Origin of the sequence: Bacillus sp. MYb209, from assembly GCF_002975175.1 — a bacterium.
GTDB lineage: Bacteria > Bacillota > Bacilli > Bacillales > Bacillaceae_G > Bacillus_A.
The window spans coordinates 57,672-108,981 of record NZ_PCNZ01000017.1; the positions used below are offsets into that span (position 1 = coordinate 57,672).

The following is a 51,310-nucleotide window of genomic DNA, read 5'->3' on the forward strand; positions in this document are numbered from 1 at the left end:
GCTTTATTGTACGGTCCTGAAAATGCATACGCATATTTTTCGACCCATGAAAATGGTGTCCATGATCCACGATCCTCTTCTTTCATTTGAACTTCATAATTTTGAGGAACATGTAATGCGTATGGCAATGCGTTTATATAGTCTCCATAATAAAATGAATGATACGGCATATAAGCATACGAAACATCTCGTTCTAATCCCCATTGAAATGGAACGAACATTTCTGGTGAATAAAAATAATACATGATAAAAACCTCCCTAAAATTTCATATGTGATTCATCTGCACTTTGTTAGAGAATTTCTTATCAATATACAAAAATAAGACTGTCCATAATTAGGACAGTCTTACTACTTTATACAATTAATAAAGTGAAACTTTAATCAGTGGGGGGGTTTTCATCCCCACTGATTATTAGTTGAACCAATCGGGCTTTTACGGGCAGCCCGACTCCCACCTAACTTCTTTGCTCCAGCCGAATTTTGAGGCGGGAGTTTTACTGCCCGTTAGTTAATGCGGGATAAATCGATGTACTATCTTTCGGCAAAGTTTGCACATGTTTTAAATAGCTCGTCACTTTATCATCGTCATCTTGTGGATATTGATATCCATAAGTGTTAGCAATTTCGTTCGCAACTTCTCTAAATAAATCACCCATTACAAAGAATGACTCCCAAATACTCTCATATTCTGCATTAGAAAATATCTTTTTAAATTGCTCCCACATACCTTTGTCAACATATCGCTCAAAATGCTTCCCAAACTTTCCTGTATTAACTGTAAAGTCTGTTTTCATACCAATATGCCATTCTAGCATTACGATCAACATATCTCGTACAGGACCTTCAATCATTCCTTTCGCATAAGAAAGTTCCTCTCTCCATAACCCTTTCCCTACATTTGTACTGCACCACCAAAATTCATTACAGCAATCCAAAAACTCTTTTTCTGTAGGCTTTTTTATTAAGTAATCTTTATCGCTTGCTGGTGGTAATTTTTCAATACAATTATCTTTATCAAGAAGTAGTTTACTTAAACTATCTTGTCCAACGAACTTAGTTATTAAATCAACTGGAACTAACGTTAAATCAATCCGATTCCCATCCATGAACTGCATTAAATACGGAAATTTCCCGTCTTCTTCTGCTGGAAGTAATGACATTTCTTCCGGCATTTGAACAATCATTATTTCTCCAAATCTATGAATCCAATTATGATTAGATGTAAAAGGTTGTACTTCTTTTACAACATAAATAATATCATAGTCTTGAAAACAATCTTTTTTCACATTCGGATTCACACGTGATCCATTCATGATGACAGCTCGAATTCTTTCATCCTCTTTTGCTGTATTTATAATTAAGTCTAGCATTTCTTTTTCAGTTCTCATCTACTCACAACCTCCAATTTTTTAATATAACATATAGTGTTATGTATATCGGAGGCCCACGAGCTAACTGCGTTGTACACGATACACGTTATAATTGTTCAAACATCTTTTTCATTCCACTTATCTCCTTACATCATTCTTTAACGACTGCCATTACAAATCCATCGTATCCCTTACTTCCGACAGTTTGAAGCGCTGTAGCACTTACACGTGGCTCAGCAGCTATTATCTCATAGAAACGACGTATCCCTTGTACACGAGGATCGCTACTAGTATTGTCAATAACTTCACCTTCACGTACTACGTTATCCCCAATAATTACAGTGCCAGGGCGTGATAGTTTCATTGCCCAATCAAAATAAGCCGGATTATTTTGTTTATCAGCATCTATGAAAATAAAATCAAATGGTTCACACTTCTCTTTTTCCATTTCCTGTAAAGAATCTAACGCTAATCCTACTCGTATTTCTATTCTATCATTCAAATTAGCACGCTCAATATTGCTCCGTGCAATTTCAGCATGCTTTTCACTTGCTTCTAATGTAACAATTCGCCCTCCAGATGGCAATGCTCTTGCAAGCCATATAGTGCTATATCCGCCTAGAGTGCCAATTTCTAAAATGTTACGAGCTCCTTGAATTTGTACTAATAGTTGTAAAAACTTCCCTTGAGTCGGCGATACATCATGTGCTGGCAAATTAGCTGCAGCGTTTGCTTGAAGAACTTCTTCTAATGTAGAATCTTTCGGTATTAATACATCACTCATATATTGATCAACAGCCGTCCATTTCTCAATTGTACTCATGTAAATACCATCCCCTTCAATTTCTCAATGCTTTTCTACCATTCATATTTGATTATACAGAAAATTCTGTTTCATAAACAAAAAATAAAGAAGAGACACCCACTCCATTACAGAATAGATGTCCCTTCTTTGTATTTTATATTTATCCCTTACGGATTAGTAGACCAAAGTCCTGCTGATTTAATAAATGTACGTTTATTTAATTTCAACTGTGCTACGATAAACTCTGCAATATCTTCTGCTTGCATAACTTTATCAGGATTTCCATCAGTTAATCCTAAATCTACTGCCATATCAGTTGCTACTGTACTTGGTGTTAAAGCAGTTACACGGATATTATGTTTACGAACTTCCATCGCTAACGATTCTGTTAATCCAAGAACTCCAAATTTAGAAGCACTATATGCACTTGTTACAGGTGCACCTTTTTGTCCTGCTGTAGATGAAATATTAATAATATCACCAGATTGTTGTTCAATCATGCTTGGTAAAGCTGCGCGGGTTGCATAGTATACACCCATTAGGTTTACTTGAATGATTTTTTCCCAATCAGCAACGTCTAGTTCTAAGAACTTACCAAACTTAGAAATACCAGCGTTATTAATTAAAATATCGATAGATCCTAAACCGTTTTTTAATGTTTCAATTGCAGTAGTTACCTCTTCATATGAAGATACGTCAGCAGTCGCAATAACAGCTTTTACGCCTTCTGCTTCTACTTCTTTCGCTACTGCTTTTAAGTTTTCTTCTGAACGAGCTAAAAGACCAACATTTACGCCTTCTTTCGCTAATGCGATCGCTACAGCGCGACCAATCCCTCTACCTGCTCCTGTAATTAAAGCATTTTTTCCTTGTAATAATTCTGCCAAGTGTAACACTCCTTAATCATCTCAGTTGTTTATTATATTAAAAGTGTATCTATGTTTATGTAAAAAGGCAATGATGCACTTTCATGTGCGTAGGTTACTTGTAGGTAACTATAGTAATGGTAAATGCATATTTAAAGAAAAACTAAAGTAATAAATCGATAACTAATCTTCTCTTCATAAAAAACAATAAGATAATTATGAATACCTCTCCTTTCAACATAAAAAAGTCCTCTCTAAGTCTCATTCTTTTCTCCACATTACCAGGAGTTTTTGAATTACTACTTAAAGGGGATAGTCTCAAACAACGTTGTTTTATAAACTACAAAATATTATAGGATTTAATCAACTTTTTTAAATTCTTTAGATTCACTTTTGGAATTTCCGGTAAACCGCGAAATAATATAAACAAATGGGGGGTATTCAACACCGCTAAATTTCGAGGGAGTAAGTATACTGCCTAGCTAGGATTCGGTAACAATATAAATTATGTAGATAAATGATTTTCTACTAAATTTATTCACTACATTATAGTTGGTTTCGAGTTTCTCTTGAATTGCTTTTGCCATCTTCACAGCATATTCTTATCATGAGCATATGAAGATGACGCACAAGCTCATAGTGCTGTTCCTATTCTTCGTCACTAAATTCAAAGCTCTTCTTGAATGGAAGTGAACTGTTACCATCAACAGAATCTATTTCCCTAATTTCACCAAACTGTAATTCTTTTTACCTTTACGAATAATGATAAACCTTCCATCGAATGAGTTTCCAACTGTAACATCTGTATTTACATCCGTTACCTTTTCACCATTCATAGAAATAGCTCCATTATTAATGTCTTCCCTTGCTTGACGTCTAGAAGGTTCAATCCCTAGGTCAACTAACCACTCAACAATATTTTTTGTTTCGTTTGAAGCGTGGAAAGTTGGCATATCTTTAAATCCTTGTTCAATTTCATCTGCAGTTAATGATCGAATATCCCCACTAAATAACGCTTCTGTAATTTTTAATGCTTGCGAAAGCGCATGCTCACCATGAACAAATTTCGTCATTTCTTCTGCTAATACTTTTTGTGCTTCACGTTTATGAGGTTCTGTTTGAACCTTAACCGCTAATTCATCAATTCTATCTTTCGTTAAGAAAGTGAAGAATTTTAAGTATTTAATTACATCGCGATCATCTGTATTCACCCAGAACTGATAGAATTCAAATGGTGTTGTTTTTTCTGAATCTAACCAAATCGCCCCACCTGCTGTTTTACCAAACTTTGTGCCGTCTGCTTTTAGCATTAAGGGGATTGTTAATCCAAATGCTTTTACCTCTGCCCCTTCTAATTTACGTATTAAATCTAACCCACTTGTTATATTGCCCCATTGGTCACTACCACCAATTTGTAGTTGTACTCCTTCGTATTTGTATAAATGATGGAAGTCCATAGCTTGTAGAATTTGATATGAAAATTCTGTAAAAGAAATTCCGCTCCCTAATCGACTTGCTACAATGTCTTTTGCTAACATCGTATTCACACTAAAATTCTTACCGTAATCACGTAAAAATTCAATAATATTTACCTGATGTGTCCAGTCATAGTTATTTACCATCTTCACTTTACTATTACCACCAAAATCAAATAACTTTTTCATTTGTGTCGTCAATGCCTCAACATTATGCTGTACTTGTTCTAACGTCTGTAATTGACGTTCTGTTTGACGTCCACTTGGATCACCAATTGTCCCAGTAGCTCCTCCAATTAAAATTACTGGATGATGCCCTTCTAATTGGAAACGTTTCATCATCATAAATGGGATTAAATGTCCAATATGCATACTATCACCCGTTGGATCTACCCCACAGTACAGGGAAATTTTTTCCTCTTCTACTAACTCACGTAACCCTTCTGCATCTGTTTGTTGATTGATAGCATTACGCCATTCTAATTCGTCAATGATGTTCATGCTTTTCTAACCCCTTTCATTTTTAAGAATTCGCTTTTTTAGTGTGTCTGAAAACAAAGGTCCCTATGTCTAAAAAATACATAAGGACCATTCTTAATCGTATTGCCGCCCAGATTGTACCATTAATATTACTCTCAGCAATTGTATCTATAACTACTGCGCTGTGCTTCTTCAACTTTTATCGTATACTACACCTTAAACAGATTCATCATTACTTTTATTTTTCGCATTGTAAATTATTTCAAGTTTTTCTTGAATTGCGCTTTCAATCTTATTAGCGTATTCATCGAATACATCTTTATCATGAGCGTACGGAGATAATGCACAAGCTCGTAGTACTGTTACTTTTCTTTCCTTATCCCATTCTTCTTTACTAAATCCAAGACTTTTCACAAATGGAAGTGGGCTATTTCCATAATCAGGGATAGCAAAGTCTGTATGAGAAGTAAGAAATTCATTGTAGTATATATTTCCTTTTACATAAGAAGATTGACCAAAAAAATCATGATTTAATTTGTTCATTTTTGCTAAACTTGTGTTTCCTTCTTCATTAAATACATAGTCAACCATATTAAAATCAGGCTTTGTTAATGGATAAACATGAATAGTTTTATCTCCAACTTTAAATTGTTTATCCTGTAAAAAATGATAAAAATGGTAAGCTCCTTCAATACTTGCACCTAGTAATTTACCATAACCAGTCACGTTTAATGGTAATACTTTATGGGCTGTCCAAACTGAGGCTGCAGTTGCCCCTGCTTTAGAACCTTCAAGCATATATGCACCAAGTAATGCAGGAATATCAGCTCCCTTTTCAAACACATATGTTGCGAAGTAAGAAATTACATCACGCATTCTAATATCTTTTACAACAATCCCACCCGCAGAGTATGGTATATACCCCATTTTATGTGGATCAATTGTAACGGTTTCAGCCTGGTCTATTGCCTTGAAAGAATTGTAAATATCTTCTGTCAACCATTCATTTTCCGAATTGAAAATGCCATATTTTACATATGTTTCATCGATTTTGTTATAGTCAATAAATTCATTGTTCTCATCTAAGAAAATCGCTCGAGCATACCCGCCATAAGCAGCATCTATATGAATGTAAAAATAAATACCCTCTTGTGCTAATTTTTCGCGCAACGCAACAATCTTATCAATACGATCTACTTGTCCTTCTTCTGTTGTACCAATAACAGCTACCACACCAAGAATAGGTATTTTTTCTGCAGCTAATTCTCGGATTTTTTCTTCAAGTTTATCAATGTCCATGCGATAGTTATGATCAACATCAATTGTTTCCACATTATCAAGGCCTATACCAATAATATCCGCTGATTTTAGCCAAGAATAGTGTTTAGTTTGTGGAATCAACCATTTGCCCAGCTCTTGTAGATGTTGACCATTACGCGCAGAATGTGCTTTAATTTCATCAATTTTTCCAGGTATTCTTTCTAAAATATTTAGAATTTCTTCTGTAGACATATTTAATAATTCCCATTCTGATTTATCTTCTACAAATTGAGGAGCTACTTCTTTAATCGCTAAAGGAAGGGATTTCATGTTTCTTGCATACCAAAGGCCTTCTAGATTAGCAATAGAACCATCCGCACAAATATGCCCCCAACTCTCACCTTTTTTATAACTCATAAGAGCAGCAAATTCATGCCCTACTTCTTCTTCCATTTGAGAAGTGCCTGGAGAAGATTCATACGCCACGTTATTCCCATTCCATAACATTGCAGCTGTATATGCAATAATAGCCGGCATTAATGTTTCTGAATTCATATGTCCCCAAAACCGCCCTGCCGAATGCCATGGTAATGAATTGGTACGAAGTTTTGAAGATAACACATCCATTACACTACGGATATGGTCAGCAGTTTCTACGAAATTTTTCGAGCTTTTATCTTGCGGAGTAATAACTGGTAGGTCTTGTGGTTGGTAATTTTGACGCCAACCTACATGTTCATCTACGATTTTAATTAACAGCTCTTTAAATAAATCGGCATTTTCACCTTTATCACCTAAGAATAATGCTTTTAAATTAATATCCGGTATTTTATAGTTCATTTTTCATTTCCTCCAAATTATCACAAATATTCCCTAAGTAACCTCGATACAAAATACGTTATTATTTTTTGATTTTTTCTGCACAAAAAATTCACACATAAATTAATATCTGCCATCAAAAACGGGATATAAAACACTGTTAATCAAATAAGCCAGCTCATTTGATAACAAAACTTAAGGAATACGTACCAAATATTTATTTGTTCTTTAGCTTGATTTCCTTATATCCTCAGGTGAGCTATTATCTTTCTTCCACTCTGGTTTTTTAAATTTGTTGATGATAAGTGCTATACCAATCATTGCTAATGTAACGACCACTTGATAAATAACATATCCAGTATATTGACTTGGCTTTAAAATAGATGGCGGAATAATACTTACAATAATCGTAAAAACAATACTTATCATTGAAAGAATAGAGACCGTCCATATTAATCCATTCCCTTTACTCCCTAATCTGAATGGTCTATTAACGTCTGGCATCTTATAACGCAAGCTAACAGCTGAAATAGCAATTAAAGAGTACACAACACAATACAAAATTGTTGTTGTAATTGTTATTATTAAGAATGCACTGTTTACATCTGGAACTACTATATATAAGATAGATACTAATGAAATTACAATTGCTTGAATCATCACAAAAGTGATTGGAATATCTTTCTCTGTTCTCTTTTGAAAAAACTTCGGCAAATTCCCTTCATCTGCCACTTTAATCATAGATTTACTTGGTCCAAGTACCCATGCACTTAGCTGAACTAAAACCCCAATTAAAATCATTAAAGAAATAATGTTAACAAAGATAGATGGAATCCCTAGATTTTTGGTGAAAATCATATATGGCTGTGTTATATTCGCAAGCTCTAATTTACCTTTTGGTACCGCATTTGAAACAGTTAACCCAGCAATGATATTAAAAATTGCTAATAAAATTACTGAAGTGATAACAGCAATTGGATAGTTACGTTTTGGATTATCAATATTATTTGCATGTACAGACGAAATTTCTACTCCTGCAAAAATAAAGATAATTCCTGATAAATAAGTTAAACTTCCTAAGTCCTTAAAATTAGGAATAAGATCCCTTGGCTTAAAGCCGCCTAAATAACTATTCGATTGAATCCCGTTTTTTATCATATAAATGACACCTAGAACAACAAGAATGACAAACGGAATGTACACACCAATAACAGCGCCCCAGTTACCCGCAACTTTTACCATATCAAACTTAAGGTTTAATAAAGTCACACTCCAGTATGAAATTAAGATTATGGCAAAAATAAAGTAGTTGTTTGAAGATAGTTCTGGCTTATTAATAACGTAACCCGATAGAATACCAACAGTTGACGCAACCATTACCATCCCAAAAAACATTTGAACCCATAATAACCATGAGGTGACAAATCCCCATTTCTCACCTAATGCATTTTCCACCCAAACTTGAGGTCCACCTTCTTCAGGGAAAGCCGTAGAAAGTTCAGCTGACATTAACGCAATAGGTAGAGCGAATGCAAACGCAGCTATCAACATATAGAAGATTTGGGTCCAACCAGTAATTGAAAGAGTCGGCACACTTCGTACCGTTCCAAAAAAAGCCATTGTAATACCAATTAACCCAAAAAGTGTCAATTTCTTTATATTAGACATAAAAATTCCTTTCTTTTCCATATTTAAACTAATTCATAAAAAATATTAGATGTACCCTTTTTAAAATAGGCATATCAATTAATAGTTATGTAAGAAAAGGATGTGGCAAATTTTAATAACTAGGTAAATTTCTTTAATAGGTGTCTTTTCATAAAGGCATATGCAGCCTGATGATCTCGTTTTTTACGAAGTTGAATATCCAATGTGTACCCTTCTTTGTTCCTCCACCATATTTCAAATGCGCCAATTACTCCTCATCAAGAAGAAACGAGAATTAAGCGAATATAAATAACTTAACAACCCACATTAGCAACAAAACATCAAGAAAAGGCATTCCAGATATGGAACGCCTTCTTTTATTTTATAAAATCATCAACTTAAACCTATTTTTCAAATATACTCTTTAACAATATGAAATATTCTAATTAACATAACCCATCATTATCAGTAGTCAGTAATGAATAGAAATTTAGTTATGGGGGATTTTGATTCTCTAGGTTGATGGGCATGCGGAAACTTCCCTAATCCTGTTTTTCTTTATAATAAGGAATACGTACAATAAATTCCGCACCATTTCCTTCCGTGCTCTTAACTTTAATTTCCCCTTGATGAAGATCTACTACTTTTTTTACAATCGCCAATCCCAATCCGCTACCTCCATGAGCGCGATTCCGTGAAGAATCTGCTTTGTAAAAACGTTCAAAAACATGCTGCTTCTGTTCCTCTGATATACCAATTCCATTATCATGAATACGTACTTCCACTAATTCCTCATGTTCTTTTAACTGAATTGTAATCGTACCACCGCTTGGAGTAAATTTAATACTATTATGAATTAAATTAATCCACACTTGACTCATACTTTCTTGGTCGGCAGTTACATGCACTTTCTCTAAATCAAGATCTAATTCAATTTCCTTTTCAGCCCAGAGCGGTTCAATATTTAATACAATTTGCTTTAATTGTTGATCTAATCGATAAGTCACTCTTTCTGGTGTATACTCTTCAGACTCTAAAAGGGTTAACTTCAGTAAATTTTGACTCAGTTTAGATAATCTCGTTGTTTCAGTTTCAATAATGGTAAGATAATGTTTTCTTTTTTCCTCAGAAAGATTATTATCTTGTAATGCTCTAGCAAACCCTTTTATAGAAGTTAAAGGTGACTGTATTTCATGAGAAACATTCGATACAAATTCTTGCCTCATTTTCTCCATTGCATTAAGCTCTTCTGTCATATCATTTATACTTTTTACGAGTACACCAATTTCTCCATCATACTTTTCTTCATTTCGTATTTTTACGGAGAAGTCTCCTTTTGCAATTTTTTGTATCGGTTCAATAATAGTCCAAATCATCGCCTCTCGTTTTGGTCTCATTAATATTCCGATCAATGTCCAAATAAGAACAATAAATACAAAGCCGACCATGTCACTAATTAGAAAAGTAACAAAAGGCGATACGTTTATTTCAAGAGCATTTATTATACTTGATGATACATAAAATGCTATAGACCAAATTATAGTGAGAAAAGAAAAGAGCGCTATTATCGCTCCGATTACTTTCAGCATCTTCAACTTACTCATTCGTTCTCTTTTTCTCATTTACTTACCTCTAAGCGATACCCTAAGCCTCTTATCGTTTTAATACTAAACTTTGACTTCTCTTCTTGAAATTTTTCACGTAACCGATTAATATGAACGTCTAGCGTGCGTTCATTCCCTTCAAAATCATATCCCCATACATCTTCAATTAATTGCTCTCTTGAACAAGTTCTTCCCGCTTTAGAACCTAATGTAAAGAGTAACTCGAATTCTTTTAGCGGTAACGTAACCGTTTGTTCTCCGGATGTAACTTCAAATGTTTTACGATTTAACAGTACATTTCCAACTTGAATAGATTGCGATACTGTAATTTGGTAACGTTTCAGTAATGCCTTTACTCTTACTACTAGTTCTATAGGGTCGAATGGTTTTACAAGATAATCATCTGTTCCAAGGTGAAATCCTTTTACTTTTTGAGACGTTTCCCCTTTGGCAGTTAGCATAAGAATCGGGATATCATAGTATTTTCTTAATTCATAACATAAATCAAATCCATCCATATTCGGCATCATAATATCAAGAATCGCCATATCGATTTTCACTTCTTCTATTTTTCGAAGAGCATCAAGTCCATCAACCGCCTCATATGTTTGAAAACCTTCTCGTTCCAAAAATAGAGTAACAAGCTCCCTAATGTGCGGATCATCATCTACAATTAATATTTTAGGTATCAAGGAATCATATCCTTTCTGCTTAACATACTTATTACAACTCTCAAAAATCAACAATCAGTGAAGTGCTCCCTCACTGATTGTTTTCATTCTATAAGGCACCTTCTTTAATTTTCAACTGCTGCATTGCGAATTCACGATACATGTCATGTGTACGTAATAATTCGTCATGAGATCCACTACCTGTCAGATTCCCTTTTTCAATAAAGATAATCTTATCTGCATCTACTACGGTAGAAAGCCTATGTGCAATAACTAAAGTTGTTCTACCTTTCATTAAGTTATTTAACGCCTTTTGAACGACAGACTCTGATTTACTATCGAGACTTGAAGTTGCTTCATCTAACATAAGGATTTGCGGATTTCGTAGTAACGCTCGAGCAATCGCAATTCGTTGTCTTTGCCCTCCAGAAAGCTTCACACCACGCTCTCCAACTTCTGTTGCATATCCGCTTGGTAAATCATGAATAAACGCATCAACATACGCCATCGCTGCTACTCTTTCAATTTCTTCGTCAGTCACTTCACCCTCAACACCGTAACAAATATTATCACGAATCGTTCCATCAATTAACGGACTATCTTGTGAAACGTAACCAATTTGACGTCGCCATGACTGTAATGAATATGCTGTAATTGGTTCTTTCCCTAATTTTATGAAACCACTAGTTGGCTCATAAAAACGTTCTAACAGCGAGAATAAAGTTGTTTTTCCGCTACCACTTGGTCCTACAATCGCTGTTACTTTTCCAGATTCAATCGTGAAGTCGATATTTTTCAACACTTTCTCTTCTTCGTTATACTCAAAATGTACATTTTCAATAACGATCGACTGCTTCGCATTTGTAACATTCATACCTGTCTCATGATCTTCTACTTCATATTCTAAAATCGTATTAATTCTTTCGGTTGCACCAATTGCTTTTTGGAACTGAGTAAAGAACATAGATAACTGGCTCATCGGCATAATAATTTGAACTAAATACAAAATAAATGCTACAAGTTCACCTGTTGTTAATGCACCGCTAGAAACTCGCATTCCACCATACCCTACGATAATAACAAGTAATGCCATTAAAACAAACGACATAACTGGTGAAATTAATGCTTGCACTTTTCCTTCTTTCAAACCAAATTGCAATAATTTTTGGATACCTGTATTCCCTGTTTCATATTCTCTTTTTTCCGTATTTGAAGATTTCACTAAACGAATTTCTGATAACACTTGTGTTAACACACTTGTAAACGAAGCTGTTTCATCTTGAAGCGCTTTTGAAATCTTATACATTTTCCGTCCAAGTGGAACTAAAATTAGTACCGATAATGGAATAACCGTTAAAAGTAAAATTGTCATTTTCCAGTCTAAAACAAATAATACAATTAATGACCCAATAATTGAGATACCGCCTGTTAATAAGTTTGACAAATGCTCAGAAATTAATGTTTTAACAACACCTGTATCATTTGTCATACGACTAATTGTATCTCCCGTTCTGTTTTGATCATAATAAGACACTGGTAAAATAAGTACCTTTTTCCACAATCGTTCCCTAAGTCCAGCCACAATTTTTTGTCCAATATAATTCAGTAAATAAATAGACAATCCCGCAGCAATTGTTTGAATAATAAAGAATGCAATTAATCCAACAATTTGTCCCGTACTAATTGAGGAAAGTGAAAAATTATCAACTAAACCTTTTGTCAGCATTGGAATAAACAAACTCGCTCCAGTAGAAAGTAAGCTCATTAGTAATGCAAAAATAAGAATGCCTTTCGGTGGATTTGTATCTCGAATAAGACGTAAAAACTGCCTCCAATTCCCTTTTTTCTTTTCTATATTCCTAACTTCCATTGTCGTTCATCTCCTCGTTATAAACAAAACTATTATCTCTAAAACTAGAATACGCTATAAATGTAAACTGAATGTAAACACACTTTTTCTATTTTTACAAAATATACATATAAACTCATCTTTACAACAAGTGTAAATATCTGATATTATTACCTGGTACTTATTATTCTATGTGAATTATAGACTACGCATAGAATAATAATAACTGATTTTTTCAATTAGCTAATTTAAAATACTATATAAATCTCCAGCATTGAAAGGAGTATCCTTTTTGCAAACAAATAAACATTCCGAAAAGGAAACAATCATTTTTATTCATGGATTAGTTGGAAATCGCCGCGCCTTCAAAAAAGAGCATAAACGATTTTCTGCATCCTACAACATTATAACTTATGACTTATTAGGTCACGGCGACGATAAAGGAGAAGCTATCGACTTTTCAATACAGCGCCTCGTAGATCAATTATTGAACTTGTATGAAAAAGAGGGAATTGAAAAGGCTCATATTTGTGCTCTAAGCTATGGCTGTTATATCTCTACGACATTTGCACAAATGCATCCAGAAAAAGTATTAAGCATTTGTCATATTGGTGGACATTATAATAACCCTTCCCGTTTATATAATGTTTTTCGAAAATTTTGGGAAAAACGTGGTGATGAATATTCATCTTGGCTTTCTCAGTATGCTAGTACTATTTTTCCAAGTGGAATACTAAGGGCAAATCCGTTCGCTGTTATTTCACGAAATATTTATTACCGTTTCGGATTACAATTACACTCGTCCATTATTGCTGAGTCATTACGACATCGCTTAGAATTCGACTTGAAATCTAAATTAAAAGCACTTCCCCATCCTATATTATGGGTGATGGGAGAACATGATCATCTCTATAAATCTTGTCTCTTTGATTTGAAGTCCATTCTTCCGAACGTTTTATATAAAGAAATTCCATTAGCAGGTCATGCAGCAAACTTATTCCGTCCAAACTATTTTCATGATTTATATGCTAAGTTTTTGCGTGGGAAATTGACATAAAGTGAAACTTTAATCAGCGGGGTTTTGTCCATCCCCCGCTGATTATTATCCCGCAAATAGCGAGATAAATACTACTATACTGTCAGTTTATCTAACTATAAAAAAGGCTTCCCAAGTTTCCCTGGAAAGCCTTTTCTCTATACAAAAAGTATAAAAAATACTTTTTCTTAGTATGCTTTTGTGTAACCTAATAGGTGCTTACTCCAGTAAGAGTTGCTTACAGAGCTAATGCGTACACCAGTTGCGTCATTTTCTGCACTGATAAACTGTCCATTTCCTAAGTAAACGCCCATGTGAGAAGGACCTGATTTATAAGTATTTTGGAAGTATACTAAATCACCTGGTTGTGGATTGCTAGTTTTTGTTTTAGAGCTCCAGTATCCAGCAACTGTTTGACGAGCGCCTGAATGACCAGTTTGATTTAATACGTAGTGGATGAATCCACTGCAGTCAAAACCAGCAGGTGTTACACCAGCAGTTTTGTATGGTGAACCATTTAAAGATCTAGCGAATCCAGCGATTGAAGATGTATCTCCACCTGTTGGTGCTGTTGGTTTTTGTACTTGGTTCGTACCTTGGTTACCACCAGTAACTACATTGTTCACTCCGCCTTTTACAAACTTCACAAAGTCTGCACTTACGTAACCTGTGCGGCCGTTATGGTTAATTTTATACCAACCATTTTCAGCGCCAGTAACGTTTAATACTGTACCGTTTGTTACCCCACCAATTACAGGGTTATATGTAGCTGGACCTGTACGTACTTTTAAAGCTCCTGTATTAACAACATATGAACCACCAGTTTGAACTGTAGCAGTATTGTTGTTGTTGTTTGTAGTTGGTTGCTGTGTTTCGTTAGATACAGCTGAACCACCTTTTGTTACGAAGTCTTTACTTACGTATCCAGTTCCACCATTGAAGTTAATTTTAAACCAATCTTGAACTTCACCTACAACTTGAACTGTTTTACCTTTATTTACAGAACCTAAAACAGTATGAGATGCACTTGGGCCTGTACGTACGTTTAGTGAAGAAACGTTTACTGTGTAAGTACCTGTTCCTTGTTGAACAGTAGTTCCTTTATTGCCACCAGTTGTTACGAAGTCCCCACTTACATAACCTGTTTGACCATTTACACTAACTTTGAACCAACCGTTTTCTTGTCCAATTACTTGAAGTACTTGACCTGCTTTTACTTTAGAAATAACGTTATGTCCTGTACCAGCACCTGAACGTACATTTAATACATCAGCTGTTACCGTGTATTTTAATTCAGAAGTTGTTTCTACTGTTTTTGTTTCAGTTACAGTCGTTTGAGTTTGTGTTTGTCCATTAATTTCTTTTAGCGCATCATTTGAAACTTGTGCATGAGCAGAATCCATTCCTGGAACTGCTACGCCTACTACAGATGCTGCTGCTAAACCTGCGATTACTTTTTTCATAAGTTGTCTTTACTTCCTTTCCCTACTATCCTCTTGAGAAAAACTATAAACTTAGTACTTTACAATATTATCAAAGTAAAATATTCATCCAGTTCCATTTTTTAGCAAGAGTTTTATTTTTCACACGTCGTTTATTTTAAACGATTGAAGTGACTTCCGTGTGAACTTCATGTGAACTTTACCATTAAACTGTGTGTTTTTGCAACGATTTTTTCAAATTTCTTATGTATTACATCAAAATTTAAAAACTTCCTACGTTATTTCAATATAAATTTTACACTTTTTATCTAATATAGAAATTCCATTAATCTAATACATAAACACAATATGTTTTTCTAGAAAGTTCTTTTTCATGAGGCACACTCTTATCATGACAAAAAACACTTTATTTATCAATAGTATAATATTTTAAGAAAATGAATTCTCTATACTATGTATGATTTTAAACAAAGTGATGATTTGTAAGATTTCATGCACAAAAATCCCCCCACTCAAGAGCATTCCCATTCAAAAAACACAATTGACCATTTTGTTTCCCTACTAAATATGGAATTATTAGGGTTTTATTGATAGAGTATGTATAATCACATGAAAAGAGGAGTTGCATTTGTGGAAAAAATAATAGACGATCACATAAATAATAATATCGAACTTTACTACGCTCTTACTCACTTATTATCGTTTACAACATTTAAAAAGGTAACAATCATTGAAACAAAGAAAAACGAATTAAAAGAACAGATGAAAACAATTCAGCATACAAACTTTTACCATGTATAAAAAGGTGAACAGATTATATCTCTGTTCACCTTTTATTTTATTTTATTTGTAAATTTTCACACGAGTTTCTAATGCCTGATATTCTTTATCTCCTGCAGAAACTACTGGTTTACCAAATGGCATTTGCGCAGTTAACTTCCAGTGTCCAGGTACATCCCATTCTTTCCTTACTTCTTCATCAATCAACGGATTATAATGTTGTAATGTAGCACCAAAACCTTCAATCTCTAGCGCTGTCCAAATCGCAAATTGCAACATTCCTGAAGATTGTTGAGACCATGTAGGGAAATTGTCTTTGTATAACGCAAAGTTCTCTTGCAAACTTTCTACTACTTTACTATCTTCGAAATATAAAACTGTTCCATAGCCACTTTTAAATGCATTCATTTTCTCTTCAGTAGGTGCAAAATTATTTTCAGGTACAATTTTTCGTAACGTTTCTTTCGTAACATCCCATAATTTGTCGTGTTGTTCACCTAGTAATACAACAACTCTTGCACTTTGAGAATTAAAAGCCGAAGGTGTATGTTTCACAGCATGATAAATCACTTCTTGAATTCTTTCATCAGAAACTACTTGCTCTTTACTAATCGCGTAAATAGATCTTCTGTCTTCAATCGCTAAGTAAAAATCTTTTGCCATTACAATTCCCTCCAATTTTTCATTTGAGGCAGTATCATATGTACGAAGCATATAATGCCTCTTAAACTTATTATTAATAAGTTCTTAACTTAATACTATCAACAAACAAAAACAAACTCAAATGATATCACTTGAGTTTTTACTCCCCATACTCTCAAAAATTAAAAAACAGCTTATTATCACCAACATCAAGGTTCAAATAAACTGTCTGTCTTTTTTTATAGCAATTAACTTACTTCTTCACCTAATTAACCAATTGAAAAGCATAGGACATTAGCTTCTGTGTTTCTGTGAAACGTTTTGTTTTACCTTTTGTCCCCATAACAACTGTAATAATGCGATTATCACCTTGTTTTGCAGTACCTGTAAAACAATACCCTGCGCTATCTGTAAATCCTGTTTTTAATCCGTCTATTCCTTCTATATATAAAGCTTTATTATTTTTATTTAACATCTCATTTGTGCTTGTAACATTAACATTGTTAAATGCTAACTGACTTTGACGTAAGTGAGTCACTTCTAATATTTCTGGGTAGTCTTTTATAAGATGATACGCTAATTTTGCTACGTCAGCTGCTGTCATTTTTGTTTCACTTCCGTCGGGCTCCTGTAATCCGGAAGCATTCGCGAATTTAGCTTTATCTGACATTTCTAACTGCTGGGCTTTTTCATTCATAAGTTGAACAAAGTTTTTTTCTGTCTTAGCTACATGTTCTGCTAAAGCGACAGCCGAATTATTAGCCGATTCAATCATTAACGCATGATATAAGTCCTTAACAGTTAATGTATCATTTACTTGCATTGGGATTTTTGCACCCTCTGTTTGTGCCGATTTCGCACTTATTTTCACTGGATCTTCCCAGCGGACTTTTCCATTATGTATACTCTCTAAAACGAGATATGCTGTCATCATTTTTGACATACTAGCAGGGGCAACAGCTTCATTTTCATTATTTTGATAAATAACATCTCCATTACTCGCATTGATAATAATAGCTGCTTTTGCATCAATTTCTGGTGGTATATATTTTGGTGGAACTACTTTTTCAGATAGCCCTGTTTTAGGTAGCTCTGCCACTTGTAAAGGCTGAGTATCTACATTTGTTTCACTCTTTTGAACTCCTTGGAAAAAGAACCAACATATACCCAGAATTACTACTAATAGGATTGTTAATCCTCCCCATTTTAACCGATTCATCCCAAAACTCCTTTAGCAAATCTTTTATACACTCATGTTTAACCATAACAACAATTACTTTATATCGTCAAGGTAAAAAGCATATTTATTCATCTTACAGCAATTATTATTTCAACCTCTTTCTCTTTTTCATATGTGTTACACTAAAAATAACGAAATATAAGAATATTCAATACCATATAAACACAAAAACACTATATAATAGAAAGGAATTATACAAATGATACTTCCAAAAAGATTGAAATATGGAGATACAATCGGCATCTACTCCTCCTCTTCACCAGTAACCTACACTTCTTCAAAAAGGTTTAAACGAGCAAAATTATACTTAGAACAGAAAGGATTTCATATATTAGAAGGTTCACTAACAGGTCAATATGATTATTATCGTTCCGGGAGCATTAAAGAGCGTGCTGAGGAATTAAATAACTTGATTAGAAATCCTAACGTCTCTTGTATCATGTCGACAATTGGGGGACTGAATTCAAATTCATTATTACCTTATATTGATTATGAGACTTTTCAAAAGAACCCTAAAATAATGATTGGCTATTCAGACACAACAGCATTATTACTAGGGATTTATGCAAAAACAGGAATTCCTACATTTTATGGTCCAGCACTTGTTCCTTCTTTTGGTGAATTTGAGCCTTTCGTAGATTGCACGTACAAATATTTTGCGGATACTTTAATAACTGATCAACATCTTCCTTACAACTTAAGCCAACCGTTATTTTGGTCAGATGAATTTATTAATTGGGAAGAAAAAACGCAGGAAAAAGAACTTCGATCGAACAATTGGATTTCAGTAATGGGCGGAAAAACTACTGGACGTATTATTGGTGGGAATTTAAACACTATACAAGGTATTTGGGGCAGCCCCTATATGCCACATATTCAAGAGGGTGACATTCTCTTTATTGAAGATAGCTCAAAAGATGCATCTACTATCGAAAGAAGTTTTTCATTACTTAAAATTAACGGCGTTTTTGATAAAATTTCAGGTATCATCCTTGGAAAACATGAGCAATTCGATGATTGTGGTACAAATCGAAAACCTTACGAAATATTATTAGAAGTATTACAAAATCAAAAACTTCCTTTTCTAGCCGATTTTGATTGTTGTCATACTCATCCAATGATTACTTTGCCAATAGGTATTCAAGTAGAGATGGATGCAACAAATAAAACGGTACAAATTATAGAGCGATGGAGAGACTAACGACACTTATTCCACTATCTTGTAATGCTGAAAAATACAATTACATTTTTAATAGAAGAAAGTGGATATCACTCATAACAAATAGTGCCTAATGTCTTCTGTTGTTTTACAATAGAAGACATGTTACTATATATTTTGGAATGTGAAATGATAAGCAAAAATCTATGATATGTACTGAAAAGACAATTTCAATGTACATTATGTAATAAGAAACTATTGATTAAATAAATAAATTCATTTCAAATGTATTTATTTACATGTAAAAGAGAGTGAATATATGAAACCAACTATTAAAAACTATGTATTTTTACATGTGGCCTTCTTGATATATTCTATCATTATGGTTTACATGAAATGGGCATCTCAATTCCCTATTGCATCAATTTCATTTTTTATTGCTTACTTCGGACTTGTTGTACTTTTATTCGGATATGCAATTCTATGGCAACAAGTCATTAAGAATTTTGAAATTTCTAGAGCATATTCACACCGTGGGATTATAATACTATGGTCCATGCTTTGGTCAGTATTCCTATTTGGAGATACGATACAGTGGAATCACATACTTGGCGCAGCTATTATTATCGTCGGAATTGTGGTGGTGACAAAAGATGAATAGTTATATGTTATTATTGATATTTGGGATAATTTTAGCCAATTACTCACAAATATTATTAAAAAAGGCTACTTTACAACAATACGATTCTAGAATAAAAGAATATGTGAATCCTTATGTTATCATCGGCTACTTTTTATTTGTAATTAATGCCGGATTAAATGTGATCGCCTTAAAAGGCTTGGCATTAAAGCAAGCATCTGCATTAGAATCATTAAGTTACATCATTATATTAATTTTCAGCTGGTATTTCTTAGGGGAAAAAATAACGAAACGAAAAATCATCGGCAACATTATTATCGTTGTTGGTGTAATCGTTTATTGTATACAATAATAAAAAGATCCGTTTGTGATAAACGGATCTTTTTGTCTTTATTCATCACTGCCCTAGATTTTGAACCTTATCTTTCAAATCACGAACTTGTTCTATTGTCTGCATAAGCTCAGAGTTTTTAAACTGCTCTACATCCATTTTTCCTTCCTCTATCTTTTTCATAGATGTATCAATTAATGTATTTAACTTTTCATTATATCCGACAATTTGCTGGTGAAGATCCTTTGCTACATCCGGTGGTGTTAATTCATTAAAAGCTGGTATATCTTGTTTAATTTCACTAAGCTTCGTTTCCAATTCTTTTCGAGCTTCTCCATCATTTATAGCCTTCTCAGCTAATCCTGGCGCTTCATTTGCAAATGCACTTATTTTATTCACATAGTCTGTCGCTTTTTGAGCATAATCTAGGGAGTTCTTCCCTTCCTCTACTATCGAGCATCCCATCAAACCAATTGAAATTACAATTGAAAATAACATTATTTTTATAAACTTCATTTTACCTCCTACTAATAATAGTTCTTTTGTACATTTATAAGCACTTATTTTTCTCCTTATACACCTTATCACAGCACGCCTTATTTTTTCATCTTCATTATATACATTCTAGAAAAATCATTATTCTCCTGTTCAACATGTATTTCAAACGATATCGAACATATTACCATAATAAGAATTTTTATTTCTTCGATCCTTTCGTCCCAAAATTATCCCTACTAATTTTATACATTTCCACCTCGCAACTATCTTCATTTACCTAAGAAAACAGACATACTTATTTTTAAGTACATCTGTTTTTTTGGGGGAGCTTATCATTCCCTTATCCTCTCACACGCCCTATTACCGTTACAATATCTATGTCTATATGTACACTAACAATATCTTCTATAATATCCGTATATCCTTGGCCTAAAGGTGTTCCGTAATGTAATAAAATCTCTTTTTTTTCATAAACTGACTTCGGTACTGTAAAAATAAATTTCCTCATATTCCGTTCATCAGCAGGCTCCAGAATTAAAACAATGCCATCCTCTTCAAACATATAATCACGCCTTCCAACAATCCATTCACTATGACTCAAGTATTGCCTTGAAAGGATAGGTTTTAAACACCCTTTCTAACAATATATAACCATTTCATGCTCAACTAGCTTATACAGTCTATATGATTTCACCACAAATACAAAAAAACACAAACCTTGAACTATCAAGAATTTGTGTTTTTTGCATTTCATTCTTATATACCTTTATCAAGCTCGTATAACCTACGATATTTCTCATTTTCTTTCAGTAGCTGTTCATGACTACCTTGCATAGCGATTTGGCCACTATCAAGGAAAATAACTTCATCTACATGTTCAATTCCTACAAGATGATGTGTAATCCAAATAACAGTCTTTTCTTCTGTTGCAAAAAACATTGTTTCTATTAAGGCTAATTCTGTTTTAGGGTCTAAACCGATAGTCGGTTCATCAAGGACAATGATCGATGCTTCTTGCATAAGAGTTCTTGCAAATGCTACCCTTTGCCTTTCTCCACCAGAAAACCTCTTTCCCATTTCATGCATTTTTGTTTGTAATCCATCAGGAAGAGAAGCAATGTGCGGTGCTAGCTGTGCTTTCTCTAACGCTTTCCATATCTCTTCATCATTAGCCTCTGGTTTACCGATCCGCACATTATTTCCAATTGTCGTATCGAATAAATGTGGTTTTTGGTTTAATACAGAAATATATTTTGACAAAAGATTCGTATGAGCTTGTTCACCATTCAATATAATTTGGCCACTCACCGGACGTAGCGCCCCAGTTAACAGTTTTAGTAAAGTAGATTTTCCTGTTCCACTTCTACCTAAAATAGCAATTTTCTTTCCTGCCTTTATTTGCAATGATACGCCTTTTAATACAGATTCATTACTATTCGGGTAATTATACGACACATTACTCAGTTCAATATCTACATGTTTTGGTACAACGTATTCTTTATCTCCAGGTAACTCCTTATCATCCAAAGCGCTATCACTTTCTACGCCATTAAGCCGGTGAACAGATTCTACATAAGATGGAATTCGATCAATAGCATCTGATATAGGGATAAGCGCATTTGTCACTGATAACGTCATTAATACGAAGGCCGCGATGACTGTAGGTGCAATTTGTCCACTTGCTGATTGATTTCCAGTCCACAAAATCATTGAAATAACTACAATACCCACTATTAAATGAATGACACTGTCTCGAATATGGTACCAGCGTTTCACTCTCTTTTCTGTCTTTAACAACTGGACATTTTGCCCTACATACGCATTAATAAATTCATCTTTTCTACCACTCGCCTGCCAATCAGATAACCCAAATACAGCATCTGTCAATTGTTGATACAAACGATTTCTTCCTCGCTTCAAAGCAACATGATGTCGTTTCATCAAAAGTAGTGATACGAATGGAAGAAGAAAAACAATAACAGCTAACATACAAGCTGAGATAAGTGCAAATACTAAGTCAAATGCACCGATAACAAGTACGAAAATGCTATATACAACTGACGCTAATATACTAGGGAATATTGTACGTAAATATAGATTCTGTAAATGTTCTATATCATCAGACAATACACCTAGTACATCACCAGTTTGAAATCGAGAGCGTAAAAATAGCGCCTGTGGTTCTACAATTCTATATAGTTTTGTCCTCATTTTTTCTAAAATTCGTAGAACGACGTCATGCCCTACTAAACGCTCTAAATAATGAAAGACAGCTTGCCCTATACTAAACGCACGCGTTGCAACTATAGGAACATATACAGCCATTACATTTTCTGGTCTGAGAGCAGATTTAGAAATTAAATAACCTGAAATGAAAAGTAGCATCGCACCTGAACTAACTCCAAGAAGCCCGAGGAAAATAGTCAACGTCATTCTACCTTTATTTTGCTGTATATGAGGTTTAATCCAGTTACTCATCGCTCTCCCCTCTCTTCCCTATAAAAATGTAATGTCTCATTCTTTAAAAGTTCTTCATATGTTCCACTTTCTTTGATTTCCCCTTTATTTAAAATAAGAATATGATCCATTTGCTTCATCCAATGCAGACGATGCGTTGCAAGAAATACTAACTTACCTTCAAACAGACGTAACATCGATTGCTTTATTTCAAATTCAGTTTCAATATCAAGATGTGCTGTAGGTTCATCTAATAAAATGATTGGCTTTTTACTTAAAAGTGCACGTGCCATAGCGACACGTTGTTCTTGTCCGCCACTAAGCATACGTCCACCTTCTCCAATTCTTTCGTACATCCCATGTGGTAGTGATGCAACGAGCGAACGAAGGCCCACTTCATTTATAACTCTCTCAACCTCTTCATCAGGTGTATTCGTTTCATAGAAACAAATATTATCTTTTAACGAAAGTGGAAAAATATAAGGTTGTTGCGGAATATAAGCAATATTTTTTTGCCAATCTTCTCGAGTAGATTCATCAATTTCTACACCATTTACTAACATCTTCCCATCCGACAGGGGGAGAAATCCTGCTAACACATCGATTAGCGTTGATTTCCCTGCCCCACTTTCACCAATAATGCCTATAGCACCGTTACCTTGCCAAGTAAAATCAATTCCCTCTAATATAGCCTTTTCAGATTCATCATTATTTACTTTTACATCTTGTAATTTCAAGCTACTAGAAGAATTCCATACTATATCTACATTTGAATCTTTCTTTTCTATTTCTTTTTGTTTCTGTAGAATTTCTTCTATTTGCTCCAGTGCAAGTTGTCCATCTAATGTAGCATGATAATTTGCTCCAACTTGCTTAATCGGCAGAAAATATTCCGGCGCTAAAATTAAAATCGTAAGAGCTGGTAACAGTATAATTGTCCCATCTATTAACCGTATCCCTAATCCAACTGCTACAAATGCAATTGATAAACTCGTAAAGAAATCTAATGCAAAAGAAGAAAGAAAAGCAACTCGCAAAGTACGCATCGTTGCTTTTCTATATCGTTTACTTACTTTTTCAATCTTTCCTTCGTGCTGTTTACTTTTTCCTAAATACTTTAATGTTTCTAATCCTTTTAACGTATCTACAAAATGATTAGAAAGTACACGATATGTTTCATATTGGCTATCCGCCATTTTCTGCGCTGCTAATCCGAGAAGGATCATAAATATGATCACAATTGGAATCGTTACAACTAAAATAATTCCAGACTTAATGTCCAGTGTAAAAACATATAGAACAATTAGCCCTGGTACGATACTACTTCTAATCATTTTAGGAATTGTTAATTCAATATAAGTTTTAAATTTCTCAATACCTTCTATCGATAAAGTAACCAGATGGCCAGTCCCATTCGTTTGGACAAATCTCGGCCCTAATGTAAAATATGCTTCTATTAACTGTTTACGTAATGCCAATCCTGTTTTTTCAGCGAAACGCTCAACCAATATTTGCGATGCTCGCACCAACATTTGGCGTGCTGCAAACGTGATCCCAAAATAAACAGTTTCATTTAGCACAGCCTGCACTGTTTCTCCATGAAATAAAAATGTGATTGCTCGTGCTAAAAACACTGTCTGTGCAATGATACTACACGCCTCTAAAATGCTAATAAGACTTAAAGTTACATATAAAACTCGGCTACCAGGATACGACGGAAGTCCTCTTTTTCTTTTCATTAGTACTCCAAATCTTTGTCTGACTTAACAGGTTGTCTAAATACATAGAAACTCCATATTTGACTACCGATAACAAACGGTAAAATAGCAAGAGAAAAATAGCTCATCAGTTTTAATGCATAAGGTCCTGATGCCGCATTATAAATTGTCAAATCATTTACCGCTCCTAATGAGCTAATCATGACACGCGGGAACATACCGATGAACACACTTGCACTTAGCAAAATGATTGTTAAACTCGTCATAAAGAAAGCCCAACCATCTCTTCTTCTTTTATTTAATAAAGTAGAAACAAATAGCGCTACAAAAGCTCCAATTGGAACCATTAGCCACTCTGAACCATGTGCGGTGAAAATATCTGTTTTCCATAACCCTACAGCTGCAAAAACAAGAAGTGTTATTAATGCAAAAGGTGCAATCTTTGTCGCGGCAATACGTGCGCGTTCTCGTAATTTCCCTGTTGTACGTATAGTAAGGAATTGCAAACCATGAACAATACATAGAAGAAGAAACATAACTCCTCCAAGTAACGCAAATGGGTGAAGTAATTTCATGAATCCGCCTACCATATTTTTACTTTCATCAATTGGTACACCTGTCATAAAGTTTGCGATTGCAACTCCCCAAAGTATAGGAGGTAGCATGCTTCCAATAAACATGCCCCAATCCCAGAAACTTTTCCACTTATGGTTTTCTATTTTCGCACGGAATTTAAAGGAAACGCCTCTTATAATTAAAGCAAGAAGCATAAACACAAACGGAATATAGAACCCACTAAATAAAGTTGCATACCAGTGTGGAAATGCCGCAAACATAGCACCACCAGCACAAACAAGCCATACTTCATTTGCATGCCAAAACGGTCCAATTGTATTTAAATATATACGTTTTTCCAAATCATTCTTTCCTAAAAACCTTGAAACGATTCCTACACCAAAATCGAAACCTTCAAGTACAAAGAATCCAACGAATAAGGTTGAAATAATTAGAAACCATAACTCATTAAGAGATAACATACTCTTCCTCCTTATCAAATGGATCATGGCTTTGATAATCCTTTTTCGTTTTCTTATTCGCATGTCCTTTAATGATACGAACGAATAAGTAAACAGTAATGCCTCCAATAATTACATATAGTGATGTGAATGAAACAAGAGAGAATAATACTTCTCCAAATGTAACGTTTGGAGATACTGCATCTTCTGTTTTCATAACGCCGAAGACAACCCAAGGCTGACGTCCCATTTCAGTCATAATCCAACCTACTGTATTTCCGATAAATGGTAGTGCAATTGCATATACCATTAATTTTAAATACCAAGTTTTTTCAGCTAAACGATCTTTTCTTGATAAGAACCAGCCGTACGCTCCTAGAAGAAGCATGAATGTTCCACTCATTACCATCGCTCTAAAACTCCAGAACATAGTATGTACTGGCGGAATATAATCCCCAGGTCCATATTTTTCTTCATATTGTTTTTGAATTTGATTCATTCCTTCTACTTGACCGCTAAATTTATCGTATGACAATAGACTCAGCATATAAGGGATTTGAATTTCAAACGAATTTTCTTTCTTCTCTGTATCAATTTTTGCAAATACTGTAAATGGAGCTGGATCCTCACTCGTATTCCATAATGCTTCAGCTGCTGCCATTTTCATCGGATGTGTCTTAATTAAATTTTGTGCTTGTGCATGACCGAAAAATAATACCAATGCTGTTGAAATTGTTCCAACAACGATAGAAACTCTGAAAGACTTCTTAAACACCTCAGTCTCTTGTTGTTTTGCAATTTTCCATGCACTAACACCAGCAATAAAGAATGCGCCTGTTGCAAGTGCCGCTGTAATTGTATGTGGGAATTGCACCCATAGTTGTGGATTTTGAATAATCGCCAAGAAATCATTCATCTGCGCACGTCCATCTGCAGCCATTTCATATCCTACCGGGGACTGCATAAATGCACTTGCAGTTAAAATCCAAAATGCTGATAACATTGTTCCTATTGAGAGGAGCCAAATACATAAAAGGTGAACTCGCTTCGGAAGTTTATCCTCACCGAATACCCATAAACCTAGGAATGTAGACTCAATGAAAAATGCTAATAAACCTTCAATTGCCAGTGATGGTCCGAAAACATCACCAACAAAACGTGAATATGTTGACCAGTTCATACCAAACTGAAATTCTTGTAAAATACCTGTTACAACACCTACTGCAAAGTTAATAAGGAATATTTGTGTCCAAAACTTTGTCATTTTCTTATAAACTTCTTGTCCCTTTACCACATACAACGTTTGCATTAACGCAATGATAAAAGCTAAACCAATAGATAGCGGAACGAAAAAGTAATGAAAAATCGTTGTAGATGCAAATTGTATTCGTGCCAATTCGAGCGTTTCCATGCTAAAGTCACTTCCTTCATAATTTTTTATATCGTAATATCGATTGAATTGTATGAATTCACTTCATAACGAACAATTCAATCATTTGGAAATACAAAAAGATAAATTCGTTTATGTACTTTCTGAAAATATAGATTGTCAGTTTTTTGGATTATTACAAAAGAACTTTCTTCATACGATTTACCTTTTCACTATTTCAGTAGTGTTTTATTCGTTAATCGAATTGTATAATATACTTACATAATAAATTCAGGTGATTTTTGACGTATTATTGACAGGATTTTGTCTGAAATATGTCTTTTGTAATTTTTTTGAATTAGATTTCTCATATTTTAAAAACGTATTTTTCAAACATACAACATACTCTTATATCAATTATCATTACGTTTTTCTCTTCATACGCTTGACTTTCCTCTTGAAAAATGTCCTCGAATATCAACATGAAAACCTCTTGAATTTTGTCAAGTGAAAAATGTATTTCCAAAATTCAAATCAAGAATATTGTTATTCACAAATAGAAAAATCCTTTCCTTTTTTTAAACTAAAAATTCATTTTTTCGTCATTTTTCCAAACTGACTAAATAAAAAAGTACCGAGAATAGGTTATATTCCCGGTACTTTTATCATTATTTCGTTGTATATTTTCTAACAGCCGGCATAATTTCAGTAGCAATTAATTCAATGTTTTTCTCAATCTTATCAAATGGTACACCGCCAAAATCAATTTGTGCCATAAAACGTTGTTGCCCAAATAACTCATATTGGTAAAGCATTTTTTCAATAATTTGTTGCGGGCTACCAATCATTAACGCATCACGGTGATCTACTGCATTAGTAAATTGTTGTTTTGGATATCCACCACCGCGTAGTGCAAGCATACCAGCATTAATATGAGGATAATATTCACTAAGTGCATCTTGTGAATTTTCTGCTGTATAAAATAAACTTGTTGTCGCAATTGGTAATGTCGCTGGATCAAAACCACTTTGCTCAGCAGCTTCACGATATGCATCAATCGAAACTTTAAAATTAACAGCTGGGCCACCAAGTGTCGTAAGCATCATTGGTACACCTGCGCGACCTGCCTTAATTGCACTAGCAGGTGGCCCTCCAACAGCACGCCAAATTGGCATATTGTTATTTTTAGCTCTCGGTATAATTGCCGCATGTTCAAGTGGCGTTCTAAACTGCCCTTTCCATGTTACACTTTCTTCTTTATTTATTTTTAATAAAAGATCCATCTTCTCCTCAAATAGTTCTTCATAATAATTCACATCGTAACCAAGTAAACTATATCCTCCAATACGAGATCCACGACCAGCAACGATTTCAGCACGACCATTAGAAATTAAATCGATTGTGGCAAAGTCCTCATATACACGAACCGGATCTGACGTACTTAATACTGTTGCAGAACTCGCGATTTTAATATTTTTCGTAGCTTGTGCAATAGCTCCTAAAATAACTGTATGAGCTTGCGTTGTAAAATGCGCTTGATGACTTTCACCGACAGCAAACACATCAATTCCAGCTTCATCTGCTAACTTAGCTGTTTCAATTAGTTCATGAATTCTTTTTTCTGCACTTATTTTCGAACCATTATGTGGATTTAAAATATGATCTCCAATTGAATATAATCCAAATTCAATTCCTTTACTTGTATCAATACGGTATTTTTCCATAGTTGCTCTCTCCCTTTTAATAAAGCGGTATTAATTTCTCTTCAATCTCTTTTCTTCTCTCTTCTAAAAATGGTGGTAAATCCAGCTCTTTTCCTAATTTTTCAACTGCTGAATCTACAGTAAATCCTGGTCCATCCGTCGCAATCTCAAATAAAATGCCATTTGACTCACGGAAATATAAACTTTTAAAATAAAAGCGATCGATAATGCCTGTTGATTGGAACCCTTTATCTTTCACCGCTTCATTCCAATAACGCAGTTCTTCATCATTTTTTACACGAATAGCTAAATGATGAATACTTCCTTTTCCAGGTCTTTCACTCTCTCCCTCTTGCTGTTTTACCAAAATTTCTCCAAAAGATTGACCAGCAATAGATTGATAAATCCCTTCATCATCTGAACGAGATACTTCTTTATAACTAAACAAACCTGTTAATGTTTTTGATAATTTATTTAAACTGCGCACTGTCATTTCAACTGTTCCCATACCTAAAATACGATGATTCTGCTCTACAGAAGATTCATCCCATGCAGTCCAATATTCAGGCACCTCTTCACCGTTATTATTTAGTAGCACTAACCGTAGGCCATCTGGATCTTCAAAGTGCAGTGCGTCTCGGCCAGCGTAAGTTGTAATTTCCCCATGCGCCACCTGGAGCGACTCAAAACGTCTCTTCCAAAATGTAAGACTTTCTATTGAAGGTACGAGCAAGCCTATTTGTGTTATTGCATTTGTACCACGAATTGTTCTTCCTACATTCGGCATTTCAAAAAATGATAATTCAGTTCCAGCACTCCCTGTTAAATCGCCATAAAACAAATGATACATAAATGGATTATCTTGATTGACTGTCTTTTTCACTCGGCGTAATCCTAATACTTTTTGATAAAAATCATTATTTGTTTTCGCATTTTTTGTCACCATAGAAATGTGGTGATGCCCTGGAATTGTATACATAATATTTCCTCCTCTAATTATCACTTGATTAGTCAATTGATGGTGTAAAAAAAATTACTCAACTGGTAATTCTTTTTTTTCACTCTGCTTATGAACTTTTGTCATTAACGCGTATAGTATTTTCTGTTCTTCCTCATCTAATACATCATCAAAAAAAGATGATTGAAATGCAAGTTGCTCTGGCAATGCTCTTTCTAAGACTGCTTCACCCTTCTCAGTAAGGCTAATCATTTTCGTTTTCCAGTCTTGTTTACGCACTATATATTCTTCTTTTTCAAGACGTGTTAACATTCTAGAAATACCACCTTGCGTCACAGTAACTTTTTCCGCTAACTCCATTTGTGTAAGGGGCTGATAAATCCGTATTTGCATAAGTACATCAAATTGAGCTGTCGTCAAATCAAAACGTTTCAAAAACTCATTTGACATCTGATTACTTTGGTTCGTAAATCGTATTAAACGTAACCAGATTAACGATCCTATCGTATTTTCACGCATATTTGATCACTTCCTATCGTGAATCTTACTATCACTTTACCACTCAATTGATAGTAATGCAAGAGAAAAAGTTTAAAAAATTGCCTCACCAGAGTATAACCTAAACTTAGCTTTCAATCTCATTCATTGTTATATTTAAAGCTGCCACAGCTTTTGGCCAGCCAACGTAAAAAGCCATATGTGTTATTAATGCAACCAGTTCATTTTCCATAATCCCATTTTGTTTAGTTAACTTCAAATGAAATGGTAATTGTTCTGTATTACCGAGACTAATTAGTGCCGCCACTGTACATAAACTTCTTTCTCTTAATGTTAAAGTGGCATCCCGCCACACTTCCTCAAACAATATCTCTTCACTATAATGAGCAAATGCAGGTGCTATTTCTCTCATTTTCTTTTGAATATAAAATTCAATTGGTTCATTCATCATTTTGCTCCCCCTCCACTTTTACCAATTGTGCCACCCCTTGACCAAATGACCAATTTTCAGCAGCTGTCTCATGTAGTGTAATAAAAATGTCAGCACTCTTAATATTTGAATGTTCCGAAATTCTAAAGGATATCGATTGATACAACTCCTTTTTTTGCTTTATTGTTCTTCCTGGTCCACATGTAATAGAAACATGGATTATGTTCTCTGTTCTCTTTTCTTCTTGTTCTAACAAATAATATGGATTATAAAAAAATTCGTTTAGTCGATAAGGTAAAAACATTTGAAAATAATCATTTTCAGGGATGTTAAAATGATCAATTAATGACAGATGAATACATTCACTTATCTTTTTCAACGTTTCTTTATTTAATATATTTTCAGGATAATACACGTTCACAAAAGGCATATATTCTCATTCCTTTTTCTTATTTTGGCATTTAACAAAACTTCATTATGAAATGTGTAAAATCTCATATATAGTAGCATTATCCATTATATCTATTTCAGGCTTTTCATTATAAAAACTGAATTGACTATATCCCCATTTATCCGGATTATACACCATTACATTCCCTATACAATTTTCCGTATTTTGGACATTCTGATTCAAAATATTAAATTGAGCCCCAATCAAAGATTTACTTTGAGAAATACTTCCTGCATATTCAACAGCATATCTACTTTTTTTAAAATCATCGCTTAGATTAACAACTAATGGAGCACCTATATTTATTTGTTGCCACCCAAACGACTGTAAAATATTATCGTAATATCCTTCAAAGATAAATTTGTTCATCCCTTCATGAGTATTCCAAATATATAAAGGTGCATAACAATTATAGAAATTCCCATCCTTACTTGCCTCAGAAATTAAATAGGCTTTAAATTTCAACTCTTGAAAACCATCTGTTTTATACCCATTATCCTTTACCCTATTCCTAATAATCTCCATATCATAATCCTTTGGCAAAATGACCTTATATTGCATTCCAATCATGTTTATCACTCACTTTCGATCTTATATACATAATGATAAACTGATGACTGACTAACGTAAAATAGGTATAAATTATGCTTGGTATCATTTATAATGATACCGTATAAGGGGCTGAGATAAATGGAAATTAATGATCTTATTATATTCAAAACTGTAGCCAGTGAAGGTTCTATTAGTAAAGCTGCTAAAGAGCTAGGTTATGTGCAACCAAATGTAACTGAGCGAATCAAAAAATTAGAAGAAGAGTTAGAAACTCCTTTACTACATAGAGATAACAAAGGTGTTTCCCTGTTACCTTCTGGTGACATTTTATTAAACTACACGAATAAAATATTAACTCTATTAGAAGAAGCGAAAAATGAAATTAAAACGAGTGGTACTTCTTATGTAATAGCGACTTCACAATCTATTTTGACAAATTATTTAAGTATGCGTATTAAAGAAAATTTCAGGAATTATCAAATATACATAGAAAGTAGTAGCTATTTACAAAAACTACTACAGCAACAAATAGTTGATATGGTCATAACTTATGATGATTATCCCGACGCAGCGTTTAAAAAAGTATTTACCACTTCAATTTCTATAGGCTTATTAAAAGCGAAAGAAAAGTGTACCATTGACTATTCAAAGGAACTTTTTTTCGTTAGCAATGACAAGAAGTGCCCTTTTAGAAATAAGACAATACAATTTCTAAAAGAAAACAACCTATCTCAGCGTCAACTTCAACAGTTAGATTCATATTCGCTTATTGAAGAGTTTATTAATGATGGAAATGGAATAGCTTTTTTACCAATTAGAAATAATAAACTAGTTCCAATTGAAGATGTTCCAATAGAGAAATTAGCTGTTCATTTTTTTACAAATCGAGAGTTAGATAAAAAGATTCCAATTGAACTATTCAACTAGAACAATGTTTTTTTACAAAATAACAATTTCACGAATTATATATGTTATAACTTTTCTAGAAAATAAAAATCCCTCCTTTTACTTAAAGGAGGGATTTTTATTTTCTTACTCCACTTACATTCTCTTCTATCGATTTTTCACACGTTCTGCTCCACCCCTGTACTTTTCTCCTTCTTACTCTTTTTTAAATTCTTCAAATTCTTAACCGTTCCAACTAATCCTTTCGGGAAAACTAGTAACACGATAATGTATAATAAACCAAGAATAATCGTCCATCTTTCAAAAATCGGATACTCCGATGCTAGTTCTGATAAATAGTATTTCAGTGATTCAATAATCCCAGCTCCAGCGATTGCTCCGATTAACGTTCCTACTCCCCCGATCATTGTCATCAATAATGCATTTAGCGTCATTTCAATTGAAAATACCGTCGTATTGACAAAACGCAATGTGATAACGAATAAACCACCGCTAATCGCAGCCACTACTCCTGCCACAACACTTGCGATAATTTTATAATGGAGAACTTTATATCCAAGCGCTTCAACACGTTGTTCATTTTGTGAAATTGCCTTTAATACTTTTCCAATAGAAGATTTTGTGAAAAGACGTAACAAAATGAAGATGCTTATTAAACATATAAGTGTCACATAATAAAACGTAAAACGATCACGGAATATATCTGGTACACCAAATGTAAATCCATCTCCTCCGTGAGTGAGCCCACGCCATTTTTCAGCAAGTACAAAAAACAACTGAGAAATAGCAAGTGTTAACATTGCATAAAAATGACTTTTCAACCGTAAAGAAAGCAATCCGATTATATAACTAACGATTGCTGAAATGATTATTGCGACTGCTATTCCTATAAAAAAGTTCGTTATAGACACCCCTTGCCGATCAAATAAGAGTGCCACACCATACGCTCCTATTCCAAAGAACATACAATGACCGAATGAAACAATACCCGTATATCCAAGGAGAACATCAAAACTCATAGCAAAAATAGCAAAGATGAAGATTTGAGTGAACAAAATTAACAAGCTCCGTGAATCATTTACGAATGGAAATACACTTAAACAAATGAGCATAAAAACTCCGAAGTATACTTTAATTCGACCCGATATGCTGTTCACCATGTCACCCCTTTTCACCAACGAGTCCCGTTGGCTTCACTATTAAGAAAAATAGTAACATTAACATATTGATTGCAAGAGATAAATCTGGCACATAATACGCTGTAAAAGCACCGGCTAATCCGACAATTAAAGATGCTAGCGCTGAACCTTGTACGCTACCTAATCCGCCAATAATCACTACTATAAAAGCTAAAATTGCATACTGCATACCCATCTCAGCGAAAATAACTCCAGAATACGGTGCAAGTAGGAAACCACCTAACGCTGCCATCCCTGCTCCTAATAAAAAGACAAACGAGAATATCGCTTTTACGTTAATTCCGAGAGCTTGAACCATCTCTTTATCCATTACACCAGCGCGAATCATTAGTCCTATCTTTGTTTTTTTCAGCAGTAATAGTAAAGCGATATAAATTAGTATCCCAACTAAAATAACGAATAGGCGATATTTTATTAAGATAACTCCTCCAAATGTAAAACTTCCTTGAAGCCATAACGGTAATTTTGCAGCAATTGGATTAGGACCCCAAAATATTTTGATGCACTCGCTAAGAACGAGCATTCCTCCGAGTGTAACGAGAAGCTGCCGAACATGGTTTCCATACACTGGTCTAATAAGAAATCTTTCTAAAATGAAACCAAGAAACATGCCCATAGCGACTGCGCCAATTAGCGCTAATAAATAACTACCTGTCATATTGAATAACCAAACGCCTGTAAATGCTCCCCATGCAAATAAACCACCATGCGCAAAATTCAGTACGCTCATTAAACCGAAAATAAGTGATAGACCAGACGCTAATAAAAAAATAAGCATCCCTGTCGAAACGCCGTTTACAAATAAGTTAATTAGCACATCCACGTTCTATCCCCCCGTATCAATGTTAAGAAATACCTAAATATTTATGACATGTTTCCTTATCCTCTCGCAGTTCCTCCATGAAACCGTTATGCACAATGCGCCCATTATCCATAATGTAAAAATAATCACCGATTTGACTAGCCATCATAAAATTTTGTTCAACAAGTAAAACAGTCGTTTTTTCCTTCATTTTCAAAATAGCTACCATTAATTTTTCTATCATAATTGGAGACAGCCCTTTACTCGGCTCATCAATAAGCAATAGTCCATCACTATTAATAAATGCTCTTGAAATTGCCAGCATTTGTTTTTGTCCCCCACTTAATAGCCCACTTTTTTTATACCAAAATTGCTTTAAATCTGGAAATAGTTCGAGCATCCATTCTATCTTCTCTTCAGCTTCTTCCCCATTTTTTCCCCTAGCAAGTGCGAATGTCTCTTCTACTGTCAAATCATGAAAAATACCTTGATTTTCTGGTACATAGCCTATACCTTTTCTTGAAATTAAATGTGTAGATAATCCATTTACTTTTGTATTATCATAATAAACTTCTCCATTTTCTATTCGGTGAAACCCCATAATCGACCGCAATGTTGTTGTTTTTCCAGCTCCATTTCTTCCAAACAATACTGTAATCGTTCCCTTCTCAACCGAAAGGGACACTCCTTGTAAAATATGAAACTGATCTAAATACGTCTCTATATTATTCACTTGTAGTAGTGCCACTATATAATCCCCCTAAATAAGCACTTTGTACTCGTTCGTCTTTCATCATCTCTTCCGGCAATCCTTCCGCTAATAACTCACCATGAAATAAAACGATAAGATGATCTGATAAATCTAGCACCATATCCATTTTGTGTTCGATAAGTACGATTGTGCTCTCTGGATTCTTTTTAATATTTTCAATTACTTGTAAAATAGCCGGAACTTCCTCAACTGAAATACCTGCCGTAGGCTCATCAAGTAGCAATACATCTGTCTTTAATGCTAATAACATAGCAAGCTCTAACTTTCTTTTTTCCCCGTGAGCTAAATCCTTAGCTACTACTTCTCCTTTCTCGTGAAGTAGTACTGTTTTTAAAAGACGTCTCGCCTCTCCAGTTTGCTGCTTTAACTTGGCTGCATTCGGAAAGAAACTGTAATAGTCTTGAACGAATGATTGAACACTTAAACGCACATTTTCAAGTACTGTTAGTTCTGGGAAAATATTCGTCAACTGAAAAGAACGACCAATTCCTAAGCGCGTTCGATCTGAAATCGATAGCTTTGTAATATCCTGTCCTTTAAAATAAACTTCACCTTTCGTCGGAGAAATTTGTCCACTTAGCAAATTAAATAAAGTAGTCTTTCCAGCACCATTCGGTCCAATAATTGAAATGAGCTTTCCTTTTTGTACCGTTAAATTAACATCCTTAATAACATGATGCTCACCAAAAGATACACAAAGATTTTTCGTCTCTAACAAATGTGTCATGAAATCCCTCCCACTGAAAACCATGTTTATGAAAGAAATAAGTATAAAGAGGGGATCCCCTCTTTATATAAAAACAACAGAAAATTCAGTCTATTTATTCTGAATTGATGGTTCGGTCTCTTTCATCGTTAATTCTCTCTCTAACACTGGTACTGGATAATCAACACCATCTTGCTTTTTCAGCGTTATAGAATATAGAGTTTGTAATGCTTGATGATCTTTCTCTCTAAATTTCATCTTTCCCTTCGGTGTCTCAAATTCCATTCCTTCCATTTTCTTAATAAGCGTATCTACACCTGTATCACCTTTTGTATTCTTTAAAGCTTCGACAATAGAAATTGCCGCTGACATCCCTCCTGCTGTAAACAAATCTGGAACAGCACCATTAAAACGTTTTTTATGTTCTTCTACTAACCAATCATTCACCTTATTTTTAGGAAGTGTGTGATAATATACAGAAAATCCTTGCATTCCTACTAACGCATCCATCGTTTTTAATGCCGGTATATCAGGTGCACCAGTAGAAATTTTAATACCTTGTGCTTCCACATTCATATCTTTCAACTGTTTCCACGGTGAATTCGCACCTGCCCAAACGATAAATAAATAATCTGGTTTTGAGCTAATAATATTTTGAATATTTGCAGTGAAATCAGTTGAATTCGTATCAGCGTATTGCTCGTTTACAATATTCGCACCTAATTTCTTCGCTCCCGCTTTAAATGCAGCAATTCCTTCACGACCGAATGCATTATCTGGAGCAAACGTCGCAATCTTTACATCCTTTTTAGCAATCGAGGCAGCCCCTGCAATCGCATCTTGTGAAGAGCTTCTCCCTGTTCTAAAAATATATTTATTCCAGTTCTTCCCGGTAATACTATCAGCAACTGCTGGTTCTACAACCATAATCTTTTTATACTCTTCAGCTAGTGGTAAAACTGCTAATGTATCACTTGAACTAGATGATCCGACTAAAAAATCAACTTTCTCTTCTTCTAATAATTTCGTAGCCTTCTTAACCGCTACATCTGCTTTCGTTTCCGTATCTTCTACAACAAACTTAATCCTCTTTCCTTCCACTTTTCCTGTTCCACCTGTTGCATAGTCTAATCCTAATTCAAATCCATTTACCGTTTGTTTTCCATACGATTCTAGCGGGCCTGTTAGTGAAGCAAGAACCCCTACCTTAATTGTTTTTTCATCTTCTGTACTTGTCTTCTTTCCTGAACAAGCTGCTGTTACTAATAACGACCCTAAAACACAACCAGTAACCACCGTTTTTAGCCATTTACGTTTTTTCATCGACATTGTGATCCTCCCCATACTTTTCTTTCTGATAGAATCAAATACGCCAAATTCCCCTGTCCGTAATCATGACTTCAAAATTGGTAATGGAAAACTCTTGTAGTAACCTCTACATTCGGCACAAATCTATAATCACCTTCCTATTAAATGGAAACGGACATACAATCAATATATATTCCGTTGTTCAAATGAAATTACTGTTTCATTACAGTAATCATCACGCAAAAAGCTGCAAATAATTAACTTAATTCATTAAGTCAATTATTTGCAGCTTACATAAAAAACATGAATAGAAAAACTGATTAATTATTTTCGACCTTCTCTAACCCTTCAACCAATTGTTTCTTATCTAGCCCTTCCCCTATTATCACCAAGTTTGTCGGGAAACCGAAATCTTGTTCTAATAAAGTTGGTACTCCAAATGAATATTGGAATAAGTGAGGGTATTTATCTCCATGGAATTTCACAAAACCTTTCACACGATAAATACTATCTGGTAAATTCGAGAGCCATTCATATAATTTGTCTTGATCAATCGATTTCGTAAATTGATACGTCATTGTTTGTATATGTAAATGCTGTTTAACATGTAATGTTTCATGCTCTTTATTACTTCCAAATTCAGCTTCTTCTATATCATTTAAAGATATATTGCAATATTTTGTTTCATACAATTTCGCATGATTATTTATTGCTTTTACGTCTTCAAATACTTTGTTCTTATCTTCATCTGTTAATAAATCAGATTTATTAATGAGAATATGACTTCCATATTTCATTTGTTCATGTAATAGCTGTTGTACATTTGCACTTAATACACTTCGGTTTAACCATCTCACTGCATCTAATACGACTACTATAGATTTCACTTCAAGGAAAGGTGCTAAAATTGGTGATACACATGCATCTAACACTTCAATTGGATGTGCGACACCTGTTGTTTCTATATAAATTACATCTGGTCTTTCTTGTTGATATAAAGAGTGTAATTGTATTTCAAGCTCTTCTTTTAACGTACAACAAATACATCCTTTCAGAAGTTCCCTTAACACATTCTCTTTTCCAATAATATCTGTATCTACCGAGTATTCACCGATTTCATTCATTAACACAGCAACTTTTCGATTTTTCTTCTTTTCTGCTAATAATAAATTTTGCAGCAATGTTGATTTTCCGCTACCTAAAAAACCACCTAATATATGAATTTCTACTTTGCTCATTCGACCGACCATCCATTTCTCTACTTCAAATTTCATCAAAGCGTAATTATTACGATTTATACTTATCATTTTATTAAAAGAATACCTATTTGTAAACAAAACTGCTAGATTATCGTTTCATTTTCATTCACTTCATGAGCAACTCTAATTCCAGACTCGATTGCTCCCTGCATCCATCCATGTGTTAATGTCGTATGTTCTCCTGCAAAGTGCACTCTGCCCGCTGGCGGCGTAATATATGGAAACAATTCAAGCTCTTGCCCTGGTTCAAAAGCTGTAAATGCTCCGCAAGAATACGGATTTTGACTCCAACTAAAAGAAGCGCCTGTAACAAACTCACTATAAACCACGTTACCATATATTTGTGCTAAATTTTTTAATGCGTAACGAATACGATCTCTATGCGAGAGACTATCCCACGTTAACGCTTCATCTGCCCACGTATAACTTGCTATAACGATAGCTGCCCCTGGTGACTGAATGCCATAGCTTGGATAATATGTAAAACGTATCGGTAAATCTGTAATAGATTTACCACCACACTGCCCCGCTCTTTTCCAAAATCTACTTTTGAACTCTATCGCAATTTTAGTCGATGCAATATAATTTAATTCACGAATTGCCCGTCTTTTATAATAAGAGAATAAATGATACGGCTGGACTTCTACAAATCGCAAAGCTGAAAATGGAATTGTGATAATAGCAATATCACCCGTTACTATAAATTGCTCTAACGTTTTTTCATGATTCACTTGCATCATTACCTGGTTATCTTCTTGAATTATTTTCTCTACTTTATATGACATGAAAATATTATCCTTTAGCTGCGGTAAAAATGAATTTGGTAATGCGTCCATCCCGCCTGTTATCTCATAATATTTCGTCGTTGAAGTGAAAAAGATCATTTCTCGTAATACTTCAATTAAAGACATTCCCATGTATGCTTCCATATCAAGAAGTACTCCGATCATATCTATTGCTCCATCTGAATAGTACTCAATTAAAAATGAACCGAGCGAATATGTTTTATACTTTTTTTCAACAATAATCCAGTTTTTATTAGGATCTTTCTTAATATAATTAAGTATCGGTTCTAATACCTCTAACATTAATTCTTCTGCCGTTTTCCCTCTTTCTTTATCTAAAACTGGATATCCAAGTACACTTGGATCCTTTTCAAACACATCCAATCTCGTTCTTTTGTTATTCGTATAAATTATATCTGAAGAATTTTTATTAATAAAAAGGTTTAACGGTAGTTTAAATTTACGAATGTAGGCTAAAGTTAAATCGTGAGTATCCGGAATACGCATAGGACCTGCGTTAAAATATAATCCTGCGCTAAATGGTTCACGAATCGTATACACCCTGCCACCTATTCTGTTATTTGCTTCTATAATCGTTACCTCGTGCCCAGCCTCTTTTAATAAAGATGCTGCAACTAATCCAGATATCCCTGCACCAGCAACTGTAATTCGTTTGGGGTTATTCGTTTTGGCAAGCCCTTCATGAATAATTTGAAGCATTTTTTCCATCGATAATGGATTCCCCATGCCAATTCCCCTTTTACGAAGGATTTTACTGAATTATATTCGTTTAACAGAATTCCTATGTTTCATTCAAGTAATTGAGCGGATACATTTTCAATTACTTGAATATCTTTTATAAAATGTAATAAAATAGATATGAAACTATAGAAGTAAGACGTATTATCTTACATAATAAAATTAATGAAATAGCGAGGAATTTTGACATGAAAAAAGGTATTAACCGTGTTGTATTAGTAGGAACAGGAGCAGTTGGATGTAGTTATGCTTACTGTATGATTAACCAAGCTGTAGCTGAAGAATTTGTTTTAGTTGATGTAAATGAAGCAAAAGCTGAAGGAGAAGCAATGGACTTAAGCCATGCTGTTCCTTTCGCACCAGCTCCAACAAAGGTTTGGAAAGGTAGTTATGAAGATTGTAAAGACGCAGATCTTGTTGTAATTACAGCTGGATTGCCACAAAAGCCAGGTGAAACACGCTTAGATTTAGTTGAGAAAAACGCTAAAATTTTCAAGCAAATTGTTCGTAGCATTATGGATAGCGGCTTTGACGGTATCTTCTTAATCGCAACAAACCCTGTAGATATTTTAACTTACGTAACTTGGAAAGAATCTGGATTACCGAAAGAACGCGTAATCGGTTCTGGTACAACTCTTGATTCTGCTCGTTTCCGCTATATGTTAGGTGAATACTTCGATATTGGACCTCATAACATTCATGCTTATATTATCGGAGAGCACGGTGATACAGAACTTCCAGTTTGGAGTCACGTATCAGTTGGTATTCAAAAGCTAGAAACACTTCTTGGAAAAGACAACACATACAACCAAAAAGATTTAGATGAGATTTTCATAAACGTTCGCGATGCAGCTTACCACATTATTGAACGAAAAGGTGCTACATACTACGGCATTGGTATGTCACTGCTGCGTGTAACGAAAGCAATCTTAAACAATGAAAACAGTGTATTAACTGTATCAGCATATCTTGAAGGTCAATACGGCCAACAAGACGTTTATATTGGCGTACCTGCTGTCTTAAACCGCGGCGGCGTTCGTGAAATTTTAGAAGTTGAATTAAGTGAAGAAGAAGAATTAAAATTCGATCACTCTGTTCAAGTATTGAAAGGAACAATGGCTCCTGTACTTTAATCGTATATTTTAATCAAAAAAGCAATCCAATTTATGTTGGATTGCTTTTTTATATATTTTGTTCCCCCTCAATATAAACTGTAATATTATCCATAATAGAAAGGAGTGATTTCATGTATGATTCTTGGACGATTGTACTCCTCTTATTAGCTGTAACAGCCTTAATACTTTTCCTCTTCTTAATCATCAGAACGCTTTTTCCAACAAAAAAATATGATAAGAATCTCGGATTGATTCTAATTATTTTAAGCTTGTTAGCAATACCGATAAGTATCTTCCTTATAGGCGGATGGGCAGGTATGGGAGTTGGTGTAATCGCATTGTTTATTTTTGCTGCTGTTATTATAGCTTTAATTGCAAATACCTTCATTAAACTACCTCCTCCAAAGAAAAAATAATAAATGACCGATGTTTTCATCAAGAGAAAACATCGGTCATTTTCTATCATTTATTATCTTTAATCGGTTCATCATTATTTACATCAAGTACATCTAATAAAAAGATAAAAATTGGAATCCCGATAATAAGCCCCCATATTCCGAGGAAATGCTCTGAAAAGATAAGAATCATAAATGTATAAAAAACAGGTAAATTCGTTTTTGCAGACATAAATTTTGGATTTAAAAAATAACTTTCAAGAGCATGGATTATTGTAATGAATACTAGTATGTATACAACATACATAACCCCGCCGACGTTATAGGCAATTATACAAAGTGGAAACAAGGAAATAATAACACCAGCAACTGGAATCAAACCGAGTAGAAAGACCATGACAGCCAATACAAGAAGCTGTGGAAATTCTAAAATGACAAGTGCAATTACAGTGAGCACACAATTTACAACCGCAATTAAAAACTGTGCTTCAATCACTTTTCCGAACGATCTTGCAAACCTTTCACCGAAATATGCAATCTCCTCATAAAAAATTTTCAGCTTACTATCTCTAAATTTCGAAGTAAATGCTATAATGCGTTCTTTTTCTAATAAGAAAAATAAGCTTAAAATAAGAGAAAGTAGTATTTGTAAACTGACTTTTCCTATGTTTGCTATCGATTGATAAATGACATCTACACCTTGTTCGATATATTTCGATACTTCCATTCCATTAATTGTCGAAAGTGCATATTTAATTATCTCGTTATCAGGTGGGTTTTGAAAAAACAATTTAAACTGATAAATCAATTGTGAAATTTGTATCGTTAGTACAGGCAAATATTTATATAGTGTAGTTACAATAAACGTCACTAATACAATATATAAACCAGCAATAACCGCTTTCCTATTTACTTTCAATTTTTTTGAAATAAACTTTTGAAATCGATCCATCAAAAACGTGAGAATAAACGTAATTAATATTAAATTAATCATACTTTTTAATCCATACAATACAAGCACTAATATTATTAAAACGAGAAACCGTTGAAACCCTCTACTTCGAAAGAAATTTTTCACTTCATTCATTAAAAATTAACCTCCCCCTTCAATGGATGGAAATTGGATATATTACATTTTATGAACTTCTATAGACAATCTTTCTTACTAATTAGGAAGAATCCTTTTTTTCTTTTTTAATGTCTGATTTTTCATCTAATACTTTTCTAAAAACTATTTTTCAACTCTATATTTTAGGAGAACGTCTATTTTTAGACTGTTGCTCCTTAGTAAATTTTTCATATTGAAAAAAGAGAGTTATCTATTACTTAACTCTCTCTAGAAAAATGCTAAATGAAAAGCTTAATTATTTCAATCTAATCATTTCTTTTTTGCATTTGCTTCGCTAACAATTCCTTCACTTGGTTATACGTTAACCCTGAATTTTTGTTTAAACGTTTTACTTCCTCGACTTCAGTACCTACCACTGTATATTTTTTCTCATCACTCATATTTCCACTTCCTTTTTAACCAGATCACTTCTTATATTTCTTCCCTAAACTCTTATAAAATAACACAAATAAGCTGTACTAAATTAAATAGACTAAACAGAGGGTATTATGTTCAATAGCTAAAGGGGGTTTAGTTGCATAGGAGGAATAGATAAAAAAATGTCGAATTTATTTATTTGTTGAAATTGAGGACTTGGAGGATACATTTTGAAGAAATATGAGTTTAAAAATAACATTCCAACATTGGAAGAGTACAAGTATTTATGCGAGTCTGTTGGATGGACTAATTATATGAATTTTGAAGTGGTGGAAACATCACTGAAGAATTCTATCCACTGCATCACAGTCAAGGATAATGAACAAATTGTGGGCATGGGGAGAATTGTTGGTGATGGGGCTATCTATTTCTATATTCAAGATATAGTGGTTCATCCAGATTATCAGAAAAATGGTATTGGGAAAGAAATAATGCATATTTTGGTTGAATACTTAAATCAGAATGCCCCCGATAAGGCGTTTGTCGGTTTGTTTGCATCACAAGGTAAAGAATCGTTCTATGAAAAATATGATTTTAAAGATTACTCACCAAACATGACGGGGATGTTTACTGTCCTTTCAAAAAAATAAAGTGAAACTTTAATCAGTGGGGGTTTTGTTCATCCCCCACTGATTATTAGCCTTCACCAATCGGGCGTGAATATTAAATAAAAAAGGACAATACATATTATATTTGACTAATATGTATTGTCCTTTAATTTATCTAACTTTTTTAAATTTTGGTTTTGAATTGTATTTCTTAATAAAATTTCACTACATCTTCAGTAGGTAAGAATGTTCTTTCCCCTGGTTGTTCATTTGGCTCACCAAACGGCATTTGTCCTACTAAGCTCCACTCTGCTGGAATGTTCCAAGTCTCTTTTACTTCAGCATCTACGATTGGATTGTAATGTTGTAATGACGCTCCAATTCCTTCAGCCGATAATAGCATCCATACAGTATGTTGTAACATTGCATTTCCTTGATGAGACCAAAATGGGAACTGATCTTTATACAATGGTGCATTTTCTTGCATTTTTTCTACTGTTGCTTGATCTTCAAAGAATAGTACTGTTCCTACACCTGCATAGAAGCCTTTTAGTCTTTCTACAGTCGCTTCAAAGTTTTCTGCTGGCACGCGAGCTCTTAATGTTTCTTTTACGATACCCCAAAACTTTTCATGCTCTCCATCCATTAATACGACCATACGGCCACTTTGCATATTGAAAGATGTTGGTGCATGTAAAGCTGTTTTTAAAACTTCTTCAATTCTTTCTTTTGTTATTGTAGCGTTTTTTGTTACTTTACGAATTGAACGACGGTTCACGATTGCTTCTTTTAAATTTGTTGTAGTTGCTGACATTTTAATTCCTCCAAATATATGTTTTATTATTTTTATTTAAACAAATCAACTTGATTCTTTCATGCAAGACGAATTAGCAATATCCATCCGTCTTACATTGCATACCTTCAAATGAATTTGTTTTATCCTTTTCGATTTCTTTATCAATTACTCTTTCTAACGTTTCTTTACTAGCAAGTCCTTGAATGACTTCATCTCCAATCATGACAGTTGGTACAGCCATAATATTCGCTTCATCATATGCATGCTGAATTGCTTCTTGATGTTTTTCTTTATATTTACGAGTTACTAAAGCATCTTTAAATTCAGCTTCAGGAAGCCCTACTTCTACCGCTAATTTCGTTAATACATCAATATCTTCAATGTTTTGCTCTTCTTGGAAAAACGCAGTAAATACTCGGTGATGATACTCATTGCCAAGTCCACGCTCTTTCGCAAATTGGCACCCTTCAAAAGCTAAATGTGTATATGGATGCGGAGAAACACGTGGCAGACGCATTTCAACCCCTAATTTTTTTGCAGTAGGAAGAATGAAAGAATCCCATGAACCTAACTTATCTGGCTCGTTCCAAGGATCTATTTTAGAATATGGACTTGGACGCAATTCAAACGGCATCCATTCGATTTCCACATCTTTCTCTTTCGCTACTTCATCTAATGGACCTTTTGCTAAAAAGCAAAACGGACATATAAAATCTGAGTATACTTTCATTTTCACAGCCATATTATTTGCACCTTACCTTCTTTTTATTTTCAGATGTAACCAGAACAGTTACAATTTTAAGGAAAAAATATGCATTCTCTTTTAGAGACTTGCGATTATCATATTATGCATTCATTTTTTGTTGTAAAGATTCAAATAACTGCCCCATCGTAATATTTCTCAAAACTTCTTCCATCGCGGATTGTGCTTGAATTAAAATAACTTCTAACACCGCTTGAATATTCGCTCCAATTGGGCAATCTGGATTCGGTTGCTCGTGAAAATGAAATAGTTTGTCTTCTTCTACTACATTCACTGCATGGTACACATCTAACAATGTGATTTCATGTAAATCCTTTAATAATCCCGCGCCACCTGGTCCGCGATTTACGTAAACAAATCCAGATTGTTTCAAGTAAGACATTATTTTACGAATGACTACCGGATTTGTATTTACACTTTCGGCCATATAGTCCGAAGTGCAAACTGAAGATGGATTGTTTTTTAAAATAGATAAAATATGAACAGCTATAGAAAAGCGGCTACTAATTTTCATCGTAATCACCACCTGATGTAATCATTATAGTTACAACCAAAAAATAAGTCAATCCTTTTTATAGATTTTTTATAAGCAAATTAAAAAAGTGTCCCATTATGATATATGAGACACCTCTTTTTATTCTGCAAATAACTCTTGGAATTCTTCAATAAATAGCTGTACAGCGAGTGAAGAATCCTTTAATGAAGGAACAGCTAAAGCAATTTCTCTCCATACTTGTGGTTCCAATTCTCTCGTTTGTATATTCTTTGGTAAACTCGTTAAAGATAACTCAGCCAAAATTGCGATTCCCAATCCTTCTTGAATCATATTTAAAGCTGTTGTAACTGTCGAAATTACATATTCAGCCCGAAGTGGTACGTTCGCTTGTTTAAACATATCAATAATGGGAGGTTCATATCCACCCTTACATAATATGATTGGTTCATTCTCTAAATCACTTATTGTAATAGATTTCTTCTTACACAAAGGATGATCCTCTCTTAAGACGACAACCATTTTCCCCTTCGTTAAGGGCACAATCTCCATATCTTTATTAGGCAAAATAACAATTCCGATATCAATTACTCGTGATAATAGCCAATCTTCTACTTCTTTAAGTGTACCTTCGCAAAGAACTAATTCTAAATTCGGATACTTTTCACGAAAGATATTAATCATTTTAGGTAAGAAATATGCTGAAGCACTCGGAAAACTCCCGATTCGAATCGTTCCAACTTCATGCCCCTTCTCCATCGCAACTTCTTGCTCAATCTTCTCCACACCGTTCAAAATTTCTCTAATATGTACAAGAATTCGATTTCCCACCTCTGTAACGATTAGCCCTTTTCGTTTATCACGTATAAGAATGGTAACCCCTAATTCTGACTCAATGCTTGAAATTGCATGACTTACAGCTGGTTGCGTCATATTCAACATCCCAGCAGCCTTCGTAAAACTTCCTAATTCAACCGTTTTAATTAAAACTTGAAGTTGTGTAATGGTCATAACTAATTACTTATACTCCCCATAAAAAAGATTCATTTTATTTATTACACTCGATATCATATCATAGGGAAATGAATTACAACAAGGAGGTCTTACAGTGACACAGCTTTCTCGAACTAAGACGGCAATAATCCTTACATTTCTCGTTATTATGTGGGGAATTAATTGGCCGTTATCTAAATTCGCTCTGCATTACACACCACCCGTACTCTTTGCAGGGATTAGAACTTTAATAGGAGGATTTATCTTACTTATTTTCGCATTACCGAAATACAAACAATTAAATTTAAAGGAAACTTGGCATTTATACTTTATTTCATCTTTACTCAATATTATTTTGTTTTACGGACTACAAACTGTCGGACTTCAGTATATGCCCGCCGGACTCTTCTCCGCAATCGTATTTCTCCAACCTGTCTTACTCGGCATTTTCTCATGGATTTGGCTTGAAGAGGCAATGTATGGCTTGAAAATTTTCGGACTTATTCTTGGTTTTATTGGTGTTGGGGTTATTAGCTCTAGTAGTTTAACTGGACATATTTCTATTATCGGTGTACTACTTGCTTTAGGATGCGCTATCGGCTGGGCACTCGGCACAGTATTTATTAAGAAAACTGGACACCGCGTTAATGCCATTTGGATGGTAACACTTCAGCTTATTATTGGCGGATTTTGCTTAATCGGATTTGGTTCAGAATTTGAAAGTTGGTCTAACATCGCTTGGAGTATACCATTTGTAAGTGTACTACTATTCATCTCATTCTTTGTTATTGCAATGGGGTGGCTTGCTTACTTCACACTTGTAGGAGCTGGTGAGGCAAGTAAAGTTGGGGCTTATACATTCCTTATCCCTCTTATCGCTATTATTGTAAGCTCTATTTTCTTACATGAGGCCATTACAATGAGCTTATTTATTGGACTATTATTTATTGTCGTAAGCATTTGTTTTGTAAATATAAAACCGAAAGCACTTGCTGTAGGACAACAAGCTGAAGTTAAATAAAAAGATATAAGAAAGAGCCTATTGTTGTAGGCTCTTTCTTATATCTTATTTTTTACGACGTACTACAAAAATACATGTCCCCACTGACGATACGATAGCTAAAATTGATAAAATAATTGCTACTGTTTGCATACTGCTCGTACCTTCATTTTTTTCCACACTAGATACTTCACCATGTTCTCCTGTAAGTGACGTACCTTTTGCAATCGTAGTAAGGGAATGTGGTTTCTCAGCTTTCTCATCACCTGTCCATTCAACAATTTCTCCGTCTTTATATTGTTGATATGCATCCCAAGCTATTTTTTGCTCTTTATCTGGATTTTTGGCAACGAAAGTAAATCGCTGAAACTGACCAGGTAAAATCCCTTCTCCTGTTGCTTCCCATATTACAGTTTTAACTTTTCCAGCTGCATCTTTTTGTTCTTCCACTTTCCATCCTGGCACTGGCTCATACTGTTGAAACTCGACTCCAGATGGTATTTTCAGTGTAACTTTTGTTGTAGCAATATCCTTTTCAACTGGTACCTTTATCGTATAAGTCTCCCAAGAGTTAACGTCAGAAGTTGCTGGTTTCACAGTTACGTGAGCACTAACAGGTAACGAAAAAATCCCCATTGCAATTATTGTTGCTATCATTGTTGTTCCTAATTTTTTTATACGTTTCATTTTCTTATAACTCCTTTTCCTCTGTAACTTCTCTTTATCCCGCATTAACGGGCAGTAAGACTCCCACCTCAAAATTCGGCTGGAGTAAAGAAGTTAGGTGGGAGATCAACTGCCCGTAAAAGCCCGATTGGTTCAACTAATAATCAGTGGGGATGAACAAAACCCCCACTGATTAAAGTTTCACTTTATCTGCCACCTACAATAAATTTATAATCTATATCGAAACTATCAAGCGATTTTGTTAACCCATGAACATGTATATTCCAGTTTCCTGTCATGTTAATATACATTCCTTCCGCTTCATATTCTCCCGGTGACACTGCCGAAACTTTAAATGAACCTTTGCCCATATTCATATCTAAAGATTGAGTCGTCAATACAATTTGTTCCATATCAGTAACAGGCTGTCCATTCTCATCCTTCAAAGTAATATGAAATGTATTCTGTCCTACCTTATTAGGACTTACATGTAAAGTAAGTTCATATCCATTATCTAATTGTTTACTCTCTGTAAAAGGTCCCGCAGGAGGCATCGGCGGCGTTTGTACATTTGTCATAAAAGCTACGATTACAAAAACGATAATTCCAATGATAAACTCTACTTTCACCGTAGCTCCTAACCTTTGCTGCGCTCGCATTCTCGCTTTCACATAATGAATAATTCCCAATATCCCCATACACACGAATAAAAGTATCTTTGCTAATAAGGCCAATCCATACTTCGTATCAAATAGGGAATGGATCGTGGGAATAAAAAATGTGCTGTTAAAAAGACCCGTTAATAAAATCACTATGACGGCACCTGTTGCCCATGGCGAAAAACGCTTGATCGCATCCCAATACATAGTCCACTTGTCATCCTCTTTACGTAAAAGAAGAACAATCGATGATAGCCCCCCAATCCATAACGAAGCTGCGAATAAATGTAGAAAGTCCATAACGACAGCAATTCCTTTAAACTTTAAACCATATGCGTGACTATTTAAGGCTTTCATTGCAAGTAAGCCAATAAACAATACAATCGGAATGCTCCATACTTTAAAACATGAAAGCTTTTCACGCTTCACCGCAAAATATGTAACAATTATAAGCATACTAATAAGAGCCATTTGAGCCATCCATACATAACCAAAAACAGATAGCTGTAATGTTTCTTTTAATAATAAAGGATCGAATGCTTCTAACCATGAAACATCAGCATTCATTTTCGCTTGCAATGGTAGATTGAATAGTAAACTAATGAATATCCCAAATAATGAGATCCATATTATTTTCTTACTCCTCGACCGAACTTGACTTGCACTTCCTTTATATAGGATAAGATTAAATAATAGAACACCGATAAATAAAGAAAAACCTGTATATAAAATTCCACGTTCCATAATCATATCGATTTGCGGAACATAGCCCATCTCTTCTACTTGTATATCGTCTGTTCCCGCTTCTGCTAATCCAATACGGAATGGAATAACTCCTTGAATTGGATGCCCATCAGCTGAAATAGCTTTCCACTGAATAGAGTAGAGACCATTTCTGAGATTCTCTTTTAACCCAGCTTCTAATAATTTTTTGTTTTTCTTATCAATATGAGCATCTTTTAAATCTACTCTTTTACCTGAGGTATCTCTTACGAACAATGTATTAAAACGCGAAACTTGTATGTCCTCATCGAATTCAATTTTCACAACAGATGGCGCTTTTTTCAACGTTTCGTTTTCATTAGGGTTTGATTTCACAACATACGCATGAGCAGATGCACTTTTTGGTATCAATATGATAAACACGCACGCTATTAATAGCCATGCCCCTAACCTTCTCATTACTTTCACACTCATTTCACTTCTTTCTTTTTCGTCACTACACTTTCATTACTTTTTACTTCCCAAGTTTTATTTCTTGATAAAATATTAACCTGATTAAGTATAAGGATCTATACCGTATTACTCTCTGTTTATCGCTCACCTCTAAACTTTCAATATATTAGTAACTACCATCATAGATGCAACTTACATTTTTAAAGTTGATTATTATTATAATAAAATATATTTATGTAAGTTTCTAAAGAAGAAAAGTTATCGTGAATCATTTGTGAAGGAAATGTGAAATGAATAAATTAAAAAAGGTGTTACGTTATTACGTAACACCTCTTCTCAAGTATAAACTTCCTTTATTTCTCTTCTGGATAATCACAATACTCAATAATTGTACCCTCTGTATCCGCCGGATTAAGGTAAATTAATCTTCTACCGTGTTTATTAATTCGAAGTGTATGCTCTAACGTTCGAATGCCTTGTTCTTTCAATTCTTCTAAAGCTACATCTAAATCATCTACACGATACGCAACGTGATGAACGCCTTTACCTTTTTGCTTTATAAATCGCGCTATTGGAGAAGTTGTATTATTCGTCGGTGCAAGTAATTCAATTCTATCACCATCTACTTCAAGAATGGCTACTTCACTTTCAACACCGGGTGCTTCACTTACGTATCGATCTATTAAAGTTCCTAACAAAACTTTTTCATAAAAACGTATCGTACTATCTATATCACGAACTGCAATGCCGATATGATCAATTGTTTTTTTCATGTACTTTTCCCCTACTACTTTATTTTTTCTATCCTTATCAATAGTAACAAAAAAAGTTATAGAATCAAATAAAATGTACCCTATAGAATAGACACTTAAAAAAAGTCTATTCTATAGGGTATTT

General features: G+C 34.3%; 51 protein-coding genes and 1 pseudogene (1 of these 52 running past the window's edge). 10 read left to right on the forward strand and 42 right to left on the reverse strand.

Going from position 1 to position 51,310, the window contains the following annotated elements; genetic code table 11:
- From CQZ94_RS21080 to CQZ94_RS21130, 11 genes and pseudogenes are all read right to left on the reverse strand, one after another.
- Positions 1 to 245, reverse strand: partial view of a peptidoglycan-N-acetylglucosamine deacetylase gene (locus CQZ94_RS21080; RefSeq protein ID WP_105586930.1) — the 5' end (the start) only. The gene continues 586 nt to the left of window position 1, outside the view; only the first 245 of its 831 coding nucleotides appear in the window; the start codon lies at positions 243 to 245; its stop codon lies beyond the left edge, outside the window.
- 250 nt (positions 246 to 495) lie between these two features.
- On the reverse strand, positions 496 to 1,389 hold the full coding sequence (locus tag CQZ94_RS21085) for an aminoglycoside 6-adenylyltransferase (RefSeq protein WP_105586931.1): 894 nt from the start codon (positions 1,387 to 1,389) through the stop codon (positions 496 to 498).
- Positions 1,390 to 1,522: 133 nt separating this feature from the next.
- Positions 1,523 to 2,194, reverse strand: a complete 672-nt coding sequence (locus CQZ94_RS21090; protein WP_105586932.1) for an O-methyltransferase — start codon at positions 2,192 to 2,194, stop codon at positions 1,523 to 1,525.
- A gap of 149 nt (positions 2,195 to 2,343) precedes the next feature.
- Complete coding sequence (locus CQZ94_RS21095; RefSeq protein ID WP_000818985.1) at positions 2,344 to 3,063, reverse strand: 3-ketoacyl-ACP reductase; 720 nt, start codon at positions 3,061 to 3,063, stop codon at positions 2,344 to 2,346.
- A 692-nt stretch (positions 3,064 to 3,755) separates the two neighbouring features.
- Positions 3,756 to 5,018, reverse strand: coding sequence for a tyrosine--tRNA ligase (tyrS, locus tag CQZ94_RS21100; RefSeq protein ID WP_105586933.1), 1,263 nt, complete (start codon positions 5,016 to 5,018; stop codon positions 3,756 to 3,758).
- Positions 5,019 to 5,213: 195 nt separating this feature from the next.
- A complete protein-coding gene (gene tdc, locus CQZ94_RS21105) occupies positions 5,214 to 7,097 on the reverse strand; it encodes a tyrosine decarboxylase (protein WP_105586934.1) in 1,884 nt (627 codons plus the stop codon).
- Positions 7,098 to 7,304: 207 nt separating this feature from the next.
- Complete coding sequence (gene tyrP / locus CQZ94_RS21110; RefSeq protein WP_105586971.1) at positions 7,305 to 8,744, reverse strand: tyrosine-tyramine antiporter; 1,440 nt, start codon at positions 8,742 to 8,744, stop codon at positions 7,305 to 7,307.
- Positions 8,745 to 8,869: 125 nt separating this feature from the next.
- Positions 8,870 to 8,959 (reverse strand): annotated as a pseudogene (locus tag CQZ94_RS21115) (IS6 family transposase); the annotation flags it as partial.
- 306 nt (positions 8,960 to 9,265) lie between these two features.
- The gene (gene hitS, locus CQZ94_RS21120) at positions 9,266 to 10,345 is read right to left on the reverse strand and encodes an envelope stress sensor histidine kinase HitS (protein ID WP_105586935.1); all 1,080 of its coding nucleotides are present in this window, start codon (positions 10,343 to 10,345) and stop codon (positions 9,266 to 9,268) included.
- Positions 10,342 to 11,019, reverse strand: coding sequence for an envelope stress response regulator transcription factor HitR (hitR, locus tag CQZ94_RS21125; RefSeq protein WP_105586972.1), 678 nt, complete (start codon positions 11,017 to 11,019; stop codon positions 10,342 to 10,344). The genes hitS and hitR overlap by 4 nt, the downstream gene beginning before the upstream one ends.
- 88 nt (positions 11,020 to 11,107) lie before the next feature.
- Positions 11,108 to 12,868 carry an ABC transporter ATP-binding protein gene (locus tag CQZ94_RS21130; RefSeq protein ID WP_105586936.1) on the reverse strand — a complete coding sequence of 587 codons (1,761 nt, stop codon included), beginning with the start codon at positions 12,866 to 12,868 and terminating at the stop codon, positions 11,108 to 11,110.
- Positions 12,869 to 13,139: 271 nt separating this feature from the next.
- Between CQZ94_RS21130 and CQZ94_RS21135 the strand changes: the two genes are divergently transcribed.
- Complete coding sequence (locus tag CQZ94_RS21135; protein WP_105586937.1) at positions 13,140 to 13,904, forward strand: alpha/beta fold hydrolase; 765 nt, start codon at positions 13,140 to 13,142, stop codon at positions 13,902 to 13,904.
- Positions 13,905 to 14,071: 167 nt separating this feature from the next.
- Here CQZ94_RS21135 and entFM read toward each other — a convergent pair whose 3' ends face one another.
- Positions 14,072 to 15,346 (reverse strand): enterotoxin EntFM, encoded by a 1,275-nt coding sequence (gene entFM / locus CQZ94_RS21140; RefSeq protein WP_105586938.1) that lies wholly within the window; start codon positions 15,344 to 15,346, stop codon positions 14,072 to 14,074.
- A gap of 609 nt (positions 15,347 to 15,955) precedes the next feature.
- Here entFM and CQZ94_RS31270 point away from each other — a divergent pair.
- A complete protein-coding gene (locus CQZ94_RS31270; RefSeq protein ID WP_181149528.1) occupies positions 15,956 to 16,126 on the forward strand; it encodes a hypothetical protein in 171 nt (56 codons plus the stop codon).
- 42 nt (positions 16,127 to 16,168) lie between these two features.
- Here CQZ94_RS31270 and CQZ94_RS21145 read toward each other — a convergent pair whose 3' ends face one another.
- Together CQZ94_RS21145 and CQZ94_RS21150 are read right to left on the reverse strand one after the other, a co-directional pair.
- Positions 16,169 to 16,768, reverse strand: a complete 600-nt coding sequence (locus tag CQZ94_RS21145; protein WP_105586973.1) for a nitroreductase family protein — start codon at positions 16,766 to 16,768, stop codon at positions 16,169 to 16,171.
- A 244-nt stretch (positions 16,769 to 17,012) separates the two neighbouring features.
- Positions 17,013 to 17,966 (reverse strand): D-alanyl-D-alanine carboxypeptidase family protein, encoded by a 954-nt coding sequence (locus tag CQZ94_RS21150; RefSeq protein WP_105586939.1) that lies wholly within the window; start codon positions 17,964 to 17,966, stop codon positions 17,013 to 17,015.
- Positions 17,967 to 18,186: 220 nt separating this feature from the next.
- On the opposite strand from CQZ94_RS21150, the gene CQZ94_RS21155 reads away from it, so the two are divergent.
- The 3 genes from CQZ94_RS21155 to CQZ94_RS21165 all read left to right on the forward strand — a co-directional run bounded on the left by CQZ94_RS21155 (position 18,187) and on the right by CQZ94_RS21165 (position 20,138).
- Complete coding sequence (locus CQZ94_RS21155) at positions 18,187 to 19,188, forward strand: S66 family peptidase (protein WP_105586940.1); 1,002 nt, start codon at positions 18,187 to 18,189, stop codon at positions 19,186 to 19,188.
- Positions 19,189 to 19,465: 277 nt separating this feature from the next.
- Entirely contained in the window at positions 19,466 to 19,807 is a 342-nt protein-coding gene (locus CQZ94_RS21160) for an EamA family transporter (protein ID WP_002086172.1), read from the forward strand.
- Complete coding sequence (locus CQZ94_RS21165; protein ID WP_002148709.1) at positions 19,800 to 20,138, forward strand: EamA family transporter; 339 nt, start codon at positions 19,800 to 19,802, stop codon at positions 20,136 to 20,138. Before CQZ94_RS21160 ends, CQZ94_RS21165 begins: the two co-directional genes overlap by 8 nt.
- Before the next feature lie 45 nt (positions 20,139 to 20,183).
- Here the strand turns inward: CQZ94_RS21165 and CQZ94_RS21170 are convergent, their stop codons facing one another.
- From CQZ94_RS21170 to CQZ94_RS21225, 12 genes are all read right to left on the reverse strand, one after another.
- The gene (locus CQZ94_RS21170; RefSeq protein ID WP_105586941.1) at positions 20,184 to 20,633 is read right to left on the reverse strand and encodes a DUF6376 family protein; all 450 of its coding nucleotides are present in this window, start codon (positions 20,631 to 20,633) and stop codon (positions 20,184 to 20,186) included.
- 322 nt (positions 20,634 to 20,955) lie between these two features.
- Positions 20,956 to 21,177 (reverse strand): hypothetical protein, encoded by a 222-nt coding sequence (locus tag CQZ94_RS21175; RefSeq protein WP_105586942.1) that lies wholly within the window; start codon positions 21,175 to 21,177, stop codon positions 20,956 to 20,958.
- Positions 21,178 to 21,371: 194 nt separating this feature from the next.
- Entirely contained in the window at positions 21,372 to 23,093 is a 1,722-nt protein-coding gene (cydC, locus tag CQZ94_RS21180) for a thiol reductant ABC exporter subunit CydC (protein WP_105586943.1), read from the reverse strand.
- Positions 23,090 to 24,811 (reverse strand): thiol reductant ABC exporter subunit CydD, encoded by a 1,722-nt coding sequence (gene cydD, locus CQZ94_RS21185; RefSeq protein ID WP_105586944.1) that lies wholly within the window; start codon positions 24,809 to 24,811, stop codon positions 23,090 to 23,092. The genes cydC and cydD overlap by 4 nt, the downstream gene beginning before the upstream one ends.
- Positions 24,811 to 25,827, reverse strand: coding sequence for a cytochrome d ubiquinol oxidase subunit II (gene cydB / locus CQZ94_RS21190; protein ID WP_002126907.1), 1,017 nt, complete (start codon positions 25,825 to 25,827; stop codon positions 24,811 to 24,813). The genes cydD and cydB overlap by 1 nt, the downstream gene beginning before the upstream one ends.
- On the reverse strand, positions 25,814 to 27,217 hold the full coding sequence (gene cydA / locus CQZ94_RS21195; protein WP_105586945.1) for a cytochrome ubiquinol oxidase subunit I: 1,404 nt from the start codon (positions 27,215 to 27,217) through the stop codon (positions 25,814 to 25,816). The genes cydB and cydA overlap by 14 nt, the downstream gene beginning before the upstream one ends.
- Positions 27,218 to 27,843: 626 nt before the next feature.
- Positions 27,844 to 28,899: an LLM class flavin-dependent oxidoreductase gene (locus tag CQZ94_RS21200; protein ID WP_105586946.1), complete on the reverse strand. Its 1,056-nt coding sequence runs from the start codon at positions 28,897 to 28,899 to the stop codon at positions 27,844 to 27,846.
- A 16-nt stretch (positions 28,900 to 28,915) separates the two neighbouring features.
- On the reverse strand, positions 28,916 to 29,857 hold the full coding sequence (locus CQZ94_RS21205) for a ring-cleaving dioxygenase (RefSeq protein ID WP_105586947.1): 942 nt from the start codon (positions 29,855 to 29,857) through the stop codon (positions 28,916 to 28,918).
- Between the two features lie 54 nt (positions 29,858 to 29,911).
- A complete protein-coding gene (locus CQZ94_RS21210; protein WP_105586948.1) occupies positions 29,912 to 30,355 on the reverse strand; it encodes a MarR family winged helix-turn-helix transcriptional regulator in 444 nt (147 codons plus the stop codon).
- Between the two features lie 106 nt (positions 30,356 to 30,461).
- A complete protein-coding gene (locus CQZ94_RS21215; protein ID WP_181149529.1) occupies positions 30,462 to 30,785 on the reverse strand; it encodes a carboxymuconolactone decarboxylase family protein in 324 nt (107 codons plus the stop codon).
- Positions 30,775 to 31,194, reverse strand: coding sequence for a tautomerase family protein (locus CQZ94_RS21220; RefSeq protein ID WP_105586949.1), 420 nt, complete (start codon positions 31,192 to 31,194; stop codon positions 30,775 to 30,777). Before CQZ94_RS21220 ends, CQZ94_RS21215 begins: the two co-directional genes overlap by 11 nt.
- Positions 31,195 to 31,239: 45 nt before the next feature.
- On the reverse strand, positions 31,240 to 31,785 hold the full coding sequence (locus CQZ94_RS21225; protein WP_105586950.1) for a DUF4865 family protein: 546 nt from the start codon (positions 31,783 to 31,785) through the stop codon (positions 31,240 to 31,242).
- Between the two features lie 120 nt (positions 31,786 to 31,905).
- Between CQZ94_RS21225 and CQZ94_RS21230 the strand changes: the two genes are divergently transcribed.
- Complete coding sequence (locus CQZ94_RS21230; RefSeq protein WP_105586951.1) at positions 31,906 to 32,694, forward strand: LysR family transcriptional regulator; 789 nt, start codon at positions 31,906 to 31,908, stop codon at positions 32,692 to 32,694.
- 137 nt (positions 32,695 to 32,831) lie between these two features.
- On the opposite strand, the gene CQZ94_RS21235 is transcribed toward CQZ94_RS21230, so the two are convergent.
- The 7 genes from CQZ94_RS21235 to CQZ94_RS21265 all read right to left on the reverse strand — a co-directional run bounded on the left by CQZ94_RS21235 (position 32,832) and on the right by CQZ94_RS21265 (position 40,251).
- Positions 32,832 to 33,785, reverse strand: coding sequence for a branched-chain amino acid ABC transporter permease (locus tag CQZ94_RS21235; protein WP_142395891.1), 954 nt, complete (start codon positions 33,783 to 33,785; stop codon positions 32,832 to 32,834).
- A gap of 49 nt (positions 33,786 to 33,834) precedes the next feature.
- Positions 33,835 to 34,695, reverse strand: coding sequence for a branched-chain amino acid ABC transporter permease (locus tag CQZ94_RS21240; protein WP_002148733.1), 861 nt, complete (start codon positions 34,693 to 34,695; stop codon positions 33,835 to 33,837).
- A gap of 22 nt (positions 34,696 to 34,717) precedes the next feature.
- On the reverse strand, positions 34,718 to 35,422 hold the full coding sequence (locus tag CQZ94_RS21245; protein ID WP_105586953.1) for a branched-chain amino acid ABC transporter ATP-binding protein: 705 nt from the start codon (positions 35,420 to 35,422) through the stop codon (positions 34,718 to 34,720).
- Complete coding sequence (locus CQZ94_RS21250; protein ID WP_105586954.1) at positions 35,400 to 36,173, reverse strand: ABC transporter ATP-binding protein; 774 nt, start codon at positions 36,171 to 36,173, stop codon at positions 35,400 to 35,402. Before CQZ94_RS21250 ends, CQZ94_RS21245 begins: the two co-directional genes overlap by 23 nt.
- A gap of 90 nt (positions 36,174 to 36,263) precedes the next feature.
- Positions 36,264 to 37,481, reverse strand: a complete 1,218-nt coding sequence (locus tag CQZ94_RS21255; RefSeq protein WP_105586955.1) for a substrate-binding domain-containing protein — start codon at positions 37,479 to 37,481, stop codon at positions 36,264 to 36,266.
- Between the two features lie 299 nt (positions 37,482 to 37,780).
- On the reverse strand, positions 37,781 to 38,698 hold the full coding sequence (locus tag CQZ94_RS21260; protein WP_181149530.1) for a CobW family GTP-binding protein: 918 nt from the start codon (positions 38,696 to 38,698) through the stop codon (positions 37,781 to 37,783).
- Positions 38,699 to 38,802: 104 nt separating this feature from the next.
- Entirely contained in the window at positions 38,803 to 40,251 is a 1,449-nt protein-coding gene (locus tag CQZ94_RS21265) for a flavin monoamine oxidase family protein (RefSeq protein ID WP_105586957.1), read from the reverse strand.
- Positions 40,252 to 40,451: 200 nt separating this feature from the next.
- Here CQZ94_RS21265 and CQZ94_RS21270 point away from each other — a divergent pair, with 200 nt between their 5' ends.
- Entirely contained in the window at positions 40,452 to 41,396 is a 945-nt protein-coding gene (locus tag CQZ94_RS21270) for an L-lactate dehydrogenase (RefSeq protein WP_105586958.1), read from the forward strand.
- A 113-nt stretch (positions 41,397 to 41,509) separates the two neighbouring features.
- The gene (locus CQZ94_RS21275) at positions 41,510 to 41,794 is read left to right on the forward strand and encodes a YesK family protein (RefSeq protein ID WP_105586959.1); all 285 of its coding nucleotides are present in this window, start codon (positions 41,510 to 41,512) and stop codon (positions 41,792 to 41,794) included.
- Between the two features lie 46 nt (positions 41,795 to 41,840).
- Here the strand turns inward: CQZ94_RS21275 and CQZ94_RS21280 are convergent, their stop codons facing one another.
- Entirely contained in the window at positions 41,841 to 42,860 is a 1,020-nt protein-coding gene (locus tag CQZ94_RS21280; RefSeq protein WP_105586960.1) for an AI-2E family transporter, read from the reverse strand.
- A 287-nt stretch (positions 42,861 to 43,147) separates the two neighbouring features.
- The gene (locus CQZ94_RS31835; protein ID WP_105586961.1) at positions 43,148 to 43,282 is read right to left on the reverse strand and encodes a hypothetical protein; all 135 of its coding nucleotides are present in this window, start codon (positions 43,280 to 43,282) and stop codon (positions 43,148 to 43,150) included.
- Between the two features lie 207 nt (positions 43,283 to 43,489).
- Here CQZ94_RS31835 and CQZ94_RS21290 point away from each other — a divergent pair, with 207 nt between their 5' ends.
- Positions 43,490 to 43,909, forward strand: a complete 420-nt coding sequence (locus CQZ94_RS21290) for a GNAT family N-acetyltransferase (protein ID WP_105586962.1) — start codon at positions 43,490 to 43,492, stop codon at positions 43,907 to 43,909.
- A 169-nt stretch (positions 43,910 to 44,078) separates the two neighbouring features.
- Here CQZ94_RS21290 and CQZ94_RS21295 read toward each other — a convergent pair whose 3' ends face one another.
- The 4 genes from CQZ94_RS21295 to CQZ94_RS21310 all read right to left on the reverse strand — a co-directional run bounded on the left by CQZ94_RS21295 (position 44,079) and on the right by CQZ94_RS21310 (position 46,930).
- Positions 44,079 to 44,681: a nitroreductase family protein gene (locus CQZ94_RS21295; RefSeq protein WP_105586963.1), complete on the reverse strand. Its 603-nt coding sequence runs from the start codon at positions 44,679 to 44,681 to the stop codon at positions 44,079 to 44,081.
- Between the two features lie 73 nt (positions 44,682 to 44,754).
- The gene (locus CQZ94_RS21300; protein WP_105586964.1) at positions 44,755 to 45,405 is read right to left on the reverse strand and encodes a DsbA family oxidoreductase; all 651 of its coding nucleotides are present in this window, start codon (positions 45,403 to 45,405) and stop codon (positions 44,755 to 44,757) included.
- 103 nt (positions 45,406 to 45,508) lie between these two features.
- Positions 45,509 to 45,940: an Rrf2 family transcriptional regulator gene (locus CQZ94_RS21305; protein ID WP_002148752.1), complete on the reverse strand. Its 432-nt coding sequence runs from the start codon at positions 45,938 to 45,940 to the stop codon at positions 45,509 to 45,511.
- 120 nt (positions 45,941 to 46,060) lie between these two features.
- Complete coding sequence (locus CQZ94_RS21310; RefSeq protein ID WP_002148756.1) at positions 46,061 to 46,930, reverse strand: LysR family transcriptional regulator; 870 nt, start codon at positions 46,928 to 46,930, stop codon at positions 46,061 to 46,063.
- Positions 46,931 to 47,027: 97 nt separating this feature from the next.
- Between CQZ94_RS21310 and CQZ94_RS21315 the strand changes: the two genes are divergently transcribed.
- Positions 47,028 to 47,933: a DMT family transporter gene (locus CQZ94_RS21315; RefSeq protein WP_105586965.1), complete on the forward strand. Its 906-nt coding sequence runs from the start codon at positions 47,028 to 47,030 to the stop codon at positions 47,931 to 47,933.
- Positions 47,934 to 47,978: 45 nt separating this feature from the next.
- Here CQZ94_RS21315 and CQZ94_RS21320 read toward each other — a convergent pair whose 3' ends face one another.
- The 3 genes from CQZ94_RS21320 to CQZ94_RS21330 all read right to left on the reverse strand — a co-directional run bounded on the left by CQZ94_RS21320 (position 47,979) and on the right by CQZ94_RS21330 (position 51,186).
- On the reverse strand, positions 47,979 to 48,599 hold the full coding sequence (locus CQZ94_RS21320) for a YcnI family copper-binding membrane protein (protein ID WP_105586966.1): 621 nt from the start codon (positions 48,597 to 48,599) through the stop codon (positions 47,979 to 47,981).
- A gap of 185 nt (positions 48,600 to 48,784) precedes the next feature.
- The gene (locus CQZ94_RS21325) at positions 48,785 to 50,434 is read right to left on the reverse strand and encodes a copper resistance CopC/CopD family protein (protein ID WP_105586967.1); all 1,650 of its coding nucleotides are present in this window, start codon (positions 50,432 to 50,434) and stop codon (positions 48,785 to 48,787) included.
- A gap of 332 nt (positions 50,435 to 50,766) precedes the next feature.
- Positions 50,767 to 51,186 (reverse strand): VOC family protein, encoded by a 420-nt coding sequence (locus CQZ94_RS21330; RefSeq protein ID WP_000750833.1) that lies wholly within the window; start codon positions 51,184 to 51,186, stop codon positions 50,767 to 50,769.
- Between the last annotated feature and the right edge of the window lie 124 nt (positions 51,187 to 51,310).

Bases quoted from the DNA above. Each gene is read 5' to 3' on its own strand.
- CQZ94_RS21085 (WP_105586931.1), bottom strand. From the start codon at position 1,389: ATGAGAACTGAAAAAGAAATGCTAGACTTAATTATAAATACAGCAAAA.
- CQZ94_RS21090 (WP_105586932.1), bottom strand. From the start codon at position 2,194: ATGAGTACAATTGAGAAATGGACGGCTGTTGATCAATATATGAGTGAT.
- tyrS (WP_105586933.1), bottom strand. From the start codon at position 5,018: ATGAACATCATTGACGAATTAGAATGGCGTAATGCTATCAATCAACAA.
- tdc (WP_105586934.1), bottom strand. From the start codon at position 7,097: ATGAACTATAAAATACCGGATATTAATTTAAAAGCATTATTCTTAGGT.
- tyrP (WP_105586971.1), bottom strand. From the start codon at position 8,744: ATGTCTAATATAAAGAAATTGACACTTTTTGGGTTAATTGGTATTACA.
- hitS (WP_105586935.1), bottom strand. From the start codon at position 10,345: ATGAGAAAAAGAGAACGAATGAGTAAGTTGAAGATGCTGAAAGTAATC.
- CQZ94_RS21130 (WP_105586936.1), bottom strand. From the start codon at position 12,868: ATGGAAGTTAGGAATATAGAAAAGAAAAAAGGGAATTGGAGGCAGTTT.
- entFM (WP_105586938.1), bottom strand. From the start codon at position 15,346: ATGAAAAAAGTAATCGCAGGTTTAGCAGCAGCATCTGTAGTAGGCGTA.
- CQZ94_RS21145 (WP_105586973.1), bottom strand. From the start codon at position 16,768: ATGGCAAAAGATTTTTACTTAGCGATTGAAGACAGAAGATCTATTTAC.
- CQZ94_RS21150 (WP_105586939.1), bottom strand. From the start codon at position 17,966: ATGAATCGGTTAAAATGGGGAGGATTAACAATCCTATTAGTAGTAATT.
- CQZ94_RS21155 (WP_105586940.1), top strand. From the start codon at position 18,187: ATGATACTTCCAAAAAGATTGAAATATGGAGATACAATCGGCATCTAC.
- CQZ94_RS21160 (WP_002086172.1), top strand. From the start codon at position 19,466: ATGAAACCAACTATTAAAAACTATGTATTTTTACATGTGGCCTTCTTG.
- CQZ94_RS21165 (WP_002148709.1), top strand. From the start codon at position 19,800: ATGAATAGTTATATGTTATTATTGATATTTGGGATAATTTTAGCCAAT.
- CQZ94_RS21170 (WP_105586941.1), bottom strand. From the start codon at position 20,633: ATGAAGTTTATAAAAATAATGTTATTTTCAATTGTAATTTCAATTGGT.
- CQZ94_RS21175 (WP_105586942.1), bottom strand. From the start codon at position 21,177: ATGTTTGAAGAGGATGGCATTGTTTTAATTCTGGAGCCTGCTGATGAA.
- cydC (WP_105586943.1), bottom strand. From the start codon at position 23,093: ATGAGTAACTGGATTAAACCTCATATACAGCAAAATAAAGGTAGAATG.
- cydD (WP_105586944.1), bottom strand. From the start codon at position 24,811: ATGAAAAGAAAAAGAGGACTTCCGTCGTATCCTGGTAGCCGAGTTTTA.
- cydB (WP_002126907.1), bottom strand. From the start codon at position 25,827: ATGTTATCTCTTAATGAGTTATGGTTTCTAATTATTTCAACCTTATTC.
- cydA (WP_105586945.1), bottom strand. From the start codon at position 27,217: ATGGAAACGCTCGAATTGGCACGAATACAATTTGCATCTACAACGATT.
- CQZ94_RS21200 (WP_105586946.1), bottom strand. From the start codon at position 28,899: ATGGAAAAATACCGTATTGATACAAGTAAAGGAATTGAATTTGGATTA.
- CQZ94_RS21205 (WP_105586947.1), bottom strand. From the start codon at position 29,857: ATGTATACAATTCCAGGGCATCACCACATTTCTATGGTGACAAAAAAT.
- CQZ94_RS21210 (WP_105586948.1), bottom strand. From the start codon at position 30,355: ATGCGTGAAAATACGATAGGATCGTTAATCTGGTTACGTTTAATACGA.
- CQZ94_RS21215 (WP_181149529.1), bottom strand. From the start codon at position 30,785: ATGATGAATGAACCAATTGAATTTTATATTCAAAAGAAAATGAGAGAA.
- CQZ94_RS21220 (WP_105586949.1), bottom strand. From the start codon at position 31,194: ATGCCTTTTGTGAACGTGTATTATCCTGAAAATATATTAAATAAAGAA.
- CQZ94_RS21225 (WP_105586950.1), bottom strand. From the start codon at position 31,785: ATGATTGGAATGCAATATAAGGTCATTTTGCCAAAGGATTATGATATG.
- CQZ94_RS21230 (WP_105586951.1), top strand. From the start codon at position 31,906: ATGGAAATTAATGATCTTATTATATTCAAAACTGTAGCCAGTGAAGGT.
- CQZ94_RS21235 (WP_142395891.1), bottom strand. From the start codon at position 33,785: ATGCTCATTTGTTTAAGTGTATTTCCATTCGTAAATGATTCACGGAGC.
- CQZ94_RS21250 (WP_105586954.1), bottom strand. From the start codon at position 36,173: ATGACACATTTGTTAGAGACGAAAAATCTTTGTGTATCTTTTGGTGAG.
- CQZ94_RS21255 (WP_105586955.1), bottom strand. From the start codon at position 37,481: ATGTCGATGAAAAAACGTAAATGGCTAAAAACGGTGGTTACTGGTTGT.
- CQZ94_RS21260 (WP_181149530.1), bottom strand. From the start codon at position 38,698: ATGAGCAAAGTAGAAATTCATATATTAGGTGGTTTTTTAGGTAGCGGA.
- CQZ94_RS21265 (WP_105586957.1), bottom strand. From the start codon at position 40,251: ATGGGGAATCCATTATCGATGGAAAAAATGCTTCAAATTATTCATGAA.
- CQZ94_RS21270 (WP_105586958.1), top strand. From the start codon at position 40,452: ATGAAAAAAGGTATTAACCGTGTTGTATTAGTAGGAACAGGAGCAGTT.
- CQZ94_RS21275 (WP_105586959.1), top strand. From the start codon at position 41,510: ATGTATGATTCTTGGACGATTGTACTCCTCTTATTAGCTGTAACAGCC.
- CQZ94_RS21280 (WP_105586960.1), bottom strand. From the start codon at position 42,860: ATGAATGAAGTGAAAAATTTCTTTCGAAGTAGAGGGTTTCAACGGTTT.
- CQZ94_RS31835 (WP_105586961.1), bottom strand. From the start codon at position 43,282: ATGAGTGATGAGAAAAAATATACAGTGGTAGGTACTGAAGTCGAGGAA.
- CQZ94_RS21295 (WP_105586963.1), bottom strand. From the start codon at position 44,681: ATGTCAGCAACTACAACAAATTTAAAAGAAGCAATCGTGAACCGTCGT.
- CQZ94_RS21300 (WP_105586964.1), bottom strand. From the start codon at position 45,405: ATGGCTGTGAAAATGAAAGTATACTCAGATTTTATATGTCCGTTTTGC.
- CQZ94_RS21305 (WP_002148752.1), bottom strand. From the start codon at position 45,940: ATGAAAATTAGTAGCCGCTTTTCTATAGCTGTTCATATTTTATCTATT.
- CQZ94_RS21310 (WP_002148756.1), bottom strand. From the start codon at position 46,930: ATGACCATTACACAACTTCAAGTTTTAATTAAAACGGTTGAATTAGGA.
- CQZ94_RS21320 (WP_105586966.1), bottom strand. From the start codon at position 48,599: ATGAAACGTATAAAAAAATTAGGAACAACAATGATAGCAACAATAATT.
- CQZ94_RS21325 (WP_105586967.1), bottom strand. From the start codon at position 50,434: ATGAGTGTGAAAGTAATGAGAAGGTTAGGGGCATGGCTATTAATAGCG.
- CQZ94_RS21330 (WP_000750833.1), bottom strand. From the start codon at position 51,186: ATGAAAAAAACAATTGATCATATCGGCATTGCAGTTCGTGATATAGAT.